Source organism: Shewanella oncorhynchi, assembly GCF_012584455.1.
Taxonomy (GTDB): domain Bacteria; phylum Pseudomonadota; class Gammaproteobacteria; order Enterobacterales; family Shewanellaceae; genus Shewanella; species Shewanella oncorhynchi.
The window spans coordinates 230,687-288,357 of record NZ_JABAEB010000007.1; the positions used below are offsets into that span (position 1 = coordinate 230,687).

General features: G+C 46.1%; 57 protein-coding genes and 1 pseudogene (2 of these 58 running past the window's edge). 36 read left to right on the forward strand and 22 right to left on the reverse strand.

What is annotated here, in order from left to right:
• Positions 1-86, forward strand: the final stretch of a protein-coding gene (locus tag HGO26_RS13340; RefSeq protein WP_168825703.1) for an outer membrane protein OmpK. 667 nt of this gene lie to the left of the window's left edge; 86 of the gene's 753 nt are visible here — the last part of the coding sequence; its start codon lies beyond the left edge, outside the window; it ends in the stop codon at positions 84-86.
• A gap of 102 nt (positions 87-188) precedes the next feature.
• Here the strand turns inward: HGO26_RS13340 and udp are convergent, their stop codons facing one another.
• Positions 189-947, reverse strand: a complete 759-nt coding sequence (udp, locus tag HGO26_RS13345) for a uridine phosphorylase (RefSeq protein ID WP_006083287.1) — start codon at positions 945-947, stop codon at positions 189-191.
• Between the two features lie 413 nt (positions 948-1,360).
• Between udp and HGO26_RS13350 the strand changes: the two genes are divergently transcribed.
• A complete protein-coding gene (locus HGO26_RS13350) occupies positions 1,361-1,573 on the forward strand; it encodes an HP1242/YdcH family protein (RefSeq protein ID WP_006083288.1) in 213 nt (70 codons plus the stop codon).
• A 65-nt stretch (positions 1,574-1,638) separates the two neighbouring features.
• Here the strand turns inward: HGO26_RS13350 and HGO26_RS13355 are convergent, their stop codons facing one another.
• Together HGO26_RS13355 and HGO26_RS13360 are read right to left on the reverse strand one after the other, a co-directional pair.
• Entirely contained in the window at positions 1,639-2,814 is a 1,176-nt protein-coding gene (locus HGO26_RS13355) for a type III PLP-dependent enzyme (protein ID WP_105251256.1), read from the reverse strand.
• A gap of 377 nt (positions 2,815-3,191) precedes the next feature.
• The gene (locus HGO26_RS13360; protein ID WP_105251255.1) at positions 3,192-3,671 is read right to left on the reverse strand and encodes a hypothetical protein; all 480 of its coding nucleotides are present in this window, start codon (positions 3,669-3,671) and stop codon (positions 3,192-3,194) included.
• A 169-nt stretch (positions 3,672-3,840) separates the two neighbouring features.
• Between HGO26_RS13360 and HGO26_RS13365 the strand changes: the two genes are divergently transcribed.
• The 3 genes from HGO26_RS13365 to HGO26_RS13375 all read left to right on the forward strand — a co-directional run bounded on the left by HGO26_RS13365 (position 3,841) and on the right by HGO26_RS13375 (position 7,342).
• Positions 3,841-4,677, forward strand: a complete 837-nt coding sequence (locus HGO26_RS13365; protein WP_168825705.1) for a mechanosensitive ion channel family protein — start codon at positions 3,841-3,843, stop codon at positions 4,675-4,677.
• Positions 4,678-4,795: 118 nt separating this feature from the next.
• Entirely contained in the window at positions 4,796-6,334 is a 1,539-nt protein-coding gene (locus tag HGO26_RS13370) for a tetratricopeptide repeat protein (protein ID WP_168825707.1), read from the forward strand.
• A gap of 231 nt (positions 6,335-6,565) precedes the next feature.
• Positions 6,566-7,342, forward strand: a complete 777-nt coding sequence (locus HGO26_RS13375) for a substrate-binding periplasmic protein (protein ID WP_168825709.1) — start codon at positions 6,566-6,568, stop codon at positions 7,340-7,342.
• Positions 7,343-7,375: 33 nt separating this feature from the next.
• Here the strand turns inward: HGO26_RS13375 and HGO26_RS13380 are convergent, their stop codons facing one another.
• Positions 7,376-8,215, reverse strand: a complete 840-nt coding sequence (locus tag HGO26_RS13380; protein WP_168825711.1) for a LysR family transcriptional regulator — start codon at positions 8,213-8,215, stop codon at positions 7,376-7,378.
• Positions 8,216-8,406: 191 nt separating this feature from the next.
• Here HGO26_RS13380 and HGO26_RS13385 point away from each other — a divergent pair, with 191 nt between their 5' ends.
• Positions 8,407-9,138: an SDR family oxidoreductase gene (locus tag HGO26_RS13385; RefSeq protein ID WP_168825713.1), complete on the forward strand. Its 732-nt coding sequence runs from the start codon at positions 8,407-8,409 to the stop codon at positions 9,136-9,138.
• Positions 9,139-9,417: 279 nt separating this feature from the next.
• Entirely contained in the window at positions 9,418-10,578 is a 1,161-nt protein-coding gene (locus tag HGO26_RS13390; RefSeq protein WP_168825715.1) for a putative sulfate/molybdate transporter, read from the forward strand.
• 104 nt (positions 10,579-10,682) lie between these two features.
• On the opposite strand, the gene HGO26_RS13395 is transcribed toward HGO26_RS13390, so the two are convergent.
• From HGO26_RS13395 to HGO26_RS13405, 3 genes are read right to left on the reverse strand one after another with little or no spacing between them, the layout of a single operon-like run.
• Positions 10,683-11,675: a polysaccharide deacetylase family protein gene (locus HGO26_RS13395; protein ID WP_168825717.1), complete on the reverse strand. Its 993-nt coding sequence runs from the start codon at positions 11,673-11,675 to the stop codon at positions 10,683-10,685.
• Positions 11,672-12,310: an ester cyclase gene (locus HGO26_RS13400; RefSeq protein WP_168825719.1), complete on the reverse strand. Its 639-nt coding sequence runs from the start codon at positions 12,308-12,310 to the stop codon at positions 11,672-11,674. The genes HGO26_RS13395 and HGO26_RS13400 overlap by 4 nt, the downstream gene beginning before the upstream one ends.
• Entirely contained in the window at positions 12,310-13,446 is a 1,137-nt protein-coding gene (locus HGO26_RS13405; RefSeq protein WP_168825721.1) for an alkene reductase, read from the reverse strand. Before HGO26_RS13405 ends, HGO26_RS13400 begins: the two co-directional genes overlap by 1 nt.
• A 111-nt stretch (positions 13,447-13,557) precedes the next feature.
• On the opposite strand from HGO26_RS13405, the gene HGO26_RS13410 reads away from it, so the two are divergent.
• Entirely contained in the window at positions 13,558-14,469 is a 912-nt protein-coding gene (locus tag HGO26_RS13410) for a LysR family transcriptional regulator (protein ID WP_071938732.1), read from the forward strand.
• A 7-nt stretch (positions 14,470-14,476) separates the two neighbouring features.
• Here the strand turns inward: HGO26_RS13410 and HGO26_RS13415 are convergent, their stop codons facing one another.
• Positions 14,477-16,288: a sensor histidine kinase gene (locus HGO26_RS13415; RefSeq protein ID WP_168825723.1), complete on the reverse strand. Its 1,812-nt coding sequence runs from the start codon at positions 16,286-16,288 to the stop codon at positions 14,477-14,479.
• 212 nt (positions 16,289-16,500) lie between these two features.
• Here HGO26_RS13415 and HGO26_RS13420 point away from each other — a divergent pair, with 212 nt between their 5' ends.
• The 8 genes from HGO26_RS13420 to HGO26_RS13455 all read left to right on the forward strand — a co-directional run bounded on the left by HGO26_RS13420 (position 16,501) and on the right by HGO26_RS13455 (position 22,406).
• Complete coding sequence (locus HGO26_RS13420; RefSeq protein ID WP_105251242.1) at positions 16,501-17,103, forward strand: response regulator transcription factor; 603 nt, start codon at positions 16,501-16,503, stop codon at positions 17,101-17,103.
• Positions 17,104-17,519: 416 nt separating this feature from the next.
• Positions 17,520-17,795 carry a hypothetical protein gene (locus HGO26_RS13425; protein ID WP_168825725.1) on the forward strand — a complete coding sequence of 92 codons (276 nt, stop codon included), beginning with the start codon at positions 17,520-17,522 and terminating at the stop codon, positions 17,793-17,795.
• A 15-nt stretch (positions 17,796-17,810) separates the two neighbouring features.
• Positions 17,811-18,362, forward strand: coding sequence for a dihydrofolate reductase family protein (locus HGO26_RS13430; RefSeq protein WP_168825727.1), 552 nt, complete (start codon positions 17,811-17,813; stop codon positions 18,360-18,362).
• 165 nt (positions 18,363-18,527) lie between these two features.
• Complete coding sequence (locus tag HGO26_RS13435) at positions 18,528-19,103, forward strand: type II secretion system protein (RefSeq protein ID WP_168825729.1); 576 nt, start codon at positions 18,528-18,530, stop codon at positions 19,101-19,103.
• Between the two features lie 144 nt (positions 19,104-19,247).
• The gene (gene hslV / locus HGO26_RS13440; RefSeq protein ID WP_006083300.1) at positions 19,248-19,772 is read left to right on the forward strand and encodes an ATP-dependent protease subunit HslV; all 525 of its coding nucleotides are present in this window, start codon (positions 19,248-19,250) and stop codon (positions 19,770-19,772) included.
• A gap of 19 nt (positions 19,773-19,791) precedes the next feature.
• Entirely contained in the window at positions 19,792-21,120 is a 1,329-nt protein-coding gene (gene hslU / locus HGO26_RS13445) for an ATP-dependent protease ATPase subunit HslU (protein WP_105251238.1), read from the forward strand.
• Positions 21,121-21,315: 195 nt separating this feature from the next.
• Complete coding sequence (locus tag HGO26_RS13450; RefSeq protein ID WP_063883307.1) at positions 21,316-21,702, forward strand: gamma-butyrobetaine hydroxylase family protein; 387 nt, start codon at positions 21,316-21,318, stop codon at positions 21,700-21,702.
• 119 nt (positions 21,703-21,821) lie between these two features.
• Entirely contained in the window at positions 21,822-22,406 is a 585-nt protein-coding gene (locus tag HGO26_RS13455) for a DMP19 family protein (RefSeq protein ID WP_168825731.1), read from the forward strand.
• A 34-nt stretch (positions 22,407-22,440) separates the two neighbouring features.
• Here the strand turns inward: HGO26_RS13455 and HGO26_RS13460 are convergent, their stop codons facing one another.
• Both HGO26_RS13460 and HGO26_RS13465 read right to left on the reverse strand, forming a co-directional pair.
• Positions 22,441-22,917, reverse strand: a complete 477-nt coding sequence (locus HGO26_RS13460) for a hypothetical protein (protein WP_168825733.1) — start codon at positions 22,915-22,917, stop codon at positions 22,441-22,443.
• 291 nt (positions 22,918-23,208) lie between these two features.
• A pseudogene (locus HGO26_RS13465) lies at positions 23,209-23,722 on the reverse strand (transposase); the annotation flags it as partial.
• A gap of 209 nt (positions 23,723-23,931) precedes the next feature.
• On the opposite strand from HGO26_RS13465, the gene HGO26_RS13470 reads away from it, so the two are divergent.
• The 4 genes from HGO26_RS13470 to HGO26_RS13485 all read left to right on the forward strand — a co-directional run bounded on the left by HGO26_RS13470 (position 23,932) and on the right by HGO26_RS13485 (position 30,371).
• Positions 23,932-24,369, forward strand: coding sequence for a hypothetical protein (locus HGO26_RS13470; protein WP_113940113.1), 438 nt, complete (start codon positions 23,932-23,934; stop codon positions 24,367-24,369).
• A gap of 709 nt (positions 24,370-25,078) precedes the next feature.
• Complete coding sequence (locus HGO26_RS13475) at positions 25,079-26,644, forward strand: cryptochrome/photolyase family protein (RefSeq protein WP_168825735.1); 1,566 nt, start codon at positions 25,079-25,081, stop codon at positions 26,642-26,644.
• A gap of 155 nt (positions 26,645-26,799) precedes the next feature.
• Positions 26,800-27,507, forward strand: a complete 708-nt coding sequence (locus tag HGO26_RS13480) for an SDR family oxidoreductase (protein ID WP_168825737.1) — start codon at positions 26,800-26,802, stop codon at positions 27,505-27,507.
• 521 nt (positions 27,508-28,028) lie between these two features.
• Positions 28,029-30,371 carry a M4 family metallopeptidase gene (locus HGO26_RS13485; protein WP_168825739.1) on the forward strand — a complete coding sequence of 781 codons (2,343 nt, stop codon included), beginning with the start codon at positions 28,029-28,031 and terminating at the stop codon, positions 30,369-30,371.
• Between the two features lie 189 nt (positions 30,372-30,560).
• On the opposite strand, the gene HGO26_RS13490 is transcribed toward HGO26_RS13485, so the two are convergent.
• From HGO26_RS13490 to HGO26_RS13500, 3 genes are read right to left on the reverse strand one after another with little or no spacing between them, the layout of a single operon-like run.
• Entirely contained in the window at positions 30,561-31,112 is a 552-nt protein-coding gene (locus HGO26_RS13490; protein ID WP_105251231.1) for a response regulator transcription factor, read from the reverse strand.
• Complete coding sequence (locus HGO26_RS13495; protein WP_168825741.1) at positions 31,109-32,419, reverse strand: sensor histidine kinase; 1,311 nt, start codon at positions 32,417-32,419, stop codon at positions 31,109-31,111. The genes HGO26_RS13490 and HGO26_RS13495 overlap by 4 nt, the downstream gene beginning before the upstream one ends.
• An 8-nt stretch (positions 32,420-32,427) precedes the next feature.
• Entirely contained in the window at positions 32,428-33,342 is a 915-nt protein-coding gene (locus tag HGO26_RS13500) for a dTDP-4-dehydrorhamnose reductase family protein (protein WP_168825743.1), read from the reverse strand.
• 178 nt (positions 33,343-33,520) lie between these two features.
• On the opposite strand from HGO26_RS13500, the gene HGO26_RS13505 reads away from it, so the two are divergent.
• Positions 33,521-35,371, forward strand: coding sequence for a metallophosphoesterase family protein (locus HGO26_RS13505; RefSeq protein ID WP_168825806.1), 1,851 nt, complete (start codon positions 33,521-33,523; stop codon positions 35,369-35,371).
• Between the two features lie 4 nt (positions 35,372-35,375).
• Here the strand turns inward: HGO26_RS13505 and HGO26_RS13510 are convergent, their stop codons facing one another.
• From HGO26_RS13510 to HGO26_RS13525, 4 genes are all read right to left on the reverse strand, one after another.
• On the reverse strand, positions 35,376-35,768 hold the full coding sequence (locus HGO26_RS13510) for a hypothetical protein (RefSeq protein ID WP_168825745.1): 393 nt from the start codon (positions 35,766-35,768) through the stop codon (positions 35,376-35,378).
• Positions 35,769-35,915: 147 nt separating this feature from the next.
• Entirely contained in the window at positions 35,916-36,833 is a 918-nt protein-coding gene (locus tag HGO26_RS13515) for a pseudouridine synthase (RefSeq protein WP_168825747.1), read from the reverse strand.
• A 53-nt stretch (positions 36,834-36,886) separates the two neighbouring features.
• Positions 36,887-37,462, reverse strand: coding sequence for an LON peptidase substrate-binding domain-containing protein (locus HGO26_RS13520; protein ID WP_168825749.1), 576 nt, complete (start codon positions 37,460-37,462; stop codon positions 36,887-36,889).
• Between the two features lie 197 nt (positions 37,463-37,659).
• Positions 37,660-38,715, reverse strand: coding sequence for an alpha/beta hydrolase (locus tag HGO26_RS13525; protein ID WP_168825751.1), 1,056 nt, complete (start codon positions 38,713-38,715; stop codon positions 37,660-37,662).
• A gap of 347 nt (positions 38,716-39,062) precedes the next feature.
• On the opposite strand from HGO26_RS13525, the gene HGO26_RS13530 reads away from it, so the two are divergent.
• The 4 genes from HGO26_RS13530 to HGO26_RS13545 all read left to right on the forward strand — a co-directional run bounded on the left by HGO26_RS13530 (position 39,063) and on the right by HGO26_RS13545 (position 43,995).
• Positions 39,063-41,456, forward strand: a complete 2,394-nt coding sequence (locus HGO26_RS13530; protein WP_168825753.1) for a TonB-dependent receptor plug domain-containing protein — start codon at positions 39,063-39,065, stop codon at positions 41,454-41,456.
• A gap of 178 nt (positions 41,457-41,634) precedes the next feature.
• Entirely contained in the window at positions 41,635-42,096 is a 462-nt protein-coding gene (locus HGO26_RS13535) for a NanQ anomerase/TabA/YiaL family protein (protein ID WP_168825755.1), read from the forward strand.
• Positions 42,097-42,239: 143 nt separating this feature from the next.
• Positions 42,240-43,160, forward strand: a complete 921-nt coding sequence (locus tag HGO26_RS13540; protein ID WP_168825757.1) for a manganese-dependent inorganic pyrophosphatase — start codon at positions 42,240-42,242, stop codon at positions 43,158-43,160.
• A gap of 220 nt (positions 43,161-43,380) precedes the next feature.
• Complete coding sequence (locus tag HGO26_RS13545) at positions 43,381-43,995, forward strand: DedA family protein (protein WP_168825759.1); 615 nt, start codon at positions 43,381-43,383, stop codon at positions 43,993-43,995.
• 12 nt (positions 43,996-44,007) lie between these two features.
• Here the strand turns inward: HGO26_RS13545 and HGO26_RS13550 are convergent, their stop codons facing one another.
• The 5 genes from HGO26_RS13550 to HGO26_RS13570 form a co-directional block, all read right to left on the reverse strand.
• A complete protein-coding gene (locus tag HGO26_RS13550) occupies positions 44,008-44,232 on the reverse strand; it encodes a DUF6500 family protein (protein WP_168825761.1) in 225 nt (74 codons plus the stop codon).
• A gap of 96 nt (positions 44,233-44,328) precedes the next feature.
• Positions 44,329-45,789: a thioesterase gene (locus HGO26_RS13555; RefSeq protein ID WP_168825763.1), complete on the reverse strand. Its 1,461-nt coding sequence runs from the start codon at positions 45,787-45,789 to the stop codon at positions 44,329-44,331.
• Positions 45,790-45,930: 141 nt separating this feature from the next.
• Complete coding sequence (locus HGO26_RS13560; protein ID WP_168825765.1) at positions 45,931-46,971, reverse strand: MJ1255/VC2487 family glycosyltransferase; 1,041 nt, start codon at positions 46,969-46,971, stop codon at positions 45,931-45,933.
• Between the two features lie 70 nt (positions 46,972-47,041).
• A complete protein-coding gene (locus tag HGO26_RS13565) occupies positions 47,042-47,554 on the reverse strand; it encodes a phosphatase PAP2 family protein (protein WP_168825767.1) in 513 nt (170 codons plus the stop codon).
• A gap of 404 nt (positions 47,555-47,958) precedes the next feature.
• Entirely contained in the window at positions 47,959-48,207 is a 249-nt protein-coding gene (locus tag HGO26_RS13570) for a YgjV family protein (protein WP_168825768.1), read from the reverse strand.
• A gap of 324 nt (positions 48,208-48,531) precedes the next feature.
• Here HGO26_RS13570 and rraA point away from each other — a divergent pair, with 324 nt between their 5' ends.
• From rraA to HGO26_RS13625, 11 genes are all read left to right on the forward strand, one after another.
• A complete protein-coding gene (gene rraA, locus HGO26_RS13575; protein WP_105251214.1) occupies positions 48,532-49,017 on the forward strand; it encodes a ribonuclease E activity regulator RraA in 486 nt (161 codons plus the stop codon).
• A 129-nt stretch (positions 49,018-49,146) separates the two neighbouring features.
• Positions 49,147-50,211 carry a formimidoylglutamase gene (locus HGO26_RS13580; RefSeq protein WP_168825770.1) on the forward strand — a complete coding sequence of 355 codons (1,065 nt, stop codon included), beginning with the start codon at positions 49,147-49,149 and terminating at the stop codon, positions 50,209-50,211.
• Between the two features lie 245 nt (positions 50,212-50,456).
• Positions 50,457-51,212, forward strand: a complete 756-nt coding sequence (ubiE, locus tag HGO26_RS13585; RefSeq protein WP_006083326.1) for a bifunctional demethylmenaquinone methyltransferase/2-methoxy-6-polyprenyl-1,4-benzoquinol methylase UbiE — start codon at positions 50,457-50,459, stop codon at positions 51,210-51,212.
• A complete protein-coding gene (locus HGO26_RS13590; RefSeq protein WP_168825772.1) occupies positions 51,212-51,832 on the forward strand; it encodes a ubiquinone biosynthesis accessory factor UbiJ in 621 nt (206 codons plus the stop codon). Before ubiE ends, HGO26_RS13590 begins: the two co-directional genes overlap by 1 nt.
• On the forward strand, positions 51,829-53,478 hold the full coding sequence (gene ubiB, locus HGO26_RS13595) for a ubiquinone biosynthesis regulatory protein kinase UbiB (RefSeq protein WP_168825774.1): 1,650 nt from the start codon (positions 51,829-51,831) through the stop codon (positions 53,476-53,478). The genes HGO26_RS13590 and ubiB overlap by 4 nt, the downstream gene beginning before the upstream one ends.
• 59 nt (positions 53,479-53,537) lie before the next feature.
• On the forward strand, positions 53,538-53,777 hold the full coding sequence (gene tatA / locus HGO26_RS13600) for a Sec-independent protein translocase subunit TatA (protein WP_006083329.1): 240 nt from the start codon (positions 53,538-53,540) through the stop codon (positions 53,775-53,777).
• Positions 53,778-53,783: 6 nt separating this feature from the next.
• Positions 53,784-54,272, forward strand: a complete 489-nt coding sequence (gene tatB, locus HGO26_RS13605) for a Sec-independent protein translocase protein TatB (RefSeq protein WP_168825776.1) — start codon at positions 53,784-53,786, stop codon at positions 54,270-54,272.
• 3 nt (positions 54,273-54,275) lie between these two features.
• Entirely contained in the window at positions 54,276-55,028 is a 753-nt protein-coding gene (gene tatC, locus HGO26_RS13610; protein WP_168825778.1) for a twin-arginine translocase subunit TatC, read from the forward strand.
• A 45-nt stretch (positions 55,029-55,073) separates the two neighbouring features.
• Positions 55,074-55,604, forward strand: a complete 531-nt coding sequence (locus tag HGO26_RS13615; RefSeq protein WP_168825780.1) for a hypothetical protein — start codon at positions 55,074-55,076, stop codon at positions 55,602-55,604.
• Positions 55,604-56,407 (forward strand): TatD family hydrolase, encoded by an 804-nt coding sequence (locus tag HGO26_RS13620; RefSeq protein WP_168825782.1) that lies wholly within the window; start codon positions 55,604-55,606, stop codon positions 56,405-56,407. The genes HGO26_RS13615 and HGO26_RS13620 overlap by 1 nt, the downstream gene beginning before the upstream one ends.
• On the forward strand, positions 56,400-57,671 hold the 5' portion of the coding sequence (locus HGO26_RS13625; protein WP_168825784.1) for a sensor domain-containing diguanylate cyclase. Its footprint extends 615 nt past the window's final position; only the first 1,272 of its 1,887 coding nucleotides appear in the window; its start codon is at positions 56,400-56,402; its stop codon lies beyond the right edge, outside the window. The genes HGO26_RS13620 and HGO26_RS13625 overlap by 8 nt, the downstream gene beginning before the upstream one ends.

Sequence of the window (57,671 nt, forward strand, 5' to 3'; positions counted from 1 at the left end):
TCGAATATGATTTGTGGACCAACAAATACGGTGTGAAAGGCGTCGATCAAGACACTTACTCTGTGATTGCCCAATACCACTTCTAATCGGTATCGGCATAGTTTTAAAGCAACAAAAAAGGTGCCATTGGCACCTTTTTTAGTTTGGTCACTCACTTTGCAGGGGAGTGTCGCTTAGCTTACTAAAAATTAGGCTAACAGTTTTTTCGCTGCAGCAACCACGATAGAAACCGCACTTACTTCGGTTTTCTTCATTGTGGCTTCATCAGGAATTTCTTGTTGGGTGCGGTTTACAATCACACCAGCAACGCAGGCTGCACGCCAGCCTTGAGTGGCACACATAGTGAATAAGGTGGAAGATTCCATCTCATAGTTCAGTACGCCCATATCTTGCCATTCTTTCATTGAACCCGCGAAACGACGCGTTACACGGCCAGTGACAGTGTCATAACGCTCTTGGCCTGGGTAGAAAGTATCAGAAGAAGCCGTTACGCCAATGTGTGGCTCTACGCCTGCATCACGACACGCTGCAACCATAGCAGTGGTACATTCAAAGTTTGCAACCGCAGGGAACTCCATAGGTGCAAAGTGTAAGCTTGCGCCATCTAAACGCACTGAAGCTTGAGTCACAATTACATCGCCCACATTCACATGGGGTTGAATTGCGCCTGTAGTGCCAACGCGCAGGAAGGTATTCACACCTAATTGTGCAAGTTCTTCTACTGCGATAGAAGTCGATGGACCACCGATACCGGTTGAACACACTACTACTGGCTTGCCATCGGCATACGCTAAATAACTTGTATACTCGCGGTGGCTAGCAAGGAACGTCGCATTGTCCATTAGTTCGGCAATACGTTTTACACGCTCTGGATCACCAGGAACGATTGCTAAGGTTGCACCATCGAGCATCGCTTTGGTCAAACCTAAATGAAATACATCAGCCATTGTGAAAACCCCTTTCATTTTTGATAATTAAATTCTTATAAAATCGACTTTAACCTAGTATCGAAGCGGTGAAGGTTAACTTGATCACAGAATTATCGGCAAGAAGTAATTGTTTAGTCGTAATGAAATTACCAACTACACCAGCATCTGCTCACAAGATAGCAAATTTGCCCATATTTCGAATGTCAGTCTGATTTATACCAAACAAAGTGTGAACCAGATCCTGAACTCATGCCAGAGGCTGTGGCAACAAACACCTAAGATACTGATTTAAAATATATTAAAATAAATCATCCATTAGTATTAATCTAAGTGACCGCTAAAAGTGATCTAAGTCACGTTTAACGACTTGGTATAAGGTTAGGGTTAAGGCGTAACCTGAAGTGTAGTAAATGACGACAAGGAGAATGCCGATGTTTCCAGAGTACAGAGAATTAATTTCCACCCTGAAAACCCAAGATGCTCATTTTCAACGTAAGTTTAATGAGCATAATCAGTTAGACGAGGAAATCAAACAACTGGAAAAACGTGTCGCCAGTGATTTCAATCCCACTGTGAAAGAACTCAAAAGCAGAAAGTTACATTTAAAAGAGGAAATTTATCAGATCCTCAAATCCCACGAGTAATTCTACTATTACTCTAAAGACAAATAAGGGCGCCTAAGCGCCCTTATTAATGTCATCACAATCGCTTACAGATAGTAATCCTTCAGCGGTGGGAAACCGTTAAAGCATACTGCTGAATACGTCGTCGTATAAGCCCCTGCGGTTAACCAATACATACGATCGCCAATGGCTAAGTCATTTGGTAAGCCATAGCTATAGTGCTCATACATGATATCTGCACTGTCACAGGTTGGGCCGGCAATCACGCATTTATCCAGCTCGCCTTGACGCTCAGTATAAATCGGGAACTTAATCGCCTCGTCCATCGTTTCAATCAAGCCAGAGAATTTACCCACATCGGTAAACACCCAACGCTCTAACGCTGTGTAAGATTTTTTGCTGATCAGTACCACTTCAGACACTAAAATCCCCGCGTTAGAGATCAACGAACGACCTGGTTCCAAAATAATTTGTGGTAAATCATCACCAAAATCTTCCTTCAGGAAGTGAGTGATTTGCTCGGCATACACACCCAATTGATTGGTTTTATCAATATAGTTAGCAGGGAAACCGCCGCCCATATTGATCATCTTCAAGGTGATATTGTGCTCATCACGCAAACGGTCAAAAATACTTTTCACTTTACCAATAGCGGAATCCCAAGCACCTATGTCACGTTGCTGAGAACCCACATGGAAAGAAATACCAAAAGGCTCTAAGCCTAATTCCTGTGCCAATACTAATAGCTCATAGGCCATTTCGTTTTGGCAGCCGAATTTACGGGATAACGGCCAATCAGCGGTATCTGTACCTTCGGTCAGAATGCGCACATAAATACGTGAACCCGGTGCTTCTTCAGCGATCATTCGCAAATCAGCTTCTGAGTCAGATGCATACATACGCACGCCACGCTCATAAAATGCACGCACATCTTGGCGCTTTTTAATGGTATTACCATAGCTGACTCGATCGGTTGTCACACCGACATTCATGACCATATCTAGCTCATAAATCGAGGCAATATCAAAGTTTGACCCTTTATCTTTTAGTAAAGATAAGATCTCGGCCGCGGGGTTTGCCTTAACTGCATAATAAACGTTGGCGTAAGGAAAACTATTAACCATGTCATCGTATTGTTTCGCTATGATACTGGTATCGATCACTACGAACGGGGTTGCTTTGTCTTTGGCAAACGCTTCAATACGCTTGAATGTGTCCATATCATAATAGTCAGCAACATCAATAGATTGAAATTGGCTCATTGGGCCAGAGTCTCCTTTGGGTCAGATAGATAACAGTAAGTGTGATGTATTAAAAACGTGCGCAGTAAACGATATTTTTTCGCTTTACGCAACGAATTTTTATGCTGAATTAATAACTTTTTATTCCACAACTCTTTAAGGAACTGAACCATCAAAAAAAGGCGCTATAAAACAAATAATTATGCACACAAACCCTAAGGTAAATTTGTGTTCATTATCAGAATAAAAAGTGAATTTTTTACGACGTTATCGGAAGGGAGATGGATAGACTGGCTGGAGCCAAAATATCCATCTAAAAACAGTTATCTTGAAGTAACAATTACACAGCGAAAAGAAGACTAATGGATGCCTTAAAATACGTCCGTTAAATCGAGTTGTTACTGCGGCTGATTGAGTTTTGCGAGGGCTTGGTTCAAGGCTTCACTGGAATCAAAATAGGCAATGTCCAAAATGTTACGCTGCTTGAGCAATATCATAGTGGCCATATCTTTGTTATCAGGTAATAAACGACTGATCTCACCATCCCTATCTAACCCAATCGCAAAAGGTAAATCTTGCATCTGTGGCACAGCCACAAATTTAGCGATCAAAGAAGGCATACCACTGATATCGGCAACATAAACTAAACCCGTTGGCATTTGAGTCGCGCTCAAGGGGGTAAGTGCATCCTTTATCACATCACCGCCTTTCATGCTGCGACTAAAGAGCAGCACTTGAGTCTCATCAGTCACATTAATGGTTTTATCATTTTGGTCGAGAAGTGAAATGGGATTAATCGCATCTCCGGCAACATAACTCGCAGCATACGCCCAGATTGGGGTTAACAGACAAGACAAACATAACAACAGCGTTTTCATAAACACTCGACTCCATTATTGGATAGGCGAACAGCATACCTGACTCCCCCTATCGACTCATTAAACCAACCACGATTACATGATACGCTTCACACATGAAGGGCGAAAAGTATTTGGTGGAATTTCTACGCTATAATCGCACAGTTAATTTTATTACAAGGATATCATAATGATAACACCTGGACTCGATCAAGAATTGCAGCAACTACAAGGCGTTTATCAACTCATCACCGAGTTTTTAGTCACCTATAGCTTTCAACTCGTAGGTGCTTTGCTGATCTTTTTGTTAGGTTTATGGGTAGCCAGTAAAGTATCACGCTTAGTCGCTAAGCAATTCGACAAACACAATATCGATATCACCCTAAGCAATTTTGTCAGCAATCTTATCCGCATTCTGATCATAGTCATGGTCGGGATTATCGCCCTCGGCAAGATCGGCATCAGTATTACCCCTATGGTTGCGGCAATTGGTGCCGCCTCCTTAGGTGCAGGTTTAGCCTTACAAGGTATGCTAGCGAACTATGCCGCAGGCGTGACTATTATCGTCACCCGCCCTTTTGTAGTAGGCAATACTATTGAAATTAAAGGGGAAAGCGGCGTTGTTAAACGTATCCACTTAGGCATGACCATACTGACCAATGAGGAAGGTGAGCAAATCAGCATTCCTAATAAGCATATCGTCGGCGAAATTCTGCACAACTCCTTCAGCAATAAACTGGTCGAAACCCAGTTCAATCTCAGTTACAACACAGATCCCGAACGAGCCATTAGTGTGATTACTGAGTTATTAAGCAATAATCCCTATATTTATCAAGAGACCACACCTAATATTGGCATCAATGGTTTTAATGCTAATGGAATTGAAATGGGGGTTCGTTACTGGGTGTCCACACAAAGCTATTTTCAGCATAAATATAAGGTGAACCTCGCTCTTTATAACGCCCTTAAGCAGGCAGGAATCGAGATTGCCTGCCCCATTAGAGAGATCCATCTGCAAGATAAATAACGCTAATGCCCATGGGATTGATCGGCTTAGTCGATCAGCCTAGCCCAGATTGTAAACTTGCATTCTTGTAAAAACTTACGTTTACTATACTCCCAAATATCGATAGTGATGGACTACTATGTTGTTGATACTCATAATTATTGCTTTTATTGTACTGTTTATTTTTTTCGCTAAATATCAAAAAAAACAAGTGCAAGCTAAAGCACTTGCCGCAGGTGATCCTACTGCGCTACTCAATCATGGCTTAACACTGATTAATCAAGGCGAAGTCAACTCTGGCCTAGATTATATTCAGCAGGCAGTCGATAAAGGCTTAGCCGTTGCCGCCATTGCTATGGCCGAACTTTATTCCGGTCGATTCCCACAAGTTCCCGCCGATCCCAAGGCATCTAACGATTGGTATAAAAAAGCCGCCGAAATAGAGCCTCAATATTTACCCATGCTCACCCTACCTAATTTGCTCTCTTCTGAGTCGCAAACACTCGATGAGTTAATCGCACAGGTAGAACAGCTCAAACCTAATGCCGAAGCGGGGCAAGCCGAGTTTCAATATGAGCTTGCTTACTTGTATCTAAGCCAGCCCTTTCTCGATCCTGATGCTAGCCAAGCAATTTACTGGTTCGAAAAAGCCGCCGCACAAGAAAACCAAAGAGCCTATTACCATTTAGCCACACTCTACTGGCATGATGAGCGCGTCACTTCGGACTATATCAAAGCACGTGAATACTTTGAGAAATCCGCAGCCGCTGATTATGAATTAGCAAAAGATGATCTAGGGCATATGCTTGCTGCAGGCCAAGGTGGACCTAAAGATTTAGCGCGTGCAGAGGCATTACTTAGCGAGCGCGCCGCAGACGATGATTTCCGCCAGTATTATCTTGGTAAACGTTTCCTCTACGGTGAAGATTTTGCTGTCGACTATGACAAGGCGCGCCATTGGTTAAGCCAATCTGTCGCTAGAGGTAATGACTTCGCTAAGATTGAATTTGCTCATCTTTTACTGAAAGCGCCACAAAATGAAAGTGATTACCAACAGGCTAAAATTGACTTTGAAGAATTCGCACTTAAGTGGAATGAAGACGCACTGCTAGGCTTAGGCAAGATTTATGAGCAAGGTTTAGGCGTGAGTCGCCAACCAATTAAAGCGTTAATGTATTACCAGCTCGCGGCCATGAGCAATAGAGCCGATCATCTAAAAGAATTAGCCAGATTCAGTCAGCAACTAGGTACCTTAGAGATAAGAGAGACTGAGCGTCTACGTGACAGTTTCTTGCATCAGCATCCAATCCCCGCTGAGCAACAACAATATTTTTATATCTATAAGGCTGCATCATTTTTAAGTGATGAAAAACCCACTCAAGAGGCTCTACAAGCGGCAGAAGCTTGGTACGTCAAATCGGCAGAGCTAGGTCATGAAATTGCTATGCGGGAACTGGTCAATATTTACGGCGCAGAACAATTAAATAAACCTATACAAATGTTTATTTGGTCTAGTTTATTGCTACGTCATTTTGGTAAATACGGGATGAATAGCGCTCAACGACTCCATCAAAACACCGCAAAATCATGTTTAACCGAATCCGAACTTGCCTACGCCGAAACTCAAATTGAGGCTATTGAAACCCAATTAACGCCCTATCTTGAGTCGGATAGGTAAGTTTCCTAGCAGCGAATGAGCCCCAGAAAAGGTTTGGTCAGATTTAACAGACCAAACCTTTTGGTTACAAAATTGAGTGAATTTATAATTACTTAAAAAGCACAGTGGATGTATAAGCACTACAATCAATTATTGACCAAACCTGCGCAGCTAAACGACTCAAAAATAAAAAATAGTCAGGTTAACTGCCCAGCCCTAAATTAAAACTGACCATTTTAATAGGCAAGATGTATGAGGCTGATACTGATCATTGTCATTTCATGCTTATTTCTGCCCCAAGCAAGGGCAGAAACCTCTGCCGTTGTCTGGCAAGCACACTGCCGCGATAGGCATCCTGTTATTTATGTCGAAAATGGTGATTGCAAAGGCCCAGGTGCAGCTGTCATCAATGAAGTCATCGCCCGCCTAGGTCACAAGATAAATTGGAGTAATGTACCTTGGGCACGCACAATTAAAGTGGCAGAAATGGGACAAGTCGACCTAATCCCTGTCCATTCGATGACGCCAGAGCGCAACGATTTTCTAGACCCTATGCTACTGGGATACGACAAGCGCTACGTATATTACTTTGCCCTTGCGAATAGACAACTTGAAGTCAAACATTTCGATGAACTAAAACCTCATATCATTGGCGCACTTAGAGGCGCTTTTTACTGTCCGCAGTTTAATGACAATCAAAACCAACTAAAAGTGTCTTTTGTTAATGATAACGGTCAGTTAATCAATATGTTGAAGGCTGAGCGTATCGATTTAGCCATCACCTCCGAACAGCATGAGATGCAATTTTTTGCCAAAGATCCCCAACTCAAACAGATGGCATACGTAGATATCAGCAAAAATGGCCGCTATTTTAGTATTCCGCTCATGTCGCCGCAGCATCAATATGCCAAGCAAGTTCACCAGATAGTCGACGACATGCGCACCTCAGGTGAAATTACTCAACTATTTAAATCCTACGGCGTCGAGCCTCCACTTAATCTCACTGAATCGCCCTTAGCGACTCACTAATCTGAATGCTGATAACCCAAAACTAACTTGGAATTAATTCGGTCGAGCGGCTAAATGCCGTAACAAGGTCGCCAATGTTGGCGCAACTGCCTGATGGGAGGGATAACACAAACCAATACGACGGAACATTCTCGGACCATCAAATTTCACTTGCTTGAGCCTAGGCTCATCTTCAATCAAACCATCGGGTAAAAAACTCACGCCAAATCCGGCTAACACTAGCGACATCACTAGAGATTTTGACTCAGCCTTAGCGACCAAATTAAGCGACATATTGCTGCACGCCAATAAACCTATTGTTTGCTGATGGGCTTCACAGGGTGGGCACTCAATAAAGTCAAAGCCATTGAGCTGCTCGGGACGTAGGCTATCGACTTGGGCGAGGGTATGATCCTTGGGGACGCAGAGCACATAATCCTCCTCCCACAGCGGAAAAAATACTTCATCTTCATGGCGTAAACTGTCGATAGTTAAACGACAATCTGCGGGGCTTTGGTAATCCAACAGCTCCAGATCGAGCTTCTCAATGGCTTGATTCACCTGTTGTAAAAATCCCGCCAAACGCCGCTGACTGAGATCTGGCATCACAGCCAAACGTAGCTTTTGCCGGCTCGCCTTCGCCATAAATAAGCCTGATAACTTACTCGCCTCCTCGACTAATTTAACCGCCAAAGGGTATAGATAGTGCGCGCTGTCCAAAGGTTTAACACCTTTTTTGCTGCGCTCAAATAACTGACCACCAAGCTCTTCTTCGAGTTGCTTTAATCCAGCAGACAGTGAAGGCTGGCTCACAAAGCAACGGTTAGCCGCCGAGGTAATATTGTTCTCTTCAAAAATTGCGATAAAGAAACGCAGCAAACGCAAATCGACCATTTAATCTTCTCCGACAACCGACGAGTTCAGCACAAATTTCAACAATAGTGCCATAGGCTGAGCCTATCATATCCAGCTGGAATAAGTATTTTTCGACTGAAAATCCCCAGCCTATACTGGTTAACAGGTTCAAGACGCCGAACAACAGTTTGTTTACGGCTTACATTGGCTCCAATTAATAGGAAATACTAATGAATCAAGTTACTAAATCACTGGTTGTCATCACGGGCGCTTCATCGGGTATTGGCGCCGCTATGGCCAAAAGCTTTAGCGCTGCAGGCCACCCGCTGCTATTACTGGCACGCCGAGTTGAAGCAATGCAAGCGCTTGAATTACCAAACAGCCTTTCTATCAGCGTCGATGTCACCGACGGCGCAGCTATTAAAACAGCCATAACCCAAGCAGAAGCACAATTTGGCCCGGTCGGCTGTCTTATCAATAACGCGGGAATCATGCTACTAGGCCAAATCGATGTGCAAGATCCCAAGGAATGGAGCCGCATGCTCAATATCAATGTGATGGGCGTGCTTAATGGTATTCATGCGGTATTAGCCGGCATGAAAGCTCGCAAAACTGGCACTATCATTAATGTCAGCTCAGTGGCGGGGCGTAAAACCTTTCCAAACCACGCCGCTTACTGCGCTACTAAATTTGCCGTGCACGCCTTAACAGAAAACATTCGTGAAGAAGTCGCCATGGATGACGTGCGCCTTATCACTATCGCCCCTGGCGCAGTAGAAACCGAGTTGTTGAGCCATACCACCAGCGATGACATTAAAGCGGGTTACCATGACTGGAAAGAAGAAATGGGCGGCGTTATCGCCCCTGAAAACGTCGCCGCTGCTGCACTGTTTGCATGGCAACAACCGCAAAATGTGTGCGTACGCGAAATCGTTCTAGCACCAACGCGCCAGCAACCTTAACAAGCAACATTACACAATAAAGAATATCAACCACGGCACTGACCGCCAGTGTTGCGGTTGAATCATGACTCACAAATGAGCTTGAGTTAACAATTAACCCAATGCAGCCGCAATAGACACAGGTGCAGACAATTAGACTCAGCCATTCTTCGGCCTTGCCCCAGTTTGTCTCATTGAGTGACTCAATACGGTAGTTTGACTCTGTTTACCCCCCAAATCATCTGATTTTTATGGCATTTATTTTGCGTAGTCATAGCGTGTTCAATTACGGCAATCAGTATGACCTCGGGCAAAATTTCCCAAACAGTATCCAATCCTTCATTCAACCGTTTACTCGGTGAAACCAGTGGCGCTTTTGCCGACTTAGGCACTTTTTTACCTTTAGTGCTAGGGCTAATTGCCCTAAATCAATTTTCGCCTCAAGGGATATTTTTGGGGTTTGGTCTATTCGCTATTCTCAGCGCGCTGTTTTACCGTCGCCCGATTCCGGTACAACCGATGAAAGTCATCGCTGCACTGGTGATCGCTCAGGGCTTAACCCCAGGCATGTTGCAGGCAAGCGCCATGTTGATGGGCATTATCCTGTTAATTCTCGCCTTTAGCGGCGCCATCACTTGGTTAGCCAAACAGTTATCACAAGCTGTGAGTGTTGGTATTCAACTCGCCATCGGTCTGCAACTGATGTGGATGGGCACTAAGATGATGAGTGAATTTTGGCTGGTTGGCGTGGGGACATTTGTACTGTTATTTATCAGTAAATTTTTGCCACTGCGCTACCTTGCCATGCCCTTAGTCATAGCAGCGGGGATGATTTGGCAAGCAAGTACACAAACTAATTTAACCACTAACTTTGATATCCAAGCAGTGACAGCGCCATTTAAATTGGCGTGGCCGACATCTATTGAGTGGACCTCTGCCGCCCTTTTGTTGGTTTTGCCACAACTGGCTCTCACCTTAACCAATGCAGTGATTGCTACATCTGTAATGGCGCAGGAGAAATTCCCTGAAGATGCCGCCAAACTCACGCCCAAAAACTTCGCCATTAGCTCAGGTCTTGCCAACTTATTGCTCGCGCCCTTTGGAGCCTCGGCCATGTGCCACGGTGCGGGCGGACTTGCGGTGCAATACCATTTTGGCGCCCGCACTTATCTGGCGCCGTTAATTTTTGGCAGTACGTGCTTAATGATAGCCCTGTGCTGGGGTACTAATATCGCTTGGCTATTAAGCCTTATTCCTATGGCAATCCTCGGCAGTTTACTGACCACTGCGGGGCTACAATTAGCATGGTCGAAACGCTTAATCGATGGTAAGCCCTTCTGTATCTTTGTGATTTTATCAACCGCTGTGACTTGCCTCGCTATCAACGCCGCTGCGGGACTTGCCGTGGGGATAATTCTGGAGCAAGGTCGCCGCACTTGGGCCATGCTGGCCATGCGTTAATCACTTCCGACTTGCTGTAATAAGGGTTCCCAAAAACAAAAAGCGCGTTATACAACGCGCTTTTTGTTAACCATTCAAACCTCTTCTAACAAAGCTACAGCAGGCTAAAATGTTCTTGCAGGATTGGTCGGTGTGTCCTTTTGCGCCAGCGCCCATTTAGCAATGGCATCTTTACGCATAAAGCCTACGTTAGTGTGACCTTTAGCGTACTGAATAAACTTATCTAAAGCGGTCACAAGTCCAGGAGCGCCACCAATACGGTCGTGCACACTGATCGACATCATCCGTCGCTGCGTCGAACCTTCTTGATAGAGCATATCGAACTCATCCTTTAGTTCCTGTAAAAAGGCCGCGGCCGTCATAGCTGTGTTGCCACCAAAACGTCCGATATCATTGTTACGTAAAGTGTAAGGCACAACCGCAAAAGGCTTATTTCCTACAGGGATAATTGAAGGCTCGTCCCGCGATAGGTCATCGATATGATAAATAAAACCTAAGTCCTGCAAAATATTGAGGGTTTGAGTGCTGTGGCGCATCCAAAAGGCATTAAAACCTAAGGGGCGCTGACCTGTGATCCTTTGCAGCGTCTCAATACTCGCCACATAGGAGGCGCGTTCCTCTGCTGGCGACATGCTGTATTGTGGCGTCCACGTTTGTCCGTGACCCGAAATCTCATGCCCCTCATCTGCAACTTGTTTGGCAAGTTGAGGATGTAGCTCGGCGGCGCGCCCAACCATGTGAGAAGTCACCTTGATATTGTGCTTACGCCACAAGCGCAGCAGCCTTGGAATGCCTTCGTTCATACCGTAATCGTACCAAGTCGGGGTGATGGTATCTGGGTAGCCCTTTTCCATCGGCGGAAACGGCCCTTCGGCATTTTTATCTTGAGCACCTGCTTCAAACTGCATTGAGATTGAAATCACTAACTGCTCACCACTTGGCCAAAATATTTTGTTCATACCATTGCCACCTGAACTTTTGGAGTCATTTTCTAAGGTATCTAATGATGGTAAACCAATAGCAAGCGCCGTTTGGCTTAGGCCGAACCCAGCAGCGATGGCGCCACCTGCCATTAAAAATCGTCGACGTTGATTCATGATTGAGTCCCTGCAGCTAATTGAGAAAATAGCGTTTGATAATCTTCGAGGTGCCAGTTATCTGTGATGAAACCATCCCGTACTCGATACATGTCAACAGCACGAAAATCGATTTTCTGCCCTTGGCCTTTTTGCTCACCAAAGACACCAGTGAAGCGGCCATAAAAACGCAGACGTACCACTGCACGATCGCCAACGACTAGCAAATGCTCAACTGAAACAGAGAGATCGGGGACCGCTGCCCTAAATGTCTTTGAGGCTTCGAGTGGACCCGTGATTCCCTGTGCGCGGCCAGCGGGCAGAGTACGGTCGATAAACCCAGTCGCCAATGCGCCGTGGGCAAAACTTGCATCGCCCGTGTGCCAAAAACTGGCATATAACAAAGCGGCGCGGGCGATAGCTTGTGCCTGCGGTGATTCATCAGAAATCGTTTCCATTGCCGCCACTTTTGGCACTAACGCCGCTCGCACTTTAGCACTATCCTGTGTTGTTGCCCCTTGAGCGGCTAACGCATCCATGCTCAGACTTACTAAGCTAAAACCCACAATAGCAATACCTATAAAGCCTGAAAACCATAGACTTAAGCTGAGCCAAGCGGGTAAGCGCTGAGCATACAAAGTGTTAACCCGATCCATTATGCCACCTCATCGTCAGCGGATCGGATGACGGCTCTCAATGCTTCGTTGTGTGTAGGATAATCGGTATAACCCGCTGCACTACCGCCAAACAAGGGCCCTTTGTCGAATGCTGATAAAGGCAATTGATGCATTAAACGGTAAGGCAAATCAGGATTCGCAATAAAAGGTCGACCGAAGGCAACTAAGTCCGCATAACCGTTATCAATCACTTCATTGGCACGCGCCACATCATAGCGACCCGCAACAATAATGCTGCCCTTAAAGACTTTGCGCAGCTCGACTCTAAAGGATTCTGGCACCTGCGGCGCATCATCCCAATCCGCCTCTGAAAGGTGTACATATGCCACGCCCAATGCCGATAAATGCTTAGCCGCTAACAGAATAGTGTCTACAATTTCAGGACACGCCATATCTTTAAACGTCACGTAAGGGGCGAGGCGAACCCCGACTTTATCGGCACCAATTTTCGCACTCACGGCTTGGACAATTTCGAGTAAAAAACGAATGCGATTTTCCTGAGAACCGCCGTAGGCATCAGTTCTGTGGTTTGAATTGGTGCGTAAAAACTGGTCAATCAGATAACCATTGCCGCCGTGAATTTCGATTCCATCAAAACCCGCCGCAACCGCATTCACTCCCGCCTGTGCAAAATCGGCCACAACGCGGTCGATATCGGCTTGCACCATAGCCCTAGGTTCTGGGCAATCCACCATTTGCCCTTCAGGATGCGCTTCATCCACAATCCATACTTTTGTGCCAACGGGCGCAATGGCCGATGGCGCAATCGGGGCATTACCCTGCTGAAAAATCGGGTGCGATACACGGCCAACATGCCAAATTTGATTAAAGATTTTACCGCCAGCCTGATGCACTGCCGCTGTGACTTTTTTCCAGCCCTCAATTTGCTCAGCGGTATACACGCCCGGCGTAAATGAATAACCTTGGCTGTCATCGGAGATTTGTGTCGCTTCTGTGATGATTAACCCCGCCGAGGCGCGCTGAGCATAATATTGCGCCATCAGATCATTAGGAATATTACCTGGCTGCGTAGTACGCGCCCGAGTCATAGGGGCCATCACAATGCGATTGTTTAATGCCAGTGACGCTAATTTGTAAGACATGAATAGACTCATACACACTCCGAACCAGAAATTAAGATGAAACATCAGTGGTGCAATTGTGCATTAGATAATCTATATTGATAATCAGGCTATTATTAAAATCATTTTCAAAAATAATTTGATATGTATCATTTAAACGATCTGCAATTAGCGCTGCGTATCGCAGCCTTAGAGAGTCTCTCGGCAGCCAGTAAAGAAATAGGCATGACGCCGGCAGCGGCAAGTGCCGCGCTGCAAAGATTAGAGAAAAAGCTAGGATGTCAGCTATTTGCTCGCTCGACGCGGCGCTTACAGCTCACAGAAGAAGGGCGGATTTTTCTCGATTCGGCGAAACCCGCACTGGCGATTCTCGAAACCGCTAGCGCCAATTTAGCCGAACACAGGGGTGAGCTTAAGGGCGAAGTACGCCTCGCCTTACCTTCGGATATTGGTCGCAGCCAGATCCGTGCTTGGCTCGATGAATTGATGGACAGCGCCCCAGAACTGACAGTGCAGCTGTATTTTGGCGATCATATGACAGACTTAATCGACCAAAATATCCATTTGGCTTTGCGCTATGGCCAGCTTGACGACTCAAACCTTAAAAGGCGTCAGCTCGCCATGACCCCAAGGGTACTGGTCGCCTCACCCGCTTATCTGGCACAACACGGCACACCAAGCACGCTAAATGAACTTAGCCAACACGCAGTACTGATCTTAAATCGCGGCGGTGAGCCGTGGCAGAAATGGAAGTTAAGTCATAACGGCGCACCCGTTGAAATCGAAGTCAGGGGCCAACGTTTCTGTAACGATGGCGCAGTGATCCGCGACTGGGCACTATCTGGTCGTGGGATTGCCTATAAGAGCTGGCTCGATGTGGCGCAAGATGTAACCGAAGGCAGACTCCACTTAGTGCTAGCCGATAAAATAGCCCCGCCTATCCCACTACAATTGGTATACCTACAAACCGATTATCCCAGCCATAAGATCCGTCGCACCATAGAGTTTTTAGTAGAAAAGCTCAGCCAGTTTTCCCAAAACTATCCACTGCCCTAATGGTAATTTATCCCTTGGGAAGTACGACTGTCACCACACAGCCCTGTTGCCAAGGGAGTAAAGCTTGCGTGGATTGCTGACAGTTTTCGATTTGAATGCTGCCGTGATGGCGAGTAACCACATCCTTACAGATGGCTAAGCCAAGCCCTAATCCCGCATCTTTGGTTGAGGCAAAAGATGCCATCAACTCACTCGCCTGCCCCTGTAGCCCTTCGCCATTATCAATAACTAACACTTTGATTTCATTTGGATGATAATAGATATCGATCCATAATTGACGCACACGATTATCGCCGCAGGTTTCTAGCGCATCTAAGCTATTTTTTACTAAATTGACCCACATTTGGCTTAAACCAACGCTATCGCCCATCAGTTCAAAGGGCTCACCCTGCACTCGCACATTCACTTGCACATTCGCTCGGTCTAGCTCGCGCCGCAACAGAGCTAAAGCTTCTTTCACCACTGGCACTATATCTAAAGGTTCGGTCTTGGCCTGACGCCGCTTGAGTAAACCGCGAATACGATGCACAACCGCTCCGGCGCGAATCGACTGCGCATTAATTTTACCGAGTACATCATAGAGTTCCGGATTATCTTGCCCAAGCCTTTCCAGTTGCAGCATGGCACCTTCGCTGTATTGGGTAATGGCGGCTATGGGTTGATTGAGTTCATGGGCAAGTCCTGCACCTATTTCCCCAAGAATCGCCGCACTTTGCAGTCGCTCAAGCTGCAGTGCCTTGTCCTTTAATTGACGCTCAGTGCTAACTAAAAACTCACTTTTCTGGCGAAACTTATATTCAAGCCACAGGTGATAAATGGTGGAAATAATGAAAATTAACAACAGTGCACCACCCCATTCTTTATTTTTTGCCATCCATTTGTATACGGTTTGATAAAGTGGTGGTGATGCTCCCTGTAGTTGTAATTCTTTAAATAACTCAATCACTTTTAACTGGCTTACGGGCGCAGTCCAGCCCAAAGTATCGGCGGTAATTGCTGCAATATGATCGGCGGGTAAATCGAATAAGGCACGGGTAATCGCCATCGTCAACTTAGGAGAAACCGTATCCGCCGCAGCGAATGACCAGTTTGGGTATAACTGAGTGCTCACCTCGCAATCATATCCTGCAGGCGTGGCAGGATGGATAACCCGATAATCGACCTGATTAACAAGACCCGTTGCGATCATTTCCTCTAAGGTACAAAAAGGCGATATTGCGGCGTCGGCACTGCCATCTCTGACTTGATAGATAAGCGGTTCTAACGGGAACCCGAGGAAGCGCACTTGCCCAAAAAACTGTTCGGGTAAAAAACCCATTTTATGCAGTAACCCCATTGCCGCTTGATACCCCCCCAAGGCCTGCGGATCACTGGCGACCACATTGCGCCCGCGTAAATCCTGCAAGGTACGGATAGGGCTGTCGGCGCGGACAATAATGGTCGCACCTATGGTAAAAGTGCTGCCTTGATGCTTACGGCTCTTCATTGTCGCAAGCCAAGACAACGGGAAATTGTTACTTAGATGCAGATATTGCCCAGGGTTCGTGACGATAAACTGCAAATCATGCTCAAGTAACTGACTACGCATGCCATTAAAATCCACAGGCACGACTTCAAAATGACTATTAGGCACTTGCTCACTGAGGTAATCCATCATAGGTTGCCAACGCTGCTTGGCCTGTAACACGCCATGATTTGCCAGCACTCCGACTCTAAAATGGTTCACTTCTGTCGCTTCGTTGGCATAGGACGGATTAAGCCCAATGATACTCAGCAAGAATCCCATCAATATCGCTTTACACCAAGAGTCAATCGTCATCGCCTCTATTACCCACTCTTATATGCCATTGTCATGGAACGACTTTAGCTCACAGATAAAAATCAAGCTGTGAAATGTCGCCAAACTCTGATTTATGCCCAGAGGGAATTGGCTAATTTAGTGATGTATCTCCCAAGACCTAGGCTTAAAATTGAGCCCACTCGGCACCCAGCTTAAGCTGATAGCATGCTTACCGCCCTGCAAGGAACACCATGTCGATAAAATTGCCACTCTATCTAGTCGATGACGATGAAGCGATTCTGGATTCACTGGGCTTTATGCTCGGACAATTTGGCTATCAAGTGCAAACCTTCAACAGCGGCCGCGACTTCCTTGAGCACTGTGCATTATCACAGGCGGGCTGCGTGATTTTAGATAGCCGAATGCCGGAAATCACCGGCCAAGAAGTGCAGCAAAAATTACTGGAAACCCACAGCCCGCTAGGCGTGATATTTCTCACTGGCCACGGCGATTTACCTATGGCGTTAAGCGCCTTTCGTAAGGGAGCATGCGATTTTTTTCAAAAACCCGTATCGGGTAAGGCATTAGTACAAGCGATTGAAAAGGCACAGCGTGAAAGCCAAGCGGCCTTCGAGCAGCAAAGTCTGCAACATAAATTTGACCAACTGACCGAGCGCGAACAGCAAGTGTTAGCCCATGTGATCCAAGGCATGACTAACAAGCAAATCTCGGAGGCGATGTTTTTGTCCCTGCGCACGATTGAAGTGCACCGCGCAAAAATCATGAAGAAACTCGAAGTGAACAATATGGCAGAGCTAGTGCAGCACTTAGGCAATCTGAATTCTGTCTTATAAGTCAATCACCCGTGGTCACTAAACAATCGTTAAGCCTTCTCGCCACGCATAAGGATTTAAACGTTAAACCCTTTTTACCCCGCCCATTCAAGATACCGTAACTACACAGTTTTCATCCTACCTGCGACAAGCTGTCGCAGTTTGCGCATTTGGCTTTGTGAAATATCGTATCAGCCCGCACAATCACACCATAGGTTCCTTCCTTTGTGCCCCGCAGGCGCTCAAGAAATCCACTGCTTTTTGAACCTCCACCCGAGGGTAACTATACCCTCGGGGATTTTTTTGCTTCCATCCGCGAATGCCTTCCTCCAAAATAACAACTAAAGTAGAAATAGAACGATCCAGTTCAAGTTCCGTCTGCAAAGCAGTTATATACTTTCCAACCGCCTCAAATAATATGAATCATGGAAGAGCGAATGTTCAAACCTTTAATATTACTCAGCTTTAGCACCTTAGTCTTAACCTGTATGAGTGGCTGCGTTGGGCCACTTAATTCAAAATGTGATACAAATTCCCCCTACAGCAAACAAGAATGCAATGCAGCCGATGCCGCAGTTTATGTTGCGGCGGCCATATTGGAAGGCCCAGATAAAGGTCAAATGTGTAACGATATGTCAGGCAAAGCAAAACAAGACTGCCTCGCTCAACAACAGACACTGAAAGAATCATTAGAGAAACACGCTCGAAAATAGCATTAAGGAAGATGAATGAAAGCCTCCGTTTTTATTGCCGCGACCCTCGACGGTTATATCGCAACGCCCAATGGGGATATCGACTTTTTAAATCAGCACCCCAGTACTAATCCCGATGAAGACTTTGGTTATAATGCCTTTATCGACACTATCGATGCGATTGTAATGGGACGAAAAAGCTTTGAAAAAGTCCTCTCCTTCGATTGCGATTGGCCCTATGTAAATATCCCAGTGTTTGTATTAAGTCGCAGCGGTGTAACAGTACCGGCGGCGTTAAGTGAGCACGTGCAAGTGCTTAATGGCGATGCGGTAAATATCAGCAAACAACTCAGAGAGCGTGGCTTCAAACATCTCTATATCGATGGCGGCCAAACAATCCAAGGCTTTTTAGCGGCGGGGCTAATTCAGGAACTCACGCTCACTCGTATCCCCACTTTACTGGGTAAAGGTATTCCCCTCTTTGGCGACTTAGCTCAAGCGATTCAATTAATGCCAATTCACACGCAGCAGTACGACAATGGCTACGTACAAACTCGCTATCGTGTTATAGACAAAATGGCTTTATAAGCCGTTTACATTCGGCTGATTGCATTGAAGGGTGAAGTGATGGCTTACCATCTTGCTGCATAACCATGTAACAGCAATGTTAAACAACTAAATATTATCAATGGCTTACTGATTGCAAATCAAAGTTCCGTTAGAATATTGTCCTCTAACAAATAGGTGAGCAATATGAGTCGTTTGCAGTCATCGAAGGGTTTTACATTAATTGAGCTGGTTGTGGTCATTATCATCCTTGGGATCTTGGCCGTCGTCGCAGCACCACGGTTTTTAAACCTAGGCCAAGATGCTCACGATGCCAGAGCCAAAACCACATTTGCGGCCTTTACCTCTGGTGTTAAGCTTTATCACAGTTGCTGGCTTGCGGGCGGTCACTCAGGTTATACCCAAGATCTCGCCTGTTATGGTGATGGAAAACTCGACTCGACCACCACAGGATTTCCACAGGGAATAGAGACTGCAACCGCTGATGCCGGTGCTAAATTGCAGGGCGATTATTGTGGTCAGTTATGGCAAGGTCTTTTGGCTAATAATGAATTTGTCATTGCCGATCAATACTCTTGGCGCACAGTTCCCAATGTCGACATTGTTTACTGGTATGGTGCCGTCGACATTACCGATCCCAATGCTTACTGCATTTTCAACTATGTCTCGGACGATCGCAGCTTCGGCAGTGAAAACTGGGATCTTAAATACTATCCCTTCGATGGCCGCACTATTGTAGGTCGATCCACCCTTTCCCAATAAGCGCTTATTTTTATTGCTAAAGGAGCGCGAAAGATCGCAAACTCCTTTGGCATTTGCCGCGATTACTTGAATTATTGTCATCCATCCCCATATATATCCCATCATCCACCGCAACTTTTGCTGCGGGCCAGAAGAGGATTCATTGTGACCACTATCGTATCAGTACGCCGTAATAATCAAGTTGTCATCGCCGGCGATGGCCAAGTCTCCCTAGGCAATACCGTCATGAAAGGTAACGCCAAAAAAGTGCGTCGCTTATATCACAACAAGGTACTGGCAGGTTTTGCAGGCGGCACCGCCGATGCTTTCACCCTATTCGAGCGTTTCGAAGCAAAACTCGAAATGCACCAAGGCCATTTATTGCGCTCGGCCGTTGAGCTCGCCAAAGATTGGCGTACCGACCGTATGCTGCGTAAACTCGAAGCCCTGTTAGTCGTAGCCGATGCGGAAACCTCGCTGATCATCACAGGTAATGGTGATGTCGTTCAGCCAGAACACGACTTAGTTGCCATTGGTTCAGGCGGCAACTATGCCCAAGCGGCGGCCCTTGCACTATTGCAAAATACTGAGCTGTCAGCCTTAGAAATCGCCGAAAAATCCCTGACTATTGCTGCGGATATCTGCGTATTCACCAATCAATTCAAAACGATTGAAGAACTCAATTACTAAACAGCCCGTGAGGAATATTATGTCTGAAATGACCCCCCGTGAGATTGTCCACGAGCTGGATGCACACATTATTGGCCAACAAAAGGCCAAACGTTCTGTTGCTGTCGCCCTGCGTAACCGCTGGCGCCGGATGCAACTTGACGCGGATTTCCGTCAAGAAGTCACCCCAAAAAATATTCTGATGATTGGCCCAACAGGCGTTGGTAAAACTGAAATTGCCCGCCGTTTAGCCAAGCTGGCGAACGCGCCTTTTATCAAGGTCGAAGCCACTAAATACACAGAAGTGGGTTATGTCGGTAAGGAAGTCGAGCAAATCATCCGCGACTTGACCGATATCGCCATCAAGCTGACCCGCGAGCAGCAAATGGGCAAATGTCGCCAACGCGCCGAAGAAAATGCCGAAGAGCGCATTCTCGATGCGCTGTTGCCTAAGCCGAAAAATGACTGGGAAAGCACTGAAACCGATTCCAACTCAAATACCCGCCAAGTGTTCCGCAAGAAGCTGCGCGAAGGCCAATTAGACGATAAAGAAATCGATATCGATGTGGCACAACCGCAAATTGGTGTTGAAATCATGTCGCCTCCAGGCATGGAAGAAATGACCAACCAGCTGCAAAGTCTGTTTAAAAACATGGGCCAAGCACCAGCAAAACGTCGCAAGATGAAGATCAAAGAAGCCTTTAAGCTATTGATCGAAGAAGAAGCCGCCAAACTGGTCAATCAAGAAGATTTAAAAGAACAAGCCATTGAAATGGTTGAGCAACACGGCATAGTGTTCCTCGACGAAATCGACAAAATCTGTAAGCGCGGCGAAACCTCAGGCCCAGACGTTTCCCGTGAAGGCGTGCAACGTGACTTACTGCCGCTCATCGAAGGCTGCACTGTTACCACAAAACACGGCATGGTAAAAACCGACCACATACTGTTTATCGCCTCTGGCGCATTCCAGATGTCTAAACCGTCGGATTTAATTCCTGAATTACAGGGTCGTTTACCAATCCGTGTCGAGCTAGATGCATTATCAGCCAATGATTTTAAACGCATTTTAACCGAGCCACACGCCTCGCTCACCGAGCAATATATCGCGCTGATGGGCACAGAAGGCGTGAAAGTTGAATTCAGCGAATCGGGTATCGATAGCATTGCTAAAGCCGCATGGCAAGTGAACGAGCGCACCGAAAACATCGGCGCCCGTCGTTTACACACTGTGATGGAAAGGCTGATGGAAGATATCTCCTACGAGGCATCGGAAAAATCGGGCTCCGCCTTTGTTATCGACGCCGACTATGTCAGTGCCCACTTAGACAACTTAGTCCAAGACGAAGATCTCAGCCGCTTTATCCTCTAGTGCAAAACCCGTTCACCGCCAAGCCCAAACGACTTGGCGGTGAACGACTCAAATGCAAAAGTGTGACTTAAACGAAAAAGCCTGACCAAGGCTCTCGCTTACCCTTTGTATCCTTGGCCGCGAGTGGTTACATTAGTCAGGTGTTATTTTAATGAGTCGTTATCCTATCCTTAGCATTTTCTTGGTAGCCAACCTATGACCACAGCAACGCCGAATGTCACCGATCTTAAACTGAAACGTAAATCACGCATTCTAGAAATCAGTTTCGACAATGGTGAGCAATATCAGCTCAGTTGCGAGATGCTCAGAGTCTACTCGCCCTCGGCCGAAGTGCATGGTCACGGCAACCCCAAGCTGGTCACCCACAAGAAAAACGTCAACATCAGTGCCATAGAACCCGTCGGTAATTACGCAGTGAAAATCGTCTTCGATGACGGCCACGACACAGGCCTATTCTCGTGGAAAGTACTCTACGATCTCGCCACCCACCAAGTGGATCTATGGGAAAAATACCTCGCCCGCCTACGCGCCGAAAAAGCCTCACGCGAACCGCTGATCGCCATGAACATAAAGTACAACTAGTACGTTAGGTAAATGGACACTTAATTGTGGGATGTAAACTCTAGAAACAGAGAATTTAACAATGGGTAGCTTGTGAAGCTGTGACTTCTCTTACTGACTTGAGTATCAAAGGAAAGACCATGTCGGAAAAAATCCCCTGCCAAGAATGTAACACCTTAATCCTTCCGAGTACCGCCGAGAAAAATGAGGGTTTATGCATGCCCTGCAAAAATGGCATACGTGCAAACCTCGAGCGTGCGAAGGAATACTACCAACAAGAGCGTGAACTCGATAAAACCTGTCCCTTTCGAGCCTTTTGGCGAGATCTTGTTTTAAGGGTACATAACAAAGATCAAGGTTTTTATACGCTTAGACCAGAGGAACAAAACTACTATGCGGTGAACTGCTTATCTGGCGAAGTCTATAATGGTGGATTTATTCAGTATTTCGACAACTCTTCAGGTGAGCATTACGCCTTCGCCGAACGTGGACTTATCCAAATGGGAGCAAGCCACTCGTTAAACTTATTGCACCAAGCAAAACAGGCCGTGTTTGGCGAAAAGCCAGTACCAATAGGCAGAGATCGTCGTTTAGCCGCAACCGATAACCAAGACCTGTACAGCGTACTCGATAAGCTCGATGACGAGTTTTATAAAGATCTAGATGATCTCGATGCCAAGCTTGAAAACTACGCCCTTGATTACGGACTGGTAAATAACACTTAACTGGCGATTGTCGGTAATCACTTAAAGATAAAGGCTATCCTTGGCAGAAATAAGCATAATTGAGCCTATCTTGCTGACCCCATACCGCAGTCCAGCCATTCACATCACTCATGTAAGCGAAATAAATAGACTGCGTTTTAAGACAAACATCTTGAAATGGCGCTTTATTCTCATTAATAAAATGCGCCGACCTAACCAGCACATCGGTACAAACGTCTTCATCCTCCACTAACCAAATAAAATCATCACGCCATTCATCCAACGCTATCGCCGCCTCTGGGGAATAGAGTCTCAACTTATCTTGAGCGAGTACCATTTGCTCTGGAGTCACAGAACATGAAACCGCCAACTTATCGAATACACCTGAGCCGCCAGCCCAAAAAGACAAATCAAATTCCAACCTATCCTCTAGCGGCGTAAAACCCAATAAATTTTCGATAATCATTAAACTTTTAGCTAAATCGGCATCTGGCCTTTGGTAACGCTTTTCAATCCCATCATATTCCCGCATACGAACTAAGCTCCTGCTGCGTTAAGTGACGCATTAAAATTGAGTAACATACTATAAAATAATAACTTTTCGAGCAATGCACTCAACGATTAAGACTATTACGCCAGTGACTCGCCGACTTTGATTTAAAAATGAGTTATCCCTAAGCGCTCTATGGCGCCATTTGCAGCATAAGGAAGCGCGAACACCGCGAGCACATGGTCAAGGATAATGGAATGAAAATTATCAGGCCTACCATTTTAAATCAGCAACTTCATCAAGTAAGGCCTGTGATTTAAACCGTCCCTGCTAAAAGCGGCCTGTACAGTTATTTTCTTGATTTTCTTGATTTGCTTGATTTGCTTGTCTTGCTATTAGCTCATTCAAACATCGCACTCTTTTGAAAACTTAGGCATGAAATATCGCATAATCGGCTACGGTAAATTGCAATTGAATGCTTTAATCGGTTGACCTCATGCGCCTCAACTAGCTCTCCTTAAACGGATTTTTGCGTTAATTCATCGCCTTTAAACAACTTATGCCACTGCTCCAGCACTTCGCGGTCAGTCCAACGATTGGTACTGTCGATATCGACTGGCAGCACCACATGTAGATGATTTGACATCACCGCAAAGGCTGCAACATCGATAGCAAAAACGGCTTCAAGTTCAAACAGTAGTGACTCAACCCAACTACAGCGATGGTCATAATTTCTCCCAGAATAGGCATCATCGCCACATAAAAAAGCACGCCGCACAACGCAGCTATAGCAATGGTAATAGGGAGTGTCTTCAAGGCTTATCTGAGTTCTGGGAGGACGCGGCATATAAACCTTCTTATTTAATGCTTATAGTCGGAGGTTAACTACCACGCCATTTAAGCTGGGTGTCTTGAAAACAGCTTCTTTGTAGGCAACCTGAAAGTGCATTATATTGTTGCTCTAAAATGGATGGCCAGATTTATTATTTGCCCTGCATATGTGATAAAACAGTTAAACCTTCGCTGGAAACAAATCTTAGAAATGGAGTATTGTCAGTGACAACGAGAACGGAATTACTCAATAAATTAAGCGCCTTATCGACCGCCGATCCAGAGCACTGTCCGGTAGTGACATTAAATGAGTACTTTTTAGAAAACGAAGATGAAGAGTCTATCGCACCCAATAATTGGGGTTATGGTCGACCATCCATCAAAGAAATCTATCGTTGCTTGAAAGAAATCGAACATAGGTCAGATGTGCAAGGTGTTTATGTTGGGATGCACGATGAATGGTCCGAAGCACTTGAGGATGATGAGCTATGGCCTGCAGCTGAGAACATTCATATTCTTACCTGTGCGCCTCTGGCGGAAGTGGAAGAATGGATTGAAGGAATCGCGGCAGATGGAATGGGGACAGGCTGGCCCTATGGCGAACATCAACTATCCCCTAAGCCGTATGCTGGCTATCATGTCTATACAGTATATTGGGATTAGTGGTTAGCTATCTCACTGTTTATGTGAATTTTATTGCATCAGACAACCCCAAAACATCGGTCTAGGCCGATGTTTTTATATCTAAGGATACCCAATCTCATTTTTGTAATATAAAACGTGCTCCACCAGCCTTATTATATGAATTAGCTCTTGTTATTTAGACTCCCATTGTTAAATTTTAAAAATGGAGTGTTAGTACTCTTTTTAAATACTAACAAACAACCCTAAAACTTCAGAAGTTCACCTTCCCCTGCGAAGTTGCCGAAGGGCGTTGAAGAAAATCGCGTGAGCGAGGCATGGATGCCAAGTTAGCTTTCGGATTCTTTATTTAATTAATAGGGGATGTACCATCGTAAGCGTTAGCGATTTTGAATAAACACGAAGCCCTGCTTATAAATAAAGAGTTAATGCATGTAACTTCGCTAGGATGAGTGCTGCGAAACAGCGGTACAAACGAGAGCCAAGGATGGCGAACTGGCAGTCATGCATGGACGTTGTTCGGCAAGGGCTCTTGATTGAGAATCAAGGGGTGAAGCCCCCGACTTTGACTTCGCTTTAAAAGCTATCAAACCAAGTTTAGATAAACCTCCTTGTCGAAATCATGACAAATACCCTGCTTTGTGATCCTCACTGCAACCCAATTCGTAATGTCAGGCAATATCCTATCGCGAAATGCTTAACCGCGAAAGTCATTCAACGAGTCCACTTAATGCAATTACAGCAATTCCATACAGTCAGGCTAATTTTAGGTGATCAACTCAATGCCCAGCATTCTTGGTTTAACCGTGTTGATGAGCAAGTACTGTATTTGATTGCAGAATTGCACCAAGAAAACACTTATGTAACGCATCATGTGCAAAAAATATGTGCCTTCTTTGCGGCAATGGCGCAATTTGCCCAAGAGCTGCGCGCGCAAGGGCATCAAGTGCTCTATTTGAATCTGGATGACACTCATGATGACACCCAAGGCTATAGCGATCTACCTGCGCTAATTCAACATCAGGTAACACAGGTTGGCGCGATCAAGTTTGAATACCAAAGGCCTGATGAATACCGCCTGCTTGAGCAATTGAGCCAACTTAAGCTCAATACTGCCGTGGTGAACTGTGTCGATACAGAGCACTTTATCTTGCCCTTTGACGAAATCGATGCGCAGTTCCCCGTCGGCAAACACATTATGATGGAGCACTTTTATCGCCGCATGCGTAAGCGTTACAACATCTTGATGCAAGACGCAAAACCACTCGGCGGGCAATGGAACTTTGATGCCAACAACCGTCAAAAACTTAAAACTCAGGATATAAAAGACTTGCCAGCGCCATTGATGTTTAGCTTCGATGTAACTGAAATTCTCGCTCGGCTTGAGCGTCATCAAATTCCGACCATGGGTCGCATTGATGCACCATTGCTGTGGCCGATAAACCGTGCGCAAAGCCTCGAATTATTAGCGTATTTTTGTCAGGTTTGCTTGCCTTCCTTTGGCCGTTTTCAAGATGCCATGACAGCGCAACATCCTGCCAAGTGGAGCTTGTACCATAGTCGGCTATCATTCAGCCTTAACAGTAAATTAATCAGCCCGTTAGAAGTCATCAATGCGGCCATCGACAGTTATCAAACGAATGCTGAGATTGATATCGCTCAAGTCGAAGGATTTGTGCGGCAAATATTAGGTTGGCGAGAATATGTTCGCGGCATTTACTGGGCGAATATGCCGCAGTACGCCAGCACTAATGCGCTCGATGCCCATGGGACGCTGCCCGATTATTTTTGGCATGGCAACACTAAAATGAACTGCATGCGACAAGCCTTATCTCAATCATTAGATTTTGCCTACGCCCATCATATTCAGCGCTTAATGGTGATCGGCAATTTCTGTTTATTAACCGAAATCGAGCCAAATCAAGTCGATGAGTGGTATTTAGGCGTGTATGTTGACGCCATCGAATGGGTTGAAATGCCCAACACCCGCGGCATGGCATTGTTTGCCGACGGCGGCATTGTCGGCACTAAACCCTACGCCGCCAGCGGCTCTTACATCAATAAAATGAGTGATTATTGCAGCGGGTGTCATTACAAGATAAAAGAGCGCAGCGGCACACTCGCCTGCCCGTTCAATAGCTTTTATTGGCGCTTTATGGACAAACACCGCGCGCGATTATCGCAGAACCCAAGGATCGGCATGCTGTACAACACATGGGACAAGATGGACGAGCCCGTAAGGCACGCCATATTAGCCACGGCCGAGCACAACCTTGTTCACCTAAACCGTTTGTAGCGGAGTAATGCTAAGCGTGACTCATTGATATAAAGAGTTTGATATAAAGAGTTTGATATAAAGAGTTTGATATAAAGAGTTTGATATAAAGATTTTGATATAAAGATTTTGATATAAAGATTTTGATATAGATATTTGGATAGGGAGAGTTTGCTATGAAAGTACTTATCGTCGGCGGGAGTGGGGGTATTGGCAAAGCCATGGTTAAGCGAATTCAAGAAAGCTATCCCAACGCCACTGTGCACGCCACCTACAGGCATCATCTTCCCCAAGACAGGCAGGATAAAATCCAATGGCATGCATTAAATGTGACCAATGAAGCTGAGATTAAACAGCTAAGTGAACAACTCACTGAATTAGATTGGATTATTAACTGTGTCGGCATCTTACACACCCAAGATAAAGGACCAGAAAAAAGCCTACAGTCACTGGATATCGACTTTTTCCAGCACAATTTAACGCTCAATACCCTGCCCAGTGTCATGCTGGCTAAACACTTCTGCCATGCCTTAAAACAAAGTAGCTCGGCAAGATTTGCCGTGATATCGGCGAGAGTCGGCAGCATTACCGATAATAGATTGGGTGGCTGGTACAGCTATCGCGCCTCAAAAGCTGCGCTGAATATGTTTCTCAAAACACTGTCGATTGAGTGGCAACGCACCATGAAACACGGCGTGGTGTTGTCTCTGCATCCGGGCACGACAGACACGCCATTATCTCAGCCATTTCAACAGAGTGTCCCCAAAGGCAAATTGTTTACACCTGAGTATGTCGCAAACTGCTTACTGCCCATCATTGCCAATGCTACACCCGCACAAACAGGGCGTTTTTTTGCCTACGATAGCACAGAGTTACCTTGGTGAAATAAGCTGAAGAGCAAGTCAAGCAGCGGCAACTCCGATGGAGTCTTTCTAAATTAATAAATCAAAGCCGAGGGTTTTAACCCCTTGATAGGATGATGCCCCCAACGCACACCCCATCCTTAATCAAGCCTTTTCAAGAACACTGAAAAATAAACAATTGAAATAAATCATTAAATTATTTTAAAACACTCAAGTGCATCACCATTCCGCTTGGTTAAATCCCTATTACCCAAAAGTCTTAATTCAGATTTAAAAGCGTCTAAATGAACGTTGAAGATAGTTCCTTTGTACGATTGTTAACACTTTTACATTTAAATAACATCTAGAGTCATGCGGTTATTCACGCTTTGCACAGAATAAAAATCTGAGAATTCCCGCCTGAGCAACAGCTCATTCTATGCGGCCATGGCAGAGGGATGCCGAAGACCCTGTAGAAATCACAATAAAAAAACGCTCGCCCGAGCCAGTTAAGCTGTATGGCATTCCAACGTTATTTACAAAACGGAAAAAGGATTTCAAGCATGATGCTAAACAAAAAACTGTCGCTACTCTTCATTGCTGTGTCGGCCACTTTAGGCACATCCGCATTTGCTGCCGATGTTGTCGATGTTGTCGATGTCGGTACTCTTAGAAGCGCGTCTTCAAGCAATAACTTAGTGTCTCAGTTCAGCTTAGACGCAGGTAGCCAACTCAAAGTCGAGAAAAAACTCAACCTAGGTCAAGGCAAGCAAAAACAACGTTTACAACAATATTTCCATGGCGTACCTGTTTATGGTTTCTCTGTTGCGACGTCACAATCGAGCATGGGCTTTTACAGCGACATGTCTGGCCGCGTATTAAAAAATATTGAAAAGTCGGCTGATTTTGTCAAACCCACTTTAACGGCTAACAAAGCGTTAGATATTGCGATCCGTGGCAAGTCTGACAAAGCCGTTGCAAGCCTAAAAGCTGAAAACAAACAAGCAAAATTATGGCTTTACCTCGATGATGCCGCTAAAACTCGCCTCGTTTATGTGACGTCTTTTGTGGTATATGGCGATGAGCCAAGCCGTCCATTCACTATGATTGACGCACACTCAGGTGAAGTGCTCAAGCGTTGGGAAGGGATTAATCACGCTGCAACGGGCACAGGTCCAGGCGGTAACATTAAGACTGGCCAATACGAATACGGTACTGATTTTTCTAGCTTAGACGTTGAAGTGAGCGGTGACACTTGCACCATGAACTCACCTAACGTGAAAACCGTTAACCTAAACGGTGCCACATCAGGCACCACCCCCTTCTCTTATACTTGCCCACGCAATACAGTCAAAGAGATCAACGGCGCTTACTCGCCATTAAACGATGCGCACTACTTCGGCAACGTGATCTACAAGATGTATAGCGAGTGGTACAACACTGCACCGTTAACCTTTCAGTTAACGATGCGAGTTCACTACAGCAACAACTACGAAAACGCTTTCTGGGACGGCAGCGCTATGACCTTCGGTGATGGCGCAACTACCTTCCACCCATTAGTGAGCTTAGATGTCTCGGCACACGAAGTGAGCCACGGTTTCACTGAGCAAAACTCAGGGCTGGTTTACGCAGATCAATCTGGCGGCATGAACGAAGCCTTCTCAGATATGGCGGGTGAAGCCGCTGAATTTTACATGCACGGCACAAACGACTGGTTAGTCGGCGCCGATATCTTTAAAGGCAGCGGTGCACTGCGCTACATGGCAGATCCAACCTTAGACGGCATCTCAATCGGTCATATCGACGATTACTATGATGGCATCGATGTGCACCACAGTTCAGGTGTATTCAATAAAGCTTTCTACACTTTAGCTAACTTACCAGGTTGGGATACGCGCAAAGCATTCCAAACATTCGTAGTCGCTAACCAATTATATTGGACGGCGGACAGCTTATTCTGGCAAGGCGCTTGTGGTGTTAAATCGGCCGCAACTGACTTAGGCTTAAGTGCTGACGATGTGGTTACTGCGTTTGCCGCTGTGGGTATCACACCTTGTGAAACGCCACCACCACCGCCACCACCAGAAGCTACTGAACTCGCCAACGGTGTTGCTGTGACAGGTTTAGCGGGTGCATCAGGTAGCAAAAAATACTACAAACTCGATGTCGCTAGCGGTGCAACTAACCTGAGCTTCAATATGTCAGGCGGCACAGGTGATGCGGACATGTATGTTAAATTTGGTCAAGCGCCGACGTCTAGCAGCTATGACTGTCGTCCATACAAGTCAGGTAATGCCGAAAGCTGTGCTATTGATCCTGCTCAAACGGGAACTTATTGGGTGATGGTCAGCGGCTATAGCAGTTACACAGGTGTGAGCCTAGTGGGTGCTTATGATGGCGATGACACTCCAAACCAAGCTCCAACCGCAGGCTTTACTGCAAGCTTTGCTAACGGTAACGGCAGCTTCACAAGCACCAGTACTGACAGCGATGGCGACCTGACATCATGGAACTGGGATTTTGGTGATGGTACAAATGCCGCAGGTGCGAGTGTCAATCATCAGTATGCCCAGTCAGGCAGCTACACAGTCACACTGACTGTAACTGACAACGATGGCGCAACAGCAAGCACTTCGGCAGAATTTGCGGTTGAAGTCCCTGAAGTCGCATTAGAAATGGCAGTAAAAAATGCGAACAAATCTCGTCGCGGCAGCATTCGTGTTGCACTCGAATGGGAAGGTCACAACGCTGATGAATATACTATCTTCCGTAACGGTGTTGCGGTTGGTACTTCAAGCAGTTCATCATTTATTGACCGCTTCACTGACCTAGCTGGCACTAGCTTCAGCTATAAAGTGTGTGAAACTAACGGCCCTTGCTCAAACGAAGAAACCGTTAATTTTTAATCGCATAATCTAATCGTGCAATGGCGCTAGCGTAAAATCCTAGCGCTAATTCATCGATTCACTTCTCGTTTTCTTGTTAATGCCACTCAGCCCTTTTGAGTGGCATTTTTTATGGTCAAACGGCTCTGCCTCATTACCTAATCAGGTTTGCCTTAAGCTGTTGCCCCTTGCTCACACGTGGATGAATCGTTACTTCAAATGTCCACTTTCACCCACTGGTTTCTTCAGCAATTTACGTTGTAACGTCCGACGATGCATTCCCAATTGGCGAGCCGTGGCGGACACATTGCCTTGGTTAGCATTGAGCACTTGCTGAATATGCTCCCACTCCAAACGCTTAGGATTAAGTGGCGAATCGTCGACTTCATCTTCTTGAAGAGTATGGGAATGCCCATCCATTTCAAGTGCGGCGAGCAAGGTTTGGGTATCCACAGGTTTAGCTAAATAATTATCGGCGCCGAGACGAATCGCTTCCACCGCTGTAGCGATACTGGCGTAGCCGGTGAGTAACACCATAGTCACCTTGGGCAGCAGATGACGCAGCGGCACAATTAACCCTAGGCCATTGGCTTCGGCAAGCTTCATATCTAAAAGAATATGGCTAGGACGAAATTCCCGCGCCACCAGCAGAGCATCACTGGCATCATGTGTTAATCGGCATTCAAAGCCATGGCGTGTTAATCGGCGCCCTAAAATACTCGCAAGGGAAAGGTCATCCTCTACAATCAACAAACGTTTCATGAACTTACCTCGTCACCAACCTTAGTCTTGTGCGATACAGACGGCGCCGGCGCCCTTAATATAGTGAAACGAATTTGTGCCACAGTGCCACCTTGGGGATGATTTGCCAAAATCAACTCAGCGCCTAAACGCTCTAAACTGGCATGACTGAGTAGCAAAGCGACACCTAAACCCTTGGGACTTTCTATGAGTAAGGTGCCCAACTGTGGCAATAAATCGGGCGCGATACCGGTGCCATAATCGCGGATCTGCAAGTAGATCTGCTCTTCGCTTGGCGCTATATCTACACTGATATCCACCTGCGGCGCACCTATGGTTTCGGCGCTAGCGCGGGCAGCATTTTCAATCAAAGCCATGATGGCTGGCGTTAAACTCATATCAGTCAGAATACTTTGCTCTGCCAGTTGTTCAGGCATACAAGTGATCAACCAATTCAGTTCAGTTTGCGGCATTAACAGCAAGGTTTTTTGCTTTAAACTGTCCACCAACTCAATGATCTTTAGTGGGCGCTGGCGGCGATCGCGGATCGACTCCGTCGCTAATCTCAGCTCGGCAAGCGTATGTTCACAGCGACCTAACGCAGTTTCCATCTCGACAATCGTTATCGAGGTATCGCTCATGTCTTCTTTTACTTCATCGAGTAATAACCTCAGACTCGAGAGTGGTGTGGCCAGTTGATGTGCCATCTGCGCCGATACTGTACCTAGGGCTAAGAGTTGCTCCTGACGCAATTGCCCTTCGCGCATATAGGCTAACTGCGCATCTTGGCGGCGCATACGCTTAGTGATTAACGCCACGCTGGTTGTCATCACCAATGCTGAAATCACAAAGTTGAACCACATGCCTAAATAGTGGGAACTCATGTCCATACCGTGGTGCTGCATGGGGGATTCGGGCACAGTAAAGATCATCAGGCTGTAGGCAAAGGTTGAAATTGCCGTCAGTGCCCAAGGCGCCCAGATTGGCAAAGTCACAGCCGCAAGTGCAATCGGCAACAGTAATAACGAGATAAACGCATTGGTCGCGCCGCCGGAAAAGTGCAACCAAGATATCCAAAATAATGTGTCTAAGCTGAGCGCAATAAAGAGGCCGCGCTCCTTCGCAAATAAGGGTTTACGTAGCGCCAATGTGAGCGAAAGGTATAACACCTCCAGCACTAACACATGCACTAACGGCTCCATTTGCAGGCTAAGACCAAAAGTATCGGCGGCAAACGTGGTTAAGCCTATTTGCAGCAGCAAACCTAAGGTTCGCAGTAATGCGACTTGGTCGGCAGCCTGTAGACTGGTCCCTAAGATCTTAGCCATGGCGATTCCTACAGAGTGAGTCCGAGCGTGGCAAGTGCACCACTCGATTGTGTTAATGCTTGGCGCACGCCAGTGGCAAAATTGATTTCAGAACAAATCCCCAGCGCAGATAAACGCGCACAACTCAAGCTACAGTCTCTTGGCCGCTTGGCATTATCCGTCGGCGTAGACTCAGGCGTTAAGTGCGCTGTGCTGAGTTGTAAAATCTCTCCTAAGGTCAACAACATCTGATACTTAGTCATAGTCTCTGCGGCGCTAAAATGATAAATCCCCTGCACGGTAGAATGTTCAATATGCTGTGCAATCATCTTGTCTATGGCTTGGGCAATATCGGTGGTCGAGGTTGGACTGCGTATCGCCCAATGATCAACCCCCTGGGCGCGACGCTCAATCAATTGGTTAACCAGCACTAGCACTGCAGATTCACTCAGCTTTTCTACTTGGCCGTAAAGGATTGGCAAGCGTAGCACAGCAAAATCAGCGCTAGTGTCTAGCACGATTTCTTCGCCCTTTAACTTAGATTCACCATAAAAATTAACCGGATGAGTTGCTGCATCTTCAGCGTACTTAGGTTGAGTGCCATCGAACACATAGTCAGTGGAAATATAGATAAGCCAAGCGTTATTGGCCTTAGCTGCCATAGCTAAGGCTTGGCTGGCGGTTAAGTTAAGTGCCAATGCCGCCTGCGGATTTTGCTCGGAGACATCGGGGCGACGCTCGGCGGCGCAGTGCACTATCACTTGCGGTTGCTCGCGGGCGATAAATACCTCGACATCCAAAGGGGCGGTAAGATCGAGTTTATGCACTCGTTCACTTGCGCGGCTAAAACCTGTGGCGATAACCTGATGTCCCGTTAATTCAAGCTGTTTTACAACTGCTCGGCCGAGTAGCCCTGTCGCGCCTGTTACCATAATCTTAGCCATATCGCCCCATTCAGTTTCAACGCATATTTATGGCTAACAATTCTAAAAGCTTTTCATATTCAACGCACTTGTTTACTCTTCTAAACCAAACTTACTTAGGGTTAACTCATGCAAGATTAACCCAAATACCCATAGGCAGAATTTGAGTACGACACTTCCTCTGATATTAGCTGGCCCCATGCTGCGCCACTGCGATGCCTCACACTTTACCCTGTGGTTTGTGAGTCGTGAGCCATTAACTGAACTTAAGCTGCGTCTTGGTGAGCAAGAGTACCTGTTGCAGGATGCCGATTTACACTATGTGCCACTTGGGCAACATGCCCATCAATATCTAATAATACTGTCGCGCCCAGAGTTGCTCGCACCCAATATCGTCACACCTTACCAAGTGTCTGCCGCTCAGCATGGTGATATTTTTGCCACGATAAGCCAGCTGAACTATGGCGATGCGTCGACGCCAAGTGTACGTTTCACCCCGGAATTAACCCAAGTATTCCACGGTTCCTGCCGCAATCCGCATCACCACAGTGACGATGCACTGGTCGCCGCCGATACCCATTTAGCCAAGATAATCAACAGTGGTGCGGAGGATGATCGCCCTGCACTTATCATAATGAGTGGTGATCAGGTCTATATTGATGATGTTGCGGGACCTATGTTAAGCGCCATAGGGCAAGTCATCGATTTGCTTGGTCTTAAACATGAGCAATTTGAAGGCGCGAGCATCACCACTAGTGAAGACATTCATTATCAACCCGCATATTTGTATCAACGGCATAAAAACCTGTTGCCTCATACCCAATATCCGGCCAAAACCGCGCTTTGGCGTTGGTATCGCAATCACCCCATTTTTACCTCCTCCATCGCCGTAAATCATTTGGTCAGCCTAAATGAAATCATCGCCCTGTATTTACTCACTTGGTCACCTGAACTGTGGGAATTAGTGAATATCTCGAAGGATGTCGATGGCTTATCACCCGCCAATACCGCCCGCTGGCAAAATGAGTGGCAACACTTGCTTGGCTTTAAAGCTGGGCTGGGGCAAGTCAGGCGCTTTATGGCGCACATTCCCGTTTATATGATGTTTGATGACCACGACGTCACCGATGATTGGAACCTGACGGCTAAATGGGAACAAGCGGCCTACGAACACGCATTTTCGAAACGCATCATTGGTAATGCCTTAATCGGCTACACCTTATTCCAAGGACTTGGCAACGCGCCTGATAAATTTGCCGCCGATATCCGCCCGCTGCTCGATGCGTTTTTTGCGCGACAAGAAAGCGAAAGTCAGGATCTGCTCATCGACGAATTACTTAAATTTGAGCAGTGGCATTACACCTTAGAGTCCTCGCCCAAACTGGTCGTGCTCGACACCCGTACCCGCCGCTGGCGCAGTGAATCTAATCTCGCAAAACCTTCCGGCTTGATGGATTGGGAGGCGTTAATGGATTTGCAGCAAGAGTTACTCGGCCAGTCGAAGGTCATTATCGTCTCTCCTGCACCCATGTTTGGGGTCAAGTTGATTGAAGCTGTGCAGCGCACAGCCACTCTGATCGGCGGTTCCCTGTTAGTCGACGCCGAAAACTGGATGGCCCACCCGGGCGCCGCCAATGCACTGCTGAGTATTTTTATGCACCGTAAAACCCCAGAGGAGTTTGTGATCCTCTCCGGCGATGTGCATTACTCCTTTAGTTACGACATCAGTATTCGTTTTAGACGCAGTAGCCCTAACATCTACCAAATCACCTGCAGCGGTATTAAAAATCACTTCCCCGAGAAGCTGTTACCGATTTTCGATAAACTCAATGGCTGGTTTTATGGCCACTTTTCACCACTTAACTTGCTGACAAAACGTAAACGTATGTTGCTCCGTGGCAGGCGACCAAATGGTGAGCCGAGTAAACGTCTAGTGAATAAAAGCGGAATAGGTATGTTGGAATTAGCTGATGATGGTGCACCAACAAAAATTGCGGTTTTACATGGCGATATGAGCGAAACCCTGTTCGAACCACCCAAACAGGAATAACAGATTAAACGGGTTTATTATGTTTAACCGTTTCAGGCTGAGTGGCACCAGAGCCTGAATCCATCAAGGGCGTATTTTTGGATAACGCCTCATCGGTTTTGGCAGGTTTTGGCTGAGCCTGATTGAAAATCAGTGCTTCTGGCTGCGACTTATTCGACGGTTTTTCATGCGCCATTTGATCCCAAATGCTCTTAGGGCTTTGATCCCGCTCGGCATCGACTTCTGCTGTCGATGTGCCAGACGAACTCGGTTTCTTCGGTTCAATCACCGCACTCGCCTTACGGATTTCGGCGGCAATGTCATTCAGATAAGGCTGCTTAGTCCAGTCACCAAAATACATGGCCCCCACTAATACTGCAGCGCAAAGCAAGATAGAGAAGATCGCAGATTTGGTCATAATGGACTTCCTTTAAACAATCGTAATATGGCTCCCTATGGCAGAGACTCAGATACTGCAGATTGTATTCATACCATCACAGGGCCAAGCACACAATTGCACCCGATTATTTCCTTTAAACAGACTGGAAATAATGCTTTCCGCTGACTAAAACTCAAAACCTTGACATTGCATGTCGTGGTGCATCCCGCTCACTGGGTCAATAAAACGTAACCGCTGTGCCATCAACTTAAGAGGCGTCGCAAAGTTATCCGGCCCTTTGGGTAATAAGCTTGGATAAAATCTGTCGTTTAACAATGGCATACCTAAGCTTTGCATATGCACACGAAGTTGGTGAGTTTTACCGGTAATCGGGCTCAAATGAAATAAACCGACATCGCCTTTTATGGCCACCAAACTGATTTCGGAATGGGTATTCGCCTCGCCTTCCACGATTTTCATGGTAAAACTCGGGTCGCTCGGCTGCATGCGGTTTGTTACCGTCCAATGCAGGGGCAAAGTTAAGCAGCCTTTTTGATGTTGTTCAATAATCTCAGATGTCAGCTTGGCAATCGCTTGATAGTCTTTACGAATAGCATCGTCAATAAAGAGTTGATGATAGAGCGCGCGGGTTTCAGGCGCGACCGTCATCAGGAGCACTCCAGCGGTTTCACGATCAAGCCTATGAGCGGGCGCGATAGTATCAATGCCAGTACGCAATCTTAGTCTATGCACCAGACATTCGTTCACATAGTTGCCGCTTGGCGTCACAGGCAAAAAGTGCGGCTTGTAGGCCAAAATAACGTTGTCATCTTGGAATAGGATCTGTTCTTCGAAGGGGATTTTCGCTTCCACCGGCACTTCACGGTAGTAATACACCCGCGCCGCAGGGCGATATTCAGTGTCCAATGCGATCAAACTGCCATCCCGCCAATGCACTTTTCCATCGAGGATCCGCTGACGCCATACATCTTCACCTATACGGGCAAAATGTTGTGCGAGAAAGGCAAACACTGTGGGTTTATCTGTGACATTCACAGGAAGCACTATGTAAGAAGGTTGGGCGGCGCGGGCAGATGCAGTCATATCACAAAAAAAGCGGCTATAGAAAGCCGCTATTCTAGCCTTTTTGTGGTTTTTCAGTCCACATGGGACTTGATGAGTTGCAGCACGAAGTCCAAGGTCTTATGGCAATCTGGCTGATTCACTAACACTAATTTATCTTTGTTATACATAGGCAAAACCTCGAGCCAGCGTTGGCTCACCCAAGCGGCGTCTTCCAAATGCACTTGAGAATAGAGCTCAAACAGATCGGGATTCACTTCATAAAATTGCTCTAATGCGGCGCTTATAAACTCAAATTCACCTTTAATCGGCTCTTCTTGCCAGTTACGGCAAGGTAAAGTACGCGCCATCCACAGCTTATCTTTGGCCTGCGCCGCCGAGAGGATGCTGACGCGTTGACGGCCTTCGAGCACTATGCTGAGTGAATCATCTTCTAGCTGATTAAAATCGATAATGTCACATTGGGTGGCAGTGGGATAACAGGGCGGACTACCACTGGGTCTAATGGTGGCAAAGGCGAGCACATACTTTCCCTTGAATACATCGGCCACCATGCGCAGATGACCGGGGTCAACCACACGAACCTCCACCCGTCCCTGTGGCAGTAACAAGGCATCGCGCATGAGTAACGCCATTTCTCGTGTTTGCATAGCAACCTCCTGCCCCAAATAGAAGGAAACGAACTCAATGCATTCGTATTTCCTATTATTGTAGAGTGTAGCAGGTGAAAGAATTTCCTTCCTGAAGCCGCTGACCGCACAAAGAAATTTCCGCCCCTGCTATTTTGAATCAGGGCATTTCAACCACGTCATGTCAAACCCAGTTTTCGAGACCAAATCACTTCAACCTAGAAGTGCTCTAGCCGATCCAGCACATTTCCCCTCGCAACAACCGAGGCAAACTCCTCGGCAAGACGTTCACTCAAAGCCACAGACGTACGCCAATATTGCATCCGCTGCGCAGTGTCCAGTTGCTTAAAATCTTCACGGTCGGGGATTTTGCCAAAGGGCAATGAAGCGACAAATTCGGCCGATGGCGCCAACACTAGCGCATTGTGATAATTAGCGCGACCTTGGCGCCACTTCAAGGATTTATCGAACCATCCTGGGCTGATGGTCGGATAAAAATGCGGATACAACGTCAGCCCCTTAGCACGGGATAAAGGCAAATCAAAATGATAGTCGGTAATGCCGCCATCGTAATACTGCCCATCGGCAACGCCTTCAATTTGGGACACAGGGGCCAGCAACAAAGGAATCGACCCCGTTGCTAACATCACAGCATCGACATTAGCCTCAGTTAATTCGACCTGCTGACTGGGTAAATCGTTGAGTTGCAAAAATGGAGATGCTGCAGCTTGTTGGCTAAAGACCACACGCTCAAAATGCCAACCTAAACTCCGACGGCTCACTAAGTTGGTCGCCGCCGTCATCGCCAGCCCCGCCGCAAGCGGAAGCTTTGCCGTTAAACGATTTAAATGTTTAGCTCGGCACACGACGAAATGACTGTGAATATGAGCGTTATTAACGATTTCCCTGCCACCGTTTGCCCCTAAAATGCCCTGCACTACGCCTTTAACTTGCGCACTGACTTCCTGCGGTGTTGGCATACTGTCGTAACGCTGACCAATATAAAAATCCTCTAAGCGGCCATAGGCTATGAGGGGATCTTGCTGCGCCAAACACGCTAAACGCCAAGCCCCAGAGGAAGCGCCTAATGTATATAAAGGCGTTTGCCTGTCTTTGAAAAATTCAGCAAACAAATACTTATCTAGCCCTGCGATACCAAGCCACTTAGGTCCACCAGAGGCGGCAAGCAACTGGGTAAAATGCTCAGCTTTAAGGCCTTGTTCTACCAAGGTGTTAAATGCAGTTGGTCCTGCAAGAAATCGTAACGCTGACAATTCTATGTACCTTAAAACCAATGCCATTAGAGCAAAATAAAATAGTAAACCACGAAGGTATACGTCAATAAACAATTCATATCATCGACTTAACTCAGTCGCAATGTGCATGCGACAACGTGTATTGTGCCGTACAAAGCCTCAAAAGCACGCAGGTCGATAGTGAGGTTTTCATCAATATATTCAACTGCATTTTAAATATTATTTAGAACACTAGGCTCTGAGTTAGCATATTTACGTCTTAATGTAACAATTGTTACAGTGATAACCTTCTCGGCATCAGATTGTTATTTTATCTGCACACCTAAGTTCGAGTATTGGGTCACAAACATCATTGAGAGGTTTTTATGCGTCTAGCCGTTATCGCATTGGCAGTGTCATCCACATTGGTTATTCCAGCAGTCCAAGCCGCAGAGCAACAAACCGGCTTCGAAAAAATCGAGATCATAGGCTCACGCATAGCACTACGCACGGCAACTGACAGTGTTGCGCCGGTCGATATCATTACTGCCGAACAACTCGAATCAACAGGTATGACCGAAACCGCTAAAGCGCTGCAATTTGCGGCGCCAAGCTATAGCTTTCCATTCTCCTCGGTGACTGACGGTTCAGATGCGGTGCGCCCAGCGAGCTTACGCGGCCTGTCGCCAGACCACACCTTAGTACTCGTAAATGGCAAGCGTCGCCATGGTTCTGCTCTAGTACATTTAAGCGGCACCATGGGAAAAGGCTCCTCTAACGTCGATTTAAATGCTATTCCAATGACAGCGATAAAACGCATTGAAATTCTCCGAGATGGTGCCTCGGCACAATACGGTTCAGATGCGATTGCTGGCGTGATTAACGTGGTACTCAAGGACAGCGATCAAGGGGGAAGCGTCTCGGCGCAAGCCGGACAAACCTACCAAGGTGACGGTGAGCAATGGCGTGTAGGCGTTAACCATGGGATCAGTTTAAGCAATGATGGCTTTGTGAATATCGCCCTAGAAGCGCATCACAAAGACAGCACAAACCGCGCAGGATTGGACCCTCGTCAACAGTATGAAAAATTACCCGATGGCTCAGCCGATCCCCGCGAAGCCACATTTAACCGTAAGAGCCACCACGTTGGTGATGCCGAATATGATAATATCGGTTTATTTATCAATGCGGCTCAGCCTATATCTACCGACGGAAAACTGTATGCCTTTGGTGGTATTAGCCAACGTGAAACTAAATCGGGTGCTTTTTACCGTTTAGCTCTCGATGCCCGTAACTTACCCGAAGTGTATCCCGACGGTTTTTTACCGCAAATTAACCCCAAAATTATCGATTCATCTCTTACCCTAGGCTATGAATTCAACCTGAGTGACTGGGATATTGATACCTCAGTGGGATATGGTAAAAATTCATTTAACTATAATATCGTCAATACCTTAAATGCTTCCTTAGGCCCAGAAACTCCTACCGAGTTCGACGCAGGAACGCTATCGACCCGTGAAGCCAATATCAATTTAGATATTTCCCGTTATTTTGCCTTTATAAACGATTCTGAAATTCTGTTTGCGACCGGTGTTTCATGGCGCCAAAACGGCTATGAAATTGAAGCCGGAGAAGAAGATTCGTATATCAATGGTGGCTATAATGGCAAAGCGGCAGGTAGCCAAGGCTTCACCGGTTTTACCCCTGAGTCTGAGGTTGATGAAACGCGCGATAACACAGGCATTTATGCCGAACTTGAAAACCAATTAACCAACGAGTTTTACTGGGCGGCAGCGCTACGCTACGAAAACTACTCTGACTTTGGCGGCAACACGAGCTGGAAACTCGCGGGTCGTTACGATTTTACCGACAACTTAGCCCTGCGTGGCACTATCAATACAGGCTTTAGAGCGCCGAGCGTACAACAGCTGTACTTCAGTAATATCTCGACGTTATTTAATCCCGATCCAGTGACGGGGCAACTGGTTCCTATTGAATCAGGTACTTTCAACACCTTATCACCAGTGACAAAGGCGCTTGGGATTAACGAGCTAGAACCTGAAATATCTCAATCATTTAGTCTCGGTCTTGTTTATACCAATAACACTGGTCTAGCGGTAACGCTCGACACTTACCAAATAGAGATTGATGACCGCATCATTTTATCTGGCGCTCTAAGACCCGCTGATAGCCCCGCAGTTGCGGCCGCACTAGCAGGAACCAATGCTGATTCAGCACGCTTCTTCGTCAATGCCGTCGATAGCCGAACTCGTGGGGTCGATCTTGTTGTTAGCCAAGACTTTGATATTGGCACTTGGGGCGATTTACGGGCGAACTTAGCCTATGCCTATAATAAAACCGAGATCCAAGACATCAATCTGCCGTCTATTTTAGGCGGATTAGACAAGAAACTCTTTGATAGTATAGAAAGAACCCGCATGACGTCTGCCACGCCGCATAACACGGGTAGCATTGGGCTGACCCATGAACTCGGGGATTTTAAAACCAATATCCGCTTAAACTACTTTGGTGACTACAGTGAAGGTTATTCAACGGGGGATGTGAACTATAGCGATCAGTGGGTGATGGATCTGTCGGTAAGATACGCTGCCACCAATGCGCTAAGCTTTACGGCTGGGGTGCAAAATTTGTTTGATGTGTATCCAGAAAAACGACCTGATAACAATAACTTCAATGGAATCTTTGTATACCCATTAACCAATACCCCCTTTGGCTTTAATGGTGGTTACTACTTTTTAGAAGCCAAATACACTTACTAAACTCGGTTTAGCTAAGTTTAGTCATACTTGATGTAGAAACAGGTCATTCAATGGCCTGTTTTTTTATGCCGACATGTTTAGACCTGCTTCCAATCGACAAAGCTTATGTCCTAACTGTGATGATCAGATTATAATCTTTACCATTCGCCCATTTCACTTCCGCCATGTCGAGTAGCCGATGATCGTCGATACCTTAAAAAACCGCCATATTTATCAATCCTTAAGCCCTCGGCTTGCGACTGCATTAGAACATCTAGCGACGACCGACTTTAGTCAGCTACCCGTAGGCAATTATCCCCTCGATGGCGACAATATTTTTGTGATAGTAAATGACTATCAAACCAAGCATAAGTCGACAGAACCCTTTGAAGTTCATCAAAAATATATCGATGTGCAATATGTTTTCAGCGGTGAAGAAGAGTTTGGTTACTTGCCACTAGCGGAGCAAACACCCTCGAAACCCTATTTTGAAAAATACGATTACGCCGAGTTTGATTACGAGGCAAACCAAGCCAATGCCTCTTATATCAAACTCAAAGCAGGCATGTTTGCGTTATTTTTCCCCGGTGACATGCATATGCCCGGCACAGGCGATATCGCCACGGCGGTGCGTAAAGTCGTGATAAAAGTGAAGATCTAAACCTTAAGCCATCTTTGCCGAACCTGAGCGTTCGATTTTTAGAGAAATAGCAACTGAAGAGCGCAGTGATATGCGCTTTGGCTATTTCCGATTAAAGCCAAATATTGCTAAAATTGTCACAAATTTAAAGGAGAGTCCCTGAAATGCCCATTTACGTTGTCGGTCACAAGATCCCCGATTCAGATTCAATCTGCGGTGCTATCGCGTTAGCCTATTTAAAAAACCAAATCGGTGAAGAAGCCATTGCCGCACGTTTAGGTGAATTGTCACCCGAAACTGCTTTTATTTTGGAACGTTTCGGCTTCGAAGCACCGGAATACAAAACCAGCTACGCTGGCGAGCAAGTGTATATCGTTGACCATTCAGAACTGACTCAAGCACCGGATGATATCGCCCAAGCGACTATCGTCGGGATTGTTGATCACCACAAGTTAGGCGATCTCACCACAGATACCCCGTTAGAATGCTGGATCCGCCCAGTGGGTTGCAGCAACACAGTGATCAAGATGATGTTCGACTTTTACCAAGTCGCTATCCCTAAAAATATCGCTGGCATCATGATGTGCGCCATTTTGAGCGATACAGTGATTTTCAAATCACCGACTTGTACCACTGCAGACATTCGCTGCGTTGAAGCATTAGCTGAGATCGCCGGCGTTGAAGATTTCAAAGAACTGGGCATGGAAATGTTCAAAGTGAAATCCGCCGTCCAAGGCACGCCAGCACGTGACTTAGTAATGCGCGACTTTAAAGACTTCAACATGAACGGTAACTTGATCGGTATCGGCCAGTTAGAAGTGATCGACCTGTCAGTATTTGACGATATAAAGGCCGAGTTAGAAGCCGATATCAAAGCACTGAAAGTGGAAGGTAATCGCCACAGCGTTTTATTACTGCTGACTGACATCATGAAAGAAGGTTCAGAGTTGTTGATTGTGTCTGACGATGCGCAGCTGACCCAACGTGCCTACGGTAAAGATACCGTCGATGGCAAAGTGTGGTTAGACGGCGTATTAAGCCGTAAAAAACAAGTCGTTCCACAGCTACAAGCTGCATTCGCCTAGACATTATATCGTCGCCGAATCGCAACAGTAATAGCGTATTAAGGCCGAACTCAGTTCGGCCTTTTATATTTTTAAGACAAAATTGATATCCTCAGTGCCTTAGCCCTGCTAATCACTGCAAATGAAAACGGGCATGAAACTTTGCTCATAAATCTATCCAATCAGAGAAGTTGGCGAGTATGATGGCCCAATCATTCCATTGATTTGATCACTTTCATCTATGCCAGAAGCGCTACAACATATCATCACCGAACTCACGCCTTGGCTGCAGCAATATGGTTATGTTCTGCTATTTGTCGCGATTGCTGTCGAGGGTTTTGGCATTCCGGCGCCTGGGCAATCCTTATTAATTGTCGCCAGTTTATTAGCCGCTACAGGGCAAATGTCACTGTCATTGGTATTAATCGTCGCAGCTTGCGCTGCACTCTGCGGTAACAGTTTGGGATATTTCATCGGTTGGCGCTTTGGTGATGTGTTGCTTAAGAAGGGCTGGATAAAACCGCAATTGGAAGACAAAATCCATGGCGTTATTGGTCAATATGGCATCGCCGCTTTAGTGCTGAGTCGTTTTGTTGAGGGATTAAAACAATTTATGTTTATCGGCTGCGGTCTCGCTAAACTGCCACTAAAACAATTTGTGATTGGCAATGCTCTCGCCACCAGCATTTGGGTGGCACTCTTTGGATTAGGCCCAGTGTTAATCCGCGATGAAATCGCTCCCATGCTGGCGTTTTACCACCAGCATAAATACCCCACATGGGCTATGGTCAGCCTGATACTCGCCGTGCTAATCACTTTTACTTGGCGCAGGTGGCAAACCAAAAATCCGCAGTAACAGCTTTGGAGTCTATTCTTCCGATTCCTTTTGGATCATCTCTATCACTTTATGAGCCTTAACAAAATGGTCTAAGCGATGAGTCTGAATCCACCAAGTCGCCGCTTCCATAAGCAACTCTGGATCATCATTTTTGTTCGCAAAGAAGGCGTAAAATGAGAGGCCGACATTATCGCCTTTAGTCTCAATTTTTTTATGACAAACCGTGATGATTTTTGCTCTTAACTCAGCTCTCATATTGACTCATAATGTTTATGCACCAGCTTATTATCTATTTTCAATGACATACAACACTAGATGTATCATCTATTACTTACTCCATACAGCTACCGATCACTTTATGCCTTCAGTTTCAACCTTAGGTTGAGGTTCTGCACCGTCATTTGGCTTAGCCTCAAGCTTTGATTCCGGCGCTTTAATTGGCGCGGGTGGCGCCTCAGTCGCAGCAGACTTATCTTGTTCCTGTAATACGTTTGGCTCCTGCAATGGTGCATTAACCTTAGGTGTCGGTGAGCTTTGCTCTTCAGGTAAAGGCTCGACAATAATCACAGGCTCTTGTGGCACAGGCGTTTCACCTTCGGTAGATGTTGCAGCTTCTGACTCTGGCGCTAAGGTGCCGAGATCTTGGTTCGCAGGGCTTTCCACCGCATGTTTAGGTAATTGATTTCGATATAAATCAATCATACGCATCACCTCAGACAAGGCTTTACCATGCTCAGGAGTGAGAATGCCATTGTGCCCAGAGACGATTTCGTCCGACACGGCCAGTACCCATACGGCTTGCATATTGGCATCGGGGCAGGTTTGCACGGTACGACGAGCCTGCAGGCGAGCACGAATTTTCCAGCCTGATTGAGGCAGCGTCATCATACAGCCAGGGATTTGATCGTGCGCCATCAAGGCCGAGGGCATCTTCATTGGCGTGGTGCAATTGCCACCAGAGCATTTGTCGATATCGTGAGTAATAGCCCAAGAGTTCCCGACAGCGCGCTCGCCGTCCTTGATGTAATTGAAGGCTTCTTTCACTGCAAAATCCCCCTTCGATTGCAACACCACCATACTCGGTTTTTGTCTATCTAAGCTCACCAACGTATCTAATGGCTGATACTCTTTAGCAGGTACGGCAGGATTTAACAGTAAGAATAAATTAGGATTATCCTGCTGATTATCAATGGCGGCTTTGATGCGATCTTTACTCGCATGCAAAACAACAGCACCGCCAAGACTATGGCCAATCACAGTGTACCGCAGCAGTTTATGCTGTGTTACTAAGCTATCAAGCTTATCCAGCAGCTGTGATAGACCTAACTGCCCGATACGTTTAGCAACCCGTTTACGCTGTAAAATAGTGGGAAAATCTAAGGGTTCAATCCAACTTTTTGCATCATCTGAGCCATCGATCCAAAAAGGATCATATTTATCGCCCCGCCAGCCAACATACAAACCCAACAAGTTACGCTGGGTATCGGACGCGGCCATTTGCTGATAAAACTGCTCAAAGGCAATAAAGTTTTCATCCTTAGGCTCGGCGCTATGATGCCAGCCATGAACAAAAATCAATAATTCAGGGATCTGTGCAGGCTCTGGATGTAAAATTCGCGTCTCTAAACCTTGCCATTGCCTTTCGTCGTGGGGCTGACCTTTATCATTAAACTCAATCACATGAAAATTTTGCTTAGCGATATCAGGGCCGGGGATGTGGTAAGCCTGATCTGGAATAAAAGGAAGTAGGATGCAAAGTAATAACAACATTAAAAACAGTAACTTGTACTGAGTAAACTTTTTCAGGCTCATTTATAACAACATAATTAACGGCCAGGCTAGGCCAAAATAGACGTGCTGAAAGGGACTAACAGCAAAATTGACGAAATTATACGCTAACGCCATTAACCCAGCTAGTGCCTAAGTTGCTTTTCATCTGAACAGCAATGCTGTTTAACGCCAAGTATCGGGAAGCGTGACTTGGCTCCATAACTCTTGGCACAGCGGCTGACTATTGTGCCAGTCGCCGCCGTTAATCCATTTAACCAGCGTATCCCCCACCTTTGGATATGCAATTGGATTAGGTGATGCCGTTTTAAGCCAGCGCTTAACTATGTTCACATCAAGACTCATCATGCTATCTGCGGCCGCTAAAAGTTGTAACGCCGCCACGTTCGATAACTGCTCAAACTGGCCAATCAGTGGTTTGACTAAGAGTTTTTTACCTAAGGTTAATGCTTCGCTGGCAAGCTCAAAGCCCGCATTGCCTATCACACCACCGCAGCTGGCAAGATGTTGCTTAAACCCCTCACGATTAAAACCGTGCCATTTAATGTGCTCAGCAACTTGGCCTTTAGGTTGTTGGCTGTGATATACCAAAAACTGATAATCACTAAAATGAGACAGAAAATGAGCAATCATATCCGCATCTTCAAAAGGCAAATAAACTAAAATCTGATGCGTGTGTTCGAATGGGCTGGCATCCACTTCGACAAAAGGCGGCAAAATAGGGAAGCCAAAATGATGCCAATGACACCCCAGCGCCACATCCACTGGTGCAAAATAATTGAGCAGCATCTCATTAAACCAAGTGCTACCGAGTTTTGGCACCGGATGAGTTAACGCCGCCTGATGGCTAATCCCAATGGATGGCACGCCTTGGCGCCGCGCAGCCCAAGCCGACACAGGTTCAAAGTCGTTGAGTACTAAATCATAGCAACTGAGATCTAAGGCTTTAATATCTTTAAATAACGACAAGGACAAATTTTGTCGGACAGTTTGTGGCACATTCACGCGCCCGGAGTGCGTCGCAAACGTCATTCCCGCTTGAACGCGATAATCACCAAAGCACTCCATATCGAAAAACTGATCAGGCTTACGCCCCGAAAATAGAAAGTCCACTTCAATATCTTTTTTCATCAATGCTTTAGCCATGACGCGTGCACGACTTAAGTGGCCATTCCCTGTGCCTTGAACTCCGTAGAGTATTCGCATTACGTATCCTTAAACTGATGAGTGAAGGAGAATTCCCACTAATGAAATGATTAACAGGCGCATATTTGAATTAAATCACTGGATGAACCAGCAATACCGACCCAATCCCCAATGAGGCTCCCGCCAGAATATCTAAGGGATAATGCACGCCAAGTGCAATACGTGAGCCCCCTATGCTAAAAGCCCATAAATACGCCACAGGAGCCGCCGCTGGATAGATTTGCGCCACACTCGTTGCCATCACAAAGGCCGCAGCTGTATGACCAGACGGTAAGCTGAAGCGATCCGATGGTTCAAAACCATTCTCAAATCCCACTAATGCATGGCATGGCCGTGTGCGACGAATACTATTTTTCAATAGTAAATACAGCGGTAACTCAACCAAAAAACTCGCTAACATCAAATTAAATAGAGCCTGTCCTTGAGCGTGCGTCAGCATCAAACCCACGGACAAATATAAATACACATGCCCATCGCCACTCGCTGATACCCGCTTTGCATGGGCATATAAACCATGGTGCTGGGTGAAGCTCACGATATAGCAAAACATTCGCTTATCTAAGTCTGCAACGTAACTCAACATAAAACAGGCTCCTTGCTGGCATACCAGCGAGTTTTACTGTGATGTTAATCTGTGCATTCTCTCGACGACGCTTAGAGTGCTTAGTCTGAAACCGACCAACTCACCAAGGCTCTATTCACGATTGAATTCGTTATTGACTGCTCACGGCTATGCTAATAGTTAAACCTAAACCACATTAGCTAAAGCACTATTAGATAGCTTGAGACTAAGAAAGACCTGTGACGGCTAAGTGACATCTGCTCGAAGGTTTTATGACAAGAAGCATGGCTGAGGTTTTGATCTAGAAGGATTCTAGGGACGTTATGCTGGGGTTAAGGGATTTATTTAGGAATAGCGATAGGACTGAGACAGGATATTGTGTTGCTCTAAACGTTAATCTCAAGAGCAACACAATCCAATAAAACTTAGGCTGCGACGGGAGTATTTGCCTTAGCACGGTAAATTTTTGTCAAATGGTAAATATTAATACAAGCAACAAACGCATTCATGCCGGCCACAGGCCAAGCAGAAATAAACACCCCATAAACCACAAACAGAGTGCATCCTACAAAATTCAACCATCGCAACCAAATGATATTCTTCATCATTAGAGAGATCGCCACCATTATAGAGGCAAAATAACCAATAATTTCAATCGTATTTACAGCTTCCATAGGCACCTCTCGAAGGCCCTCTACCGTCCATAAGCGTAACGGGGGGTCCATGCCCCTAAAGCAAATTAAGTTAAGTAAGTTAATTTAAACTTGGGATATAATACCAAAGCGCGCAACAGAGTTGTAATAAAAAACCGTTATTTAATGACCAATATCAAGTTTTACCGAATAAATTCTATAGTGTGACGAAAATTTACTACAGATGTGTTAACAGCCAAGTGGCAACAATACCGTGATTGATAACACTTTTCTTTTCAATAATCCCTTTTATACTGGCGTAAACTCGCTAAACTGTACGCAACGCGGATCAATAGGAGTGTAAATATGGAATACAACACCTCAGAACTATGTGACATGTACTTAGATGTCGTAGATGTAGTCGAGCCCATGTTCAGTAACTACGGTGGTTGTAGCTCTTTTGGCGGTTCTATTAGCACCATCAAGTGCTTTGAAGACAACGGCCTAATTACCGAAGTCCTACAAGAGGATGGCCAAGGTAAAGTCTTACTCATTGATGGCGGTGGCTCATTACGCCGTGCGCTGATCGATGGCGCTATCGCAGAACTTGCGGTTAGCAACAACTGGGAAGGCATTATCGTTTACGGTTCTGTACGCGATGTGGATGCATTGGAAGAATTAGACATTGGTATTCAAGCCCTTGCCTCTATTCCAGTGGGTGCTGATGGCAATTCAGTAGGCGAAGTGGAAATTCCAGTCAATTTTGGCGGTGTGACTTTCTTACCCGGTGATCACATTTATGCTGATAACACAGGTGTGATTTTATCACCTGAACCACTCGACATTGAGTAATCTCACTCTTCAGTCAAGAAAGCCAGCTAAGCTGGCTTTTTTATTCACTATTTTCAGCGTTTCCCCATTGAATCCTCGCCCTACTCTGGCCACAATAGCTCGACTCTGGCCGAATAAGAATATCAATCTATGCCTGAATTTATTCCTTTTACCCATACCGATATCGCCTCACTCGTCAGCACAAGAACTGGCGAAACTAAGCTAGGCCAATGCGTCCATCTGGCCAATCACGAACACACGTTAGAGACCATACTCGCCACTGCAAAAGCCCACGGTGCAAGCTTTGCCATTATCGGCGTTGGCGAAGATATAGGCCCACGTGCCAATTTAGGCCGCGGCGGTGCAACCGATGCGTTCACAACCAGTATGCGCCAATGGCTCAATTTACAATCGAATCGTTTTCTTTCTGGCGCCGAATGCCTAGTGTTAGGCCAAGTGAACACCGCCGATCTGCAGCAACAAACTACGAGCAATACAACAGATAACACTAACGTCACCCTAGATGAATTACGTGATGCGGTGGAGCAACTCGATGAGCGCGTGATCCGCATCGTCAGTGCGATTTTAAAGGCGGGTTTAGAACCCATACTCATCGGCGGCGGCCACAACAATGCCTATGGTTTGTTGATGGCAACCTACGGCCACTACCAACGCCAAGTCGCCGCGGTGAATCTCGATCCTCACTCGGATTTTCGTTTGCTTGAAGGCCGTCACAGCGGCAATGGTTTTAGTTATGCAGCCGATCGCGGCGCCTTAGGTTGCTACCATGTACTGGGTTTACACGAGTTAAAAAACAGCGAAGCAAACCTAAGCCAACTCAGCGAATTTGGGGGAACTTGGCATAGCTTGCAACAAATTTGGGTTCGCCGTGAAATCAGCCTTAACCAAGCTTTACTTGAAATCGCCGCCAAACTAAATGACACAGGTTTACCCGTAGGATTAGAACTTGACGTCGATGCTATCGCTAAAATGCCCAGTAGCGCTTCAACCGCTGCAGGTGTGCCATTGCTCGATGCGGCGCATTATGTCAGCTATATCGCCCGCCACTGCCCATGCACATATTTGCATTTAGCCGAGGCTGCACCAAGTTGCCACGAAGCTGGGATTGAAGCCGGATTTAGGGATGTTGGCCAAAGCCTAAGCGAGCTTATCTACGCTTATGTGCAGGCTCGTATGCAATTTTTGGCACAATGAATATCACCAGTTGCACCCAACTGGGCGCTAAGCTATTCACCAAATCCTGATATTGTGGTCTAATGCCAGTCCATTTTACGTGGTCGCTAAGCACTTAATCCTACGACTGTTCAGGAGTGCCTCAAGCTAAGGCACTGCAGTTAGTTTACTAGCTCGATCACAGAGTGATAGATCAAAGATTCAGCAAATGCAGGCGATGGCTTACACTCGCAACTAATACATTGCAAAACAATAGGAACACATTGATGTCTGAGGGCGAATCTAAAAGTACCCACTTTGGTTACAAAACCGTAGAGGCCGATAAAAAGGCTGAACTCGTTGCCGGCGTGTTTCATTCTGTTGCCGCTAAGTACGACATAATGAACGATGTGATGTCCTTCGGCATTCACCGTTTTTGGAAACGTTACACCATTGAAGTCTCTGGCGCCCGCCCTGGCATGAAAGTGCTCGATTTGGCCGGCGGTACAGGTGACTTAACCGCAAAATTCTCTCACTTAGTGGGTGATAAAGGTGAAGTGGTTTTAGCTGACATTAACGATTCCATGTTAAAAGTCGGGCGCACTAAGTTGCGCGACAAGGGCATAGTCAACAATGTCAGTTATGTGCAAGCCAACGCCGAAGCACTGCCGTTTCCCGATAACCACTTCGACATCATTACCATCGCCTTTGGTCTGCGTAACGTGACCGATAAAGATGCGGCGCTGCGTTCAATGAATCGCGTGCTTAAGCCCGGTGGCAAGTTATTAGTGCTAGAGTTCTCTAAGCCTCAGCATGAAATTATGCGTAAAGTGTATGATTTATATAGCTTCAAAGTCTTACCTAAGATGGGTGAACTCATCACTAAAGATGCCGACAGCTACGAGTATCTGGCTGAATCGATCCGCATGCACCCAGATCAAGACACATTAAAACAAATGATGGTTGATGCAGGCTTTGAACAAGTCGACTACACCAACATGACCGACGGCATTGTCGCATTGCACCGTGGTTATAAATTCTAATGATGCCGCAAGAAGTTGTGCTGCTTGCCTGCGCCGCAATTGAAACGGGTCTGAAAAAACTTCAGGCCCAAGCGGGCGACGATTATTCGCGCCAGCGCCAGTTGCATGGCAAAGTGTTTCGTATCCAATTATCACAGCTCAGCTGGCCATTCTATTTAGTGTTTGCCAAAGAGATCCAAGTACTGAGCCGCTATGAAGGCGATGTCGATGTCAGTCTACATGCCGATGCGACGACGCTTTACCGCGTGTCCGAAGGCGCCAACCTAACTGAACTAATCAAGCAAGATAAACTCAAGCTTGAGGGCGATCTCAATTTATTACAAAGCTTTAGCCAATATCTACGCGGTATCGAATTTGACTTTGCCGAGCCAATATCCCGTTATTTAGGTGATGGTCCCACTCACAAACTCATCTGTTCTAGTCATCAGGCAAAAGACTTTGCACTCGAAGTGTTGCGTAAAACCCGCTCCCACTTAGGGCAACTCGCAGTTGAAGAGTATCGCCTCGCACCGCACCCAATTGAGTTAATGCACTTTCGCGATCAAATGGATGATTTAGTTGCCGATACTCGCGCGATTGAACAACGGATTGCCCAATTAAGAGACCAAATTAAGCCATGACCTTTGCCAGTATCCGCCGCGGTTACCACGTCATCAAGACCTTACTTCAGTACGGGTTAGATGACGTATTGCCGCCAAAGATGACACCTTGGTACTTTAAACTCGCCCGTAATAGTCTGTTCTGGATCCGCAATAAGCATAAAAATAAGCCCGGTGGCGAACGCTTAAAATTGGCGATGCAGGAACTCGGCCCCGTTTATATTAAGCTTGGGCAAATGCTCTCAACCCGCCGCGATTTACTCAGCGATGAATGGGCCAGTGAATTGGCCATGCTACAGGACAAAGTGCCGCCCTTTGATGGTGCACTTGCCCGCCAAGCGATTGAAGCTGAGCTAAAAGCGCCGATTGAATCGCTATTCGATGACTTTAATGAAACGCCACTGGCCTCAGCCTCTATTTCTCAGGTGCATACCGCGACCTTAAAATCTAACGGCAAAGACGTCGTACTTAAGGTGCTACGCCCGAATGTAGAAGCCAAGATTCAAGCCGATCTGCAGTTGATGTCGCAAACTGCCAAACTGATTGAATACCTCCTCGGTGAAGGTAACCGCCTGCGCCCTGCTGAAGTGATCGAAGATTACCGCGTGACCATTTTAGGCGAGTTAAACCTTAAGCTCGAAGCCTTAAACGCAGTCAAGCTACGCAACAACTTCCTCAACTCAGATGCGCTCTATGTGCCTTATGTGTATGAAGAGTTTTGCTATCCACGCCTGATGGTGATGGAACGTATTTACGGTATTTCTGTCTCGGATATTGCCGCCCTTAAAGCGCAAGGTACCAACTTTAAGTTATTGGCCGAGCGGGGTGTTAAACTATTTTTTACCCAAGTATTCCGCGATAACTTTTTCCACGCCGACATGCATCCGGGCAATATCTTTATTTCCCGCGATCATCCTGAGAACCCATACTACATTGGGCTCGACTGCGGCATCATGGGCACACTCAACGAAGTCGATAAGCGCTATCTCGCCGAAAATTTTCTCGCCTTCTTTAATCGCGATTATCACAGAATCGCCCAGCTCTATATTGAGTCTGGCTGGGTATCGGAAAAAACCGATCTACAAGCTTTCGAACAGGCCATCAAAGTGGTGTGTGAACCTATGTTCAACAAGCCGCTCGACGAGATCTCCTTTGGTCATGTGTTACTGGAATTATTCCGCACTGCGCGCCACTTCGATATCGTGGTGCAACCGCAATTGGTATTGTTGGAAAAAACCTTACTCTACATCGAAGGCTTAGGCCGTCAGCTGTATCCGCAGTTGGATTTATGGCAAACCGCCAAACCCTTTTTAGAGCAGTGGATGGCCGACCAAGTCGGTCCTAAAGCTATGTTTAAAAAGGTATCCACAAAACTGCCATATTGGGCTGATAAACTACCTGAATTCCCTGAACTAATTTACGATAATCTTAAGTTAGGCAGGAAATTGCTGAGTTCTCAGCAACAAATGCTAGATAAGTATTTGAAATATCAGCAGCAGGCACACAAGAGTAACTACTTGCTTATCACTTCTGCCGTTTTATTGATCTGTGGCACGTTATTGATTAATAGAGACGCTACACTATGGACCCCTTATGTTTGTCTAATTTCAGGCATGATATTGTGGTTTGTAGGATGGCGATCTAGGCCAAAGAATCGCAAATTTTAGCTAGCACTAATTAATCAGAGGTTCATAATAGAACCGATATCAATTAAGAGGATACCTTCATGGGTGGTATTAGTATTTGGCAACTGCTTATCGTTGCGTTAATCGTTGTCTTGTTGTTTGGAACTAAGAAATTACGCTCTTTGGGTGGTGATTTAGGTGGTGCGGTGAAAGGCTTCAAAAACGCCATGTCTTCAGAAGAAGACAAAAAGGCATTAGAAGACACCGAAGCGGCTAAAACAGCGCAAACAACTCAACAGGCGACTGAAAAGAAACCTGAGTCTAACAAAGAACAGGCGTAACTCTTTATGTTTGACGGTATCGGCTTTATGGAGCTGCTGCTGATCGGTGTTTTGGGGCTAGTGGTTCTTGGCCCCGAACGACTACCGGTTGCGGTGCGTTCGGTAACGAGTTGGATCCGTGCGATGAAACGCATGGCGAACTCGGTAAAAGAAGAACTTGAGCAGGAGCTGAAGATCGAGCAGTTGCATGCCGATCTTAAAAAAGCCGAGAGCAAAGGTTTATCTAACCTCTCACCTGAACTCAAAGAGTCTATTGAGCAACTAAAGCAAGCGGCACAGTCAGTGAACCGCCCTTATCAAGTTCAGGATCCGTCAAAAGACACCCCTGAGCCTGAGAATCAAATTCACACTCCTGCTCAAGTGAATCCAGTTCAAGCTAGCCAAACTAATCCAACAGCCACTGTAGAGGCGAGTCAAACATCGGCTTCTCCCGCTACTTCAAGTGAGCCATCTCAGGGCGTGGATACCAGTTCTAACCCGAAAGCCAACGGATAATTCATGTCGCAACAGCAGCCACTTATCAGCCATTTGCTTGAACTTAGGTCCAAGCTGCTAAAATCCATTGCCAGTGTGTTATTAGTGTTCATTTGTAGTGTGTACTGGGCAAATGATATCTACCACTACATGGCAATACCTTTAATGCAATCTTTGCCTCTTGGTGGCAGCATGATTGCGACGGATGTCGCTGCACCATTTTTTGCACCTTTCAAACTAACCCTCGTTTTATCATTTTTTGTGGCAGTGCCCTACGTGTTATTTCAAATTTGGTCCTTTGTGGCACCGGGTTTATATAAACATGAAAAACGCTTAGTGATGCCACTGCTATTCAGCAGTACCTTATTGTTTTATCTCGGTATTGCATTTGCTTATTATCTTGTATTCCCTGTTGTTTTTGGTTTTTTTGCTAACAATGCACCAGAGGGAGTTCAAGTTGCGACAGATATTACCAGTTACCTTAACTTCATTCTGAAGCTATTCTTTGCCTTCGGTCTATCCTTTGAAATCCCCATTGCCGTTGTTTTACTCTGCTGGTCAGGTGTCACGACACCTGAAGATCTCAAGCAAAAACGTCCTTACATCATAGTGGGCGCCTTTGTCGTCGGCATGCTGTTAACCCCACCAGATGTGATTTCCCAGACTATGCTTGCTGTACCAATGCTGTTATTGTTCGAAGGCGGTTTATTAGCGGCTCGTTTCTACAGTAAACCAGATGACGAGTCAGACGAAGAGACTGAACAAACAAACGACTAACGTCCTCGAAGGCGTTAGGGGAATAATATAATAAGGAACATTCTCATGCGCTTAACTCTTATCACGGCAGCGATCATGCTTGTATCTGTCCAAGCAAATGCCAGCATTGAACAGCAGTTAACCCAATGTGCAGCAACCGCCGATAAACTCGACCGCTTGATTTGCTATGACAAGCTAGCAGAAAGCGTAAAAGGCATGACACCTAACACCATTAGCACTCAAGCGATACCGGCTACAGTAGCAACAGTTGCAGCCCCTACTACTGCAGCTGCGATAGTGGCAACCGCCCCCCAAACGCCAGCGGCAAAAATTGCCGATGACTTTGGGATGGAAGCCAAGCGTGCTCAAGAAAATACTGTCGATAAGATTTATTTAGAGATTCAATCTATAGCTGAAGATGCTTACGGAGCCATTAAAGTGACTTTCACTAACGGTCAGGTATGGAAACAAACTGATGGCCGTAAGTACAATGTTAAGCAAGGTGAAACTGTCTATATTGAAAAAGCCGCTTTAGGTTCTTTTTTAATGGGTACCGATGATCGCAATGCCAAGGTTCGGGTAAAACGCCTAAAATAATGCCCTCATACATAGATATCGCTGTCAATTTACTTGGCAGCGCACTCGAACAAGATACTGTATCGATAATACAAGCAGCGGCGGACCAAGGGGTTTCGCCGTTAATTGTTATTGGCAGCGATTTAACTGAAAGTGCGGCAGCCATTGCTGTATGCGAGCAATATCCGAATCAACTTTACTGCACTGCTGGTGTGCATCCCCACCATGCCAGTGGTTGGCATGATGGCTCAAACGCTCGACAAGCTGAACTCTGCCACGCACCGCAAGTGGTTGCCGTTGGCGAATGTGGTTTAGACTACAATCGTGATTTCTCCCCGAGACCTATCCAGCGCCAAGCTTTTATTGCGCAACTGGAATTGGCGATTGAACTTCAAATGCCCGTACTGATGCACGAACGCGATGCCCACGAAGACTTTATCGCAATCCTGCGTGAATATCGCCCCCAGCTTAATGGTGCGCTTTTACATTGTTTCACAGGCACTCACGCACAGATGGAAGCCTATATTGACCTAGATTTACACTTAGGCATAACAGGTTGGGTCTGCGATGAAAGACGCGGCCAAGAACTAGCGCAACTCGTTCCCTTTATTCCGCAGAATCGCATTTTAATCGAGACAGATAGCCCTTACCTACTCCCCCGCAGTATGCGGCCCAAGCCTAAATCGAGCAAAAACAAGCCCGAATACCTTCCTTATATCGCAAATTATATTGCAAACCTACGCGGAGAAAATGCGGATGAGTTTGCAAAACGTTGCTACCAAAATAGCTTAGCGTTTTTTAATTTGGATCGAGTCCATGCTTAACAAAAACATGCCACTCATATTCTTGCTGTGGCTATTTATATGCCCCACACAGGCCTTGGCAACCCTATTGAGCATTGACGAGTCAACCACGACGCCTTTAAACCTTACGCCTTGGTTAATGGTCAGCCACCCTACACCTGCAAAAGAACTGGCCGAAATACAAGCTTTGCCAAAAACTGATTGGCATAACTTTACCAATAAAGACATTCAAAAACTCAGCGGCCATGATTTTTGGCTCAGTTTCAGCTTAACCAGCCCTGACGAAACACTTTCTCGCATTTTAGCGCTAGATAACCCTTTGTTAGACAAGGTAACTATCTACCATTTAGTCAATAATAAACTCATGAATACTGTGCTGATGGGTGATATATTCCCCTATGAGGATCGACCATTCTTGAGCAATATTTTCCTATATCCTTTCAAGATCAACACAGATGACTCCCATACTTTCTATCTGCATATTCAAACTGAAGGTAGCGCTGCAGTACCATTAAACCTATGGTCTTCTAATGACTTAGCTCAAATTGCCGAATCTACCGCCGTTGAGCATGGATTCCAACTCGGTGTACTTGCCGCAATTGGCATTTTTAGTCTTTTTATCGCCATAGCATCGGGCTCATTCAGCTACAGCTATTACTCTGGCTATGTACTTAGCATGACCTTACTCGTTGCCACGATTAACGGTTTTGCCTTCCGATTCCTCTGGCCAGACTGGCCGCTATTACAGCAAGTTATGGTGCCGTTTTTACTGCCAATCGTTATGGCATTTGCGTTAATGTTTACTGAAAAAATATTACAGCTCAAATATTTAAACCGCCGTATGTTACTCACTTGTCGCTATAGTGCCGTGTATATTCTCTGTGTGGGACTTGCCACACCTTTCATCCAATATGGTACAGCGTTATATATTGAGATCATTTCAGTTGCAGTGCTCAGCCTAGTCCTGATGGTCTTTGCCATTACTCAAGCTATCAATGGCCATAAACTGGCACGTATGTACACTATTGGCTGGGTGAGTATGCTGACAGGCGCTTGCATCAGTAGCTTGTTATATCTCAGCGTGATTGACCTCAATTTAAAACCGCAAACCCCTGTCATGCTCGGCCTGACATTTGAAATCATCTTTATGTCTTTGGTACTTGCCATTCGTTATAACGATGAGCGTAAAGCTAAACTGCGTATCCAGCAAGAAGCCTTGAAACAAGCACAGAAAATTCGTAGTGCGCGGGAAGAAGCCCTAAAAGCGGAAGCCGAGAGCAATGAG

Coding starts and splice junctions, on each gene's coding strand:
- udp (WP_006083287.1), bottom strand. CDS start 947: ATGGCTGATGTATTTCATTTAGGTTTGACCAAAGCGATGCTCGATGGT.
- HGO26_RS13350 (WP_006083288.1), top strand. CDS start 1,361: ATGTTTCCAGAGTACAGAGAATTAATTTCCACCCTGAAAACCCAAGAT.
- HGO26_RS13355 (WP_105251256.1), bottom strand. CDS start 2,814: ATGAGCCAATTTCAATCTATTGATGTTGCTGACTATTATGATATGGAC.
- HGO26_RS13360 (WP_105251255.1), bottom strand. CDS start 3,671: ATGAAAACGCTGTTGTTATGTTTGTCTTGTCTGTTAACCCCAATCTGG.
- HGO26_RS13365 (WP_168825705.1), top strand. CDS start 3,841: ATGATAACACCTGGACTCGATCAAGAATTGCAGCAACTACAAGGCGTT.
- HGO26_RS13370 (WP_168825707.1), top strand. CDS start 4,796: ATGTTGTTGATACTCATAATTATTGCTTTTATTGTACTGTTTATTTTT.
- HGO26_RS13375 (WP_168825709.1), top strand. CDS start 6,566: ATGAGGCTGATACTGATCATTGTCATTTCATGCTTATTTCTGCCCCAA.
- HGO26_RS13380 (WP_168825711.1), bottom strand. CDS start 8,215: ATGGTCGATTTGCGTTTGCTGCGTTTCTTTATCGCAATTTTTGAAGAG.
- HGO26_RS13385 (WP_168825713.1), top strand. CDS start 8,407: ATGAATCAAGTTACTAAATCACTGGTTGTCATCACGGGCGCTTCATCG.
- HGO26_RS13390 (WP_168825715.1), top strand. CDS start 9,418: ATGACCTCGGGCAAAATTTCCCAAACAGTATCCAATCCTTCATTCAAC.
- HGO26_RS13395 (WP_168825717.1), bottom strand. CDS start 11,675: ATGAATCAACGTCGACGATTTTTAATGGCAGGTGGCGCCATCGCTGCT.
- HGO26_RS13400 (WP_168825719.1), bottom strand. CDS start 12,310: ATGGATCGGGTTAACACTTTGTATGCTCAGCGCTTACCCGCTTGGCTC.
- HGO26_RS13405 (WP_168825721.1), bottom strand. CDS start 13,446: ATGAGTCTATTCATGTCTTACAAATTAGCGTCACTGGCATTAAACAAT.
- HGO26_RS13410 (WP_071938732.1), top strand. CDS start 13,558: ATGTATCATTTAAACGATCTGCAATTAGCGCTGCGTATCGCAGCCTTA.
- HGO26_RS13415 (WP_168825723.1), bottom strand. CDS start 16,288: ATGACGATTGACTCTTGGTGTAAAGCGATATTGATGGGATTCTTGCTG.
- HGO26_RS13420 (WP_105251242.1), top strand. CDS start 16,501: ATGTCGATAAAATTGCCACTCTATCTAGTCGATGACGATGAAGCGATT.
- HGO26_RS13425 (WP_168825725.1), top strand. CDS start 17,520: ATGTTCAAACCTTTAATATTACTCAGCTTTAGCACCTTAGTCTTAACC.
- HGO26_RS13430 (WP_168825727.1), top strand. CDS start 17,811: ATGAAAGCCTCCGTTTTTATTGCCGCGACCCTCGACGGTTATATCGCA.
- HGO26_RS13435 (WP_168825729.1), top strand. CDS start 18,528: ATGAGTCGTTTGCAGTCATCGAAGGGTTTTACATTAATTGAGCTGGTT.
- hslU (WP_105251238.1), top strand. CDS start 19,792: ATGTCTGAAATGACCCCCCGTGAGATTGTCCACGAGCTGGATGCACAC.
- HGO26_RS13450 (WP_063883307.1), top strand. CDS start 21,316: ATGACCACAGCAACGCCGAATGTCACCGATCTTAAACTGAAACGTAAA.
- HGO26_RS13455 (WP_168825731.1), top strand. CDS start 21,822: ATGTCGGAAAAAATCCCCTGCCAAGAATGTAACACCTTAATCCTTCCG.
- HGO26_RS13460 (WP_168825733.1), bottom strand. CDS start 22,917: ATGCGGGAATATGATGGGATTGAAAAGCGTTACCAAAGGCCAGATGCC.
- HGO26_RS13475 (WP_168825735.1), top strand. CDS start 25,079: ATGCAATTACAGCAATTCCATACAGTCAGGCTAATTTTAGGTGATCAA.
- HGO26_RS13480 (WP_168825737.1), top strand. CDS start 26,800: ATGAAAGTACTTATCGTCGGCGGGAGTGGGGGTATTGGCAAAGCCATG.
- HGO26_RS13485 (WP_168825739.1), top strand. CDS start 28,029: ATGATGCTAAACAAAAAACTGTCGCTACTCTTCATTGCTGTGTCGGCC.
- HGO26_RS13490 (WP_105251231.1), bottom strand. CDS start 31,112: ATGAAACGTTTGTTGATTGTAGAGGATGACCTTTCCCTTGCGAGTATT.
- HGO26_RS13495 (WP_168825741.1), bottom strand. CDS start 32,419: ATGGCTAAGATCTTAGGGACCAGTCTACAGGCTGCCGACCAAGTCGCA.
- HGO26_RS13500 (WP_168825743.1), bottom strand. CDS start 33,342: ATGGCTAAGATTATGGTAACAGGCGCGACAGGGCTACTCGGCCGAGCA.
- HGO26_RS13505 (WP_168825806.1), top strand. CDS start 33,521: ATGCTGCGCCACTGCGATGCCTCACACTTTACCCTGTGGTTTGTGAGT.
- HGO26_RS13510 (WP_168825745.1), bottom strand. CDS start 35,768: ATGACCAAATCTGCGATCTTCTCTATCTTGCTTTGCGCTGCAGTATTA.
- HGO26_RS13515 (WP_168825747.1), bottom strand. CDS start 36,833: ATGACTGCATCTGCCCGCGCCGCCCAACCTTCTTACATAGTGCTTCCT.
- HGO26_RS13520 (WP_168825749.1), bottom strand. CDS start 37,462: ATGCAAACACGAGAAATGGCGTTACTCATGCGCGATGCCTTGTTACTG.
- HGO26_RS13530 (WP_168825753.1), top strand. CDS start 39,063: ATGCGTCTAGCCGTTATCGCATTGGCAGTGTCATCCACATTGGTTATT.
- HGO26_RS13535 (WP_168825755.1), top strand. CDS start 41,635: ATGATCGTCGATACCTTAAAAAACCGCCATATTTATCAATCCTTAAGC.
- HGO26_RS13540 (WP_168825757.1), top strand. CDS start 42,240: ATGCCCATTTACGTTGTCGGTCACAAGATCCCCGATTCAGATTCAATC.
- HGO26_RS13545 (WP_168825759.1), top strand. CDS start 43,381: ATGCCAGAAGCGCTACAACATATCATCACCGAACTCACGCCTTGGCTG.
- HGO26_RS13550 (WP_168825761.1), bottom strand. CDS start 44,232: ATGAGAGCTGAGTTAAGAGCAAAAATCATCACGGTTTGTCATAAAAAA.
- HGO26_RS13555 (WP_168825763.1), bottom strand. CDS start 45,789: ATGAGCCTGAAAAAGTTTACTCAGTACAAGTTACTGTTTTTAATGTTG.
- HGO26_RS13560 (WP_168825765.1), bottom strand. CDS start 46,971: ATGCGAATACTCTACGGAGTTCAAGGCACAGGGAATGGCCACTTAAGT.
- HGO26_RS13565 (WP_168825767.1), bottom strand. CDS start 47,554: ATGTTGAGTTACGTTGCAGACTTAGATAAGCGAATGTTTTGCTATATC.
- HGO26_RS13570 (WP_168825768.1), bottom strand. CDS start 48,207: ATGGAAGCTGTAAATACGATTGAAATTATTGGTTATTTTGCCTCTATA.
- rraA (WP_105251214.1), top strand. CDS start 48,532: ATGGAATACAACACCTCAGAACTATGTGACATGTACTTAGATGTCGTA.
- HGO26_RS13580 (WP_168825770.1), top strand. CDS start 49,147: ATGCCTGAATTTATTCCTTTTACCCATACCGATATCGCCTCACTCGTC.
- ubiE (WP_006083326.1), top strand. CDS start 50,457: ATGTCTGAGGGCGAATCTAAAAGTACCCACTTTGGTTACAAAACCGTA.
- HGO26_RS13590 (WP_168825772.1), top strand. CDS start 51,212: ATGATGCCGCAAGAAGTTGTGCTGCTTGCCTGCGCCGCAATTGAAACG.
- ubiB (WP_168825774.1), top strand. CDS start 51,829: ATGACCTTTGCCAGTATCCGCCGCGGTTACCACGTCATCAAGACCTTA.
- tatA (WP_006083329.1), top strand. CDS start 53,538: ATGGGTGGTATTAGTATTTGGCAACTGCTTATCGTTGCGTTAATCGTT.
- tatB (WP_168825776.1), top strand. CDS start 53,784: ATGTTTGACGGTATCGGCTTTATGGAGCTGCTGCTGATCGGTGTTTTG.
- tatC (WP_168825778.1), top strand. CDS start 54,276: ATGTCGCAACAGCAGCCACTTATCAGCCATTTGCTTGAACTTAGGTCC.
- HGO26_RS13615 (WP_168825780.1), top strand. CDS start 55,074: ATGCGCTTAACTCTTATCACGGCAGCGATCATGCTTGTATCTGTCCAA.
- HGO26_RS13620 (WP_168825782.1), top strand. CDS start 55,604: ATGCCCTCATACATAGATATCGCTGTCAATTTACTTGGCAGCGCACTC.